56 protein-coding genes, 2 tRNA genes and 1 other RNA gene (1 of these 59 only partly in view) are annotated in these 55800 nt (G+C 58.0%); 39 read left to right on the forward strand and 20 right to left on the reverse strand.

All coding sequences use genetic code 11. From position 1 onward, the window contains the following. Positions 1-121: 121 nt before the first annotated feature. The 3 genes from KHQ26_RS24740 to KHQ26_RS24750 form a co-directional block, all read right to left on the reverse strand. Positions 122-209, reverse strand: a tRNA-Ser gene (locus tag KHQ26_RS24740). Positions 210-354: 145 nt separating this feature from the next. Further along, the gene (locus KHQ26_RS24745) at positions 355-1032 is read right to left on the reverse strand and encodes an isochorismatase family protein (protein ID WP_002898927.1); all 678 of its coding nucleotides are present in this window, start codon (positions 1030-1032) and stop codon (positions 355-357) included. Positions 1033-1050: 18 nt separating this feature from the next. Further along, positions 1051-1911, reverse strand: coding sequence for a pirin family protein (locus KHQ26_RS24750; RefSeq protein ID WP_020804645.1), 861 nt, complete (start codon positions 1909-1911; stop codon positions 1051-1053). 114 nt (positions 1912-2025) lie between these two features. Between KHQ26_RS24750 and KHQ26_RS24755 the strand changes: the two genes are divergently transcribed. Continuing rightward, positions 2026-2931, forward strand: a complete 906-nt coding sequence (locus KHQ26_RS24755; RefSeq protein WP_020804646.1) for a LysR family transcriptional regulator — start codon at positions 2026-2028, stop codon at positions 2929-2931. A 93-nt stretch (positions 2932-3024) separates the two neighbouring features. Here the strand turns inward: KHQ26_RS24755 and KHQ26_RS24760 are convergent. Both KHQ26_RS24760 and KHQ26_RS24765 read right to left on the reverse strand, forming a co-directional pair. Next, positions 3025-3163, reverse strand: a non-coding RNA gene (locus KHQ26_RS24760) — RtT sRNA. A gap of 43 nt (positions 3164-3206) precedes the next feature. Continuing rightward, positions 3207-3294: transfer RNA gene (locus tag KHQ26_RS24765), tRNA-Ser, on the reverse strand. 268 nt (positions 3295-3562) lie between these two features. Between KHQ26_RS24765 and ghrA the strand changes: the two genes are divergently transcribed. The 6 genes from ghrA (at position 3563) to KHQ26_RS24795 (ending at position 7827) form a co-directional block, all read left to right on the forward strand. After that, entirely contained in the window at positions 3563-4501 is a 939-nt protein-coding gene (gene ghrA, locus KHQ26_RS24770) for a glyoxylate/hydroxypyruvate reductase GhrA (protein ID WP_002898938.1), read from the forward strand. A gap of 88 nt (positions 4502-4589) precedes the next feature. Beyond that, a complete protein-coding gene (locus KHQ26_RS24775; RefSeq protein ID WP_004140764.1) occupies positions 4590-5327 on the forward strand; it encodes a phosphatase in 738 nt (245 codons plus the stop codon). Positions 5328-5349: 22 nt separating this feature from the next. Beyond that, on the forward strand, positions 5350-5904 hold the full coding sequence (locus KHQ26_RS24780; RefSeq protein ID WP_004140758.1) for a TorD/DmsD family molecular chaperone: 555 nt from the start codon (positions 5350-5352) through the stop codon (positions 5902-5904). A 103-nt stretch (positions 5905-6007) separates the two neighbouring features. Beyond that, positions 6008-6490 carry a DUF1097 domain-containing protein gene (locus tag KHQ26_RS24785; protein WP_002898950.1) on the forward strand — a complete coding sequence of 161 codons (483 nt, stop codon included), beginning with the start codon at positions 6008-6010 and terminating at the stop codon, positions 6488-6490. Between the two features lie 149 nt (positions 6491-6639). After that, positions 6640-7167 carry an O-acetyl-ADP-ribose deacetylase gene (ymdB, locus tag KHQ26_RS24790; protein ID WP_002898953.1) on the forward strand — a complete coding sequence of 176 codons (528 nt, stop codon included), beginning with the start codon at positions 6640-6642 and terminating at the stop codon, positions 7165-7167. 66 nt (positions 7168-7233) lie between these two features. Beyond that, entirely contained in the window at positions 7234-7827 is a 594-nt protein-coding gene (locus tag KHQ26_RS24795; RefSeq protein WP_002898960.1) for a TetR/AcrR family transcriptional regulator, read from the forward strand. Positions 7828-7861: 34 nt separating this feature from the next. On the opposite strand, the gene mdoC is transcribed toward KHQ26_RS24795, so the two are convergent. Then, a complete protein-coding gene (mdoC, locus tag KHQ26_RS24800) occupies positions 7862-9022 on the reverse strand; it encodes a glucans biosynthesis protein MdoC (RefSeq protein ID WP_032410207.1) in 1161 nt (386 codons plus the stop codon). A 251-nt stretch (positions 9023-9273) separates the two neighbouring features. Here mdoC and mdoG point away from each other — a divergent pair, with 251 nt between their 5' ends. From mdoG to KHQ26_RS24815, 3 genes are all read left to right on the forward strand, one after another. Then, positions 9274-10827, forward strand: coding sequence for a glucans biosynthesis protein MdoG (gene mdoG, locus KHQ26_RS24805; RefSeq protein ID WP_004140751.1), 1554 nt, complete (start codon positions 9274-9276; stop codon positions 10825-10827). After that, positions 10820-13348, forward strand: a complete 2529-nt coding sequence (gene mdoH, locus KHQ26_RS24810) for a glucans biosynthesis glucosyltransferase MdoH (RefSeq protein ID WP_002898967.1) — start codon at positions 10820-10822, stop codon at positions 13346-13348. Before mdoG ends, mdoH begins: the two co-directional genes overlap by 8 nt. A 66-nt stretch (positions 13349-13414) precedes the next feature. Beyond that, the gene (locus KHQ26_RS24815; protein WP_002898978.1) at positions 13415-13642 is read left to right on the forward strand and encodes a YceK/YidQ family lipoprotein; all 228 of its coding nucleotides are present in this window, start codon (positions 13415-13417) and stop codon (positions 13640-13642) included. On the opposite strand, the gene KHQ26_RS24820 is transcribed toward KHQ26_RS24815, so the two are convergent. From KHQ26_RS24820 to KHQ26_RS24830, 3 genes are all read right to left on the reverse strand, one after another. Next, positions 13643-14029 carry a MysB family protein gene (locus tag KHQ26_RS24820; RefSeq protein ID WP_002898981.1) on the reverse strand — a complete coding sequence of 129 codons (387 nt, stop codon included), beginning with the start codon at positions 14027-14029 and terminating at the stop codon, positions 13643-13645. A 91-nt stretch (positions 14030-14120) separates the two neighbouring features. Continuing rightward, positions 14121-15347, reverse strand: a complete 1227-nt coding sequence (mdtG, locus tag KHQ26_RS24825; protein WP_002898984.1) for a multidrug efflux MFS transporter MdtG — start codon at positions 15345-15347, stop codon at positions 14121-14123. Positions 15348-15518: 171 nt separating this feature from the next. Continuing rightward, positions 15519-16439 carry a Kdo(2)-lipid IV(A) acyltransferase gene (locus KHQ26_RS24830; RefSeq protein WP_004150825.1) on the reverse strand — a complete coding sequence of 307 codons (921 nt, stop codon included), beginning with the start codon at positions 16437-16439 and terminating at the stop codon, positions 15519-15521. A gap of 205 nt (positions 16440-16644) precedes the next feature. Between KHQ26_RS24830 and KHQ26_RS24835 the strand changes: the two genes are divergently transcribed. Then, positions 16645-17709, forward strand: coding sequence for a rhodanese-related sulfurtransferase (locus KHQ26_RS24835; RefSeq protein WP_002898987.1), 1065 nt, complete (start codon positions 16645-16647; stop codon positions 17707-17709). Here the strand turns inward: KHQ26_RS24835 and KHQ26_RS24840 are convergent. The 7 genes from KHQ26_RS24840 to mdtH form a co-directional block, all read right to left on the reverse strand. Continuing rightward, positions 17695-17808, reverse strand: a complete 114-nt coding sequence (locus KHQ26_RS24840; RefSeq protein ID WP_002898988.1) for a DUF2770 family protein — start codon at positions 17806-17808, stop codon at positions 17695-17697. The two genes, KHQ26_RS24835 and KHQ26_RS24840, sit on opposite strands and share 15 nt — an antisense overlap. 71 nt (positions 17809-17879) lie before the next feature. Then, on the reverse strand, positions 17880-18998 hold the full coding sequence (gene solA, locus KHQ26_RS24845; RefSeq protein WP_020803613.1) for an N-methyl-L-tryptophan oxidase: 1119 nt from the start codon (positions 18996-18998) through the stop codon (positions 17880-17882). Positions 18999-19123: 125 nt separating this feature from the next. Beyond that, positions 19124-19378, reverse strand: a complete 255-nt coding sequence (bssS, locus tag KHQ26_RS24850) for a biofilm formation regulator BssS (protein WP_002898992.1) — start codon at positions 19376-19378, stop codon at positions 19124-19126. Positions 19379-19680: 302 nt separating this feature from the next. Beyond that, entirely contained in the window at positions 19681-19932 is a 252-nt protein-coding gene (gene dinI / locus KHQ26_RS24855; RefSeq protein ID WP_002898994.1) for a DNA damage-inducible protein I, read from the reverse strand. Between the two features lie 72 nt (positions 19933-20004). Beyond that, positions 20005-21051, reverse strand: coding sequence for a dihydroorotase (gene pyrC / locus KHQ26_RS24860; protein WP_029497511.1), 1047 nt, complete (start codon positions 21049-21051; stop codon positions 20005-20007). A 125-nt stretch (positions 21052-21176) separates the two neighbouring features. After that, entirely contained in the window at positions 21177-21737 is a 561-nt protein-coding gene (locus tag KHQ26_RS24865; protein ID WP_004150824.1) for a lipoprotein, read from the reverse strand. Positions 21738-21850: 113 nt separating this feature from the next. After that, positions 21851-23059, reverse strand: a complete 1209-nt coding sequence (gene mdtH, locus KHQ26_RS24870) for a multidrug efflux MFS transporter MdtH (protein ID WP_002899096.1) — start codon at positions 23057-23059, stop codon at positions 21851-21853. 229 nt (positions 23060-23288) lie between these two features. On the opposite strand from mdtH, the gene rimJ reads away from it, so the two are divergent. The 4 genes from rimJ (at position 23289) to murJ (ending at position 27110) form a co-directional block, all read left to right on the forward strand. Further along, positions 23289-23873 (forward strand): ribosomal protein S5-alanine N-acetyltransferase, encoded by a 585-nt coding sequence (gene rimJ, locus KHQ26_RS24875; RefSeq protein ID WP_002899099.1) that lies wholly within the window; start codon positions 23289-23291, stop codon positions 23871-23873. A gap of 9 nt (positions 23874-23882) precedes the next feature. Beyond that, positions 23883-24536, forward strand: coding sequence for a YceH family protein (locus KHQ26_RS24880; protein ID WP_004179323.1), 654 nt, complete (start codon positions 23883-23885; stop codon positions 24534-24536). 15 nt (positions 24537-24551) lie between these two features. Continuing rightward, positions 24552-25463, forward strand: a complete 912-nt coding sequence (locus KHQ26_RS24885; RefSeq protein ID WP_029497509.1) for a Gfo/Idh/MocA family protein — start codon at positions 24552-24554, stop codon at positions 25461-25463. A 111-nt stretch (positions 25464-25574) separates the two neighbouring features. Continuing rightward, positions 25575-27110, forward strand: a complete 1536-nt coding sequence (murJ, locus tag KHQ26_RS24890; RefSeq protein WP_002899104.1) for a murein biosynthesis integral membrane protein MurJ — start codon at positions 25575-25577, stop codon at positions 27108-27110. Between the two features lie 53 nt (positions 27111-27163). Here murJ and KHQ26_RS24895 read toward each other — a convergent pair whose 3' ends face one another. After that, positions 27164-28378: an MFS transporter gene (locus tag KHQ26_RS24895; RefSeq protein ID WP_023284940.1), complete on the reverse strand. Its 1215-nt coding sequence runs from the start codon at positions 28376-28378 to the stop codon at positions 27164-27166. A gap of 16 nt (positions 28379-28394) precedes the next feature. On the opposite strand from KHQ26_RS24895, the gene KHQ26_RS24900 reads away from it, so the two are divergent. Then, positions 28395-29423 carry a LysR family transcriptional regulator gene (locus KHQ26_RS24900; protein ID WP_029497108.1) on the forward strand — a complete coding sequence of 343 codons (1029 nt, stop codon included), beginning with the start codon at positions 28395-28397 and terminating at the stop codon, positions 29421-29423. A gap of 38 nt (positions 29424-29461) precedes the next feature. Here KHQ26_RS24900 and rne read toward each other — a convergent pair whose 3' ends face one another. Further along, complete coding sequence (rne, locus tag KHQ26_RS24910) at positions 29462-32695, reverse strand: ribonuclease E (RefSeq protein WP_025368281.1); 3234 nt, start codon at positions 32693-32695, stop codon at positions 29462-29464. 699 nt (positions 32696-33394) lie between these two features. On the opposite strand from rne, the gene rluC reads away from it, so the two are divergent. Then, positions 33395-34348 (forward strand): 23S rRNA pseudouridine(955/2504/2580) synthase RluC, encoded by a 954-nt coding sequence (gene rluC, locus KHQ26_RS24915; protein ID WP_002899271.1) that lies wholly within the window; start codon positions 33395-33397, stop codon positions 34346-34348. Positions 34349-34385: 37 nt separating this feature from the next. On the opposite strand, the gene KHQ26_RS24920 is transcribed toward rluC, so the two are convergent. Further along, positions 34386-34970 carry a Maf family protein gene (locus tag KHQ26_RS24920; RefSeq protein WP_002899273.1) on the reverse strand — a complete coding sequence of 195 codons (585 nt, stop codon included), beginning with the start codon at positions 34968-34970 and terminating at the stop codon, positions 34386-34388. Positions 34971-35111: 141 nt separating this feature from the next. Here KHQ26_RS24920 and yceD point away from each other — a divergent pair, with 141 nt between their 5' ends. The 22 genes from yceD (at position 35112) to KHQ26_RS25030 (ending at position 54088) form a co-directional block, all read left to right on the forward strand. Then, positions 35112-35633 (forward strand): 23S rRNA accumulation protein YceD, encoded by a 522-nt coding sequence (gene yceD / locus KHQ26_RS24925; protein ID WP_002899276.1) that lies wholly within the window; start codon positions 35112-35114, stop codon positions 35631-35633. Between the two features lie 16 nt (positions 35634-35649). After that, positions 35650-35823, forward strand: a complete 174-nt coding sequence (gene rpmF / locus KHQ26_RS24930; protein WP_000290724.1) for a 50S ribosomal protein L32 — start codon at positions 35650-35652, stop codon at positions 35821-35823. 203 nt (positions 35824-36026) lie between these two features. Further along, complete coding sequence (plsX, locus tag KHQ26_RS24935) at positions 36027-37124, forward strand: phosphate acyltransferase PlsX (RefSeq protein ID WP_004224085.1); 1098 nt, start codon at positions 36027-36029, stop codon at positions 37122-37124. Between the two features lie 53 nt (positions 37125-37177). Then, complete coding sequence (locus tag KHQ26_RS24940; RefSeq protein ID WP_002899288.1) at positions 37178-38131, forward strand: beta-ketoacyl-ACP synthase III; 954 nt, start codon at positions 37178-37180, stop codon at positions 38129-38131. Between the two features lie 15 nt (positions 38132-38146). Further along, positions 38147-39076, forward strand: coding sequence for an ACP S-malonyltransferase (gene fabD / locus KHQ26_RS24945; protein WP_009308402.1), 930 nt, complete (start codon positions 38147-38149; stop codon positions 39074-39076). Between the two features lie 12 nt (positions 39077-39088). Next, entirely contained in the window at positions 39089-39823 is a 735-nt protein-coding gene (gene fabG, locus KHQ26_RS24950; protein ID WP_002899294.1) for a 3-oxoacyl-ACP reductase FabG, read from the forward strand. A gap of 210 nt (positions 39824-40033) precedes the next feature. Beyond that, on the forward strand, positions 40034-40270 hold the full coding sequence (acpP, locus tag KHQ26_RS24955; RefSeq protein WP_000103754.1) for an acyl carrier protein: 237 nt from the start codon (positions 40034-40036) through the stop codon (positions 40268-40270). A gap of 89 nt (positions 40271-40359) precedes the next feature. Beyond that, entirely contained in the window at positions 40360-41601 is a 1242-nt protein-coding gene (fabF, locus tag KHQ26_RS24960; protein WP_002900666.1) for a beta-ketoacyl-ACP synthase II, read from the forward strand. A gap of 125 nt (positions 41602-41726) precedes the next feature. Next, entirely contained in the window at positions 41727-42536 is an 810-nt protein-coding gene (gene pabC / locus KHQ26_RS24965) for an aminodeoxychorismate lyase (protein WP_014907849.1), read from the forward strand. A 1-nt stretch (position 42537) separates the two neighbouring features. Continuing rightward, the gene (gene yceG / locus KHQ26_RS24970) at positions 42538-43560 is read left to right on the forward strand and encodes a cell division protein YceG (RefSeq protein WP_002900671.1); all 1023 of its coding nucleotides are present in this window, start codon (positions 42538-42540) and stop codon (positions 43558-43560) included. Continuing rightward, positions 43550-44191, forward strand: coding sequence for a dTMP kinase (gene tmk / locus KHQ26_RS24975; RefSeq protein WP_002900674.1), 642 nt, complete (start codon positions 43550-43552; stop codon positions 44189-44191). The genes yceG and tmk overlap by 11 nt, the downstream gene beginning before the upstream one ends. Further along, positions 44188-45192 (forward strand): DNA polymerase III subunit delta', encoded by a 1005-nt coding sequence (gene holB, locus KHQ26_RS24980; RefSeq protein WP_002900676.1) that lies wholly within the window; start codon positions 44188-44190, stop codon positions 45190-45192. The genes tmk and holB overlap by 4 nt, the downstream gene beginning before the upstream one ends. A gap of 10 nt (positions 45193-45202) precedes the next feature. After that, positions 45203-45997: a metal-dependent hydrolase gene (locus KHQ26_RS24985; RefSeq protein ID WP_004140680.1), complete on the forward strand. Its 795-nt coding sequence runs from the start codon at positions 45203-45205 to the stop codon at positions 45995-45997. Positions 45998-46293: 296 nt separating this feature from the next. Continuing rightward, positions 46294-47727, forward strand: a complete 1434-nt coding sequence (gene ptsG, locus KHQ26_RS24990; protein ID WP_002900680.1) for a PTS glucose transporter subunit IIBC — start codon at positions 46294-46296, stop codon at positions 47725-47727. 261 nt (positions 47728-47988) lie between these two features. Then, entirely contained in the window at positions 47989-48345 is a 357-nt protein-coding gene (gene hinT / locus KHQ26_RS24995) for a purine nucleoside phosphoramidase (protein ID WP_002900681.1), read from the forward strand. A gap of 4 nt (positions 48346-48349) precedes the next feature. After that, positions 48350-48724, forward strand: a complete 375-nt coding sequence (locus KHQ26_RS25000; protein ID WP_002900683.1) for a YcfL family protein — start codon at positions 48350-48352, stop codon at positions 48722-48724. Between the two features lie 21 nt (positions 48725-48745). After that, complete coding sequence (lpoB, locus tag KHQ26_RS25005; RefSeq protein WP_014342994.1) at positions 48746-49384, forward strand: penicillin-binding protein activator LpoB; 639 nt, start codon at positions 48746-48748, stop codon at positions 49382-49384. Further along, the gene (thiK, locus tag KHQ26_RS25010; RefSeq protein WP_020803620.1) at positions 49365-50192 is read left to right on the forward strand and encodes a thiamine kinase; all 828 of its coding nucleotides are present in this window, start codon (positions 49365-49367) and stop codon (positions 50190-50192) included. The genes lpoB and thiK overlap by 20 nt, the downstream gene beginning before the upstream one ends. A gap of 23 nt (positions 50193-50215) precedes the next feature. Further along, positions 50216-51226: a beta-N-acetylhexosaminidase gene (gene nagZ, locus KHQ26_RS25015; RefSeq protein WP_004147935.1), complete on the forward strand. Its 1011-nt coding sequence runs from the start codon at positions 50216-50218 to the stop codon at positions 51224-51226. A gap of 35 nt (positions 51227-51261) precedes the next feature. Further along, positions 51262-51804, forward strand: a complete 543-nt coding sequence (gene ycfP / locus KHQ26_RS25020) for an alpha/beta hydrolase YcfP (protein WP_002900775.1) — start codon at positions 51262-51264, stop codon at positions 51802-51804. Positions 51805-52049: 245 nt separating this feature from the next. Next, the gene (locus KHQ26_RS25025) at positions 52050-53354 is read left to right on the forward strand and encodes an NAD(P)/FAD-dependent oxidoreductase (RefSeq protein WP_002900778.1); all 1305 of its coding nucleotides are present in this window, start codon (positions 52050-52052) and stop codon (positions 53352-53354) included. Between the two features lie 194 nt (positions 53355-53548). Continuing rightward, entirely contained in the window at positions 53549-54088 is a 540-nt protein-coding gene (locus tag KHQ26_RS25030; protein ID WP_002900781.1) for a glycine zipper 2TM domain-containing protein, read from the forward strand. Positions 54089-54145: 57 nt separating this feature from the next. Here the strand turns inward: KHQ26_RS25030 and KHQ26_RS25035 are convergent, their stop codons facing one another. Continuing rightward, a protein-coding gene (locus tag KHQ26_RS25035) for a TonB-dependent siderophore receptor (RefSeq protein ID WP_020803623.1) crosses the window boundary here: on the reverse strand, positions 54146-55800 show its 3' portion. Its footprint extends 535 nt past the window's final position; only the last 1655 of its 2190 coding nucleotides appear in the window; its start codon lies off the right edge, out of view; its stop codon occupies positions 54146-54148.

Consider the following 55800-nt stretch of genomic DNA (forward strand, 5'->3'; position numbering starts at 1 on the left):
TGCGCGGTCTGTCCAACTGGCTGCGCCAGTTGTCGAACCCCGGTCGGGGGTTCTCATCCCCCCCTGCGGAGAATATAAAAGAAAAGAGCCCGTACTTGCGTACAGGCTCTCATCTCGAATATGGCGGTGAGGGGGGGATTCGAACCCCCGATACGTTGCCGTATACACACTTTCCAGGCGTGCTCCTTCAGCCACTCGGACACCTCACCATATTGTCTTGCTGCTCACCTTGGGTGGGCAACGGGGCGCTACTATAGGGAGTTGCGTTAAAACGGTCAAGCATATTTTCTTCTTTCTTTGCCGTTCGCTCACGCAATGAACAATGCCCCGCTGTGGCTCAGCGGGGCGGGCGTTTTAGCGCTGGGAATCCAGCTGTTCGTTATTCTTCACGACGTCCTGTGCTTTGCTGTAGCTTTCGATCAGCAGCTGGTAGGCCGGGAAGACTTTGGTGTACACCTCCGCCCATTCTGCGGCGTCCGGGCGATTCCAGGTGCGCTGCAGCTCAGAGGCGACGGCGGCGGTATCCATTGGCACTACGCCGGCCTGTACCACGCGAGCCAGGGTGATCTCCTGCGCCATTTTGCTGTAGGTGCCGGAAGCGTCAATCACGGCAAACACTTTATACCCATCGGCGACAGCGGCGATAGCCGGGAAGGCCATGCAGACGCTGGTGATGGTCCCGGCGATAATCAGCGTTTTACGGCCGGTCGCTTTCACCGCGGCGACGAATTCCGGGTTATCCCAGGCGTTAATCTCACCTTTACGGGCGATGTATTTCGCATGCGGCGCGTTTTCATGAATCTCCGGGATCAGCGGACCGTTCGGCCCCTGCGGCACGGAGGCGGTCGTGATCACCGGGATCCCGGCAAGCGACGCCATCTTGGCCAGCGCGGCGGCGCGAGCGCGCAGCTCTGGCATCGGCATATCGCCGACGGTCTGGAACAGACCGCTCTGATGGTCAATCAACAGCATTGCGGTATCGTTAACATCAATCACCGGACGAGCACCGTTAAAGTTAGCGGGAGTAGACATAGTATTCACCTCAATCAGTTAGATTTGGCCAAAGCGGCCGCTGTTAAAATCGCGTACAGCTTCTGCGATCTGCGTTTTGTTATTCATGACAAACGGGCCATAGCCCACAATCGGCTCCTGTAGCGGTTCTCCGGCCATCAGCAGAACTTTTGCCGGGGCGGTCGCCTCCAGATGCACTGCGTCACCTGCCTGGCTCAGGACGGCCAGCTGGCCTTCGCGAGCAGATTCGGAACCGTTAATGATCACTTCCCCTTCCAGCACCACCAGCGCGGTACTCCAGCCCTCCGGTTGGCGCAGCGTGAGGTCGTGCCCCTGATTCAGCTGCAGATCCCACACGTTAAGCGGTGAAAAGGTATGGGCCGGACCGCTGACGTCGTCATACTGGCCGGCAATAACCCGAACCTGTCCGGCGCCGTCCGCCAGCGCCACGGTGGGGATCGTCCCAGCGGTAATGCTCTGGTAGCCGGGGGTCGCCATTTTGTCTTTCGCGGGCAGGTTGACCCACAGCTGGATCATCTTCAGCTCGCCGCCGCTGCGGGTGAAGGCCTCCGAGTGGAACTCTTCGTGCAGGATCCCGGCGCCCGCCGTCATCCACTGCACGTCGCCTGGACCAATCACCCCGCCGCGTCCGGTGGAGTCGCGATGCTCTACTTCACCGGCGTAGACGATGGTGACGGTTTCAAATCCGCGATGCGGATGCTCACCGACGCCGCGTTTTTCGCTGCCCGCCGGGAAGGTGTACGGCCCGGCATAGTCGAGCAGTAAGAAGGGGCTCAGCTGCTGGCCGTGCGTCTGATAGGAAAACATCGAGCGAACCGGGAAGCCGTCGCCTACCCAATGCTGCGCAGGCGCGGTGTAGACTCCTGTGATCTGTTTCATGGCTTTCTCCTGTGTATCGGTATCTGATGTGAATAAGCTTATATCCGGGACGACGTATGCGGTAGTGAGCAAAAATGACCTATACTGTTCTAAAAATGGAACAATGGAGGAAGGATGCAGGATCTCAATGACTTCGCCTGGTTTGTCCAGGTGGTAGACCATGGCGGTTTCGCCGCGGCGGGGCGAGCGCTTGACCAGCCGAAATCCAAACTCAGCCGCCGCATTGCGCAACTCGAGGAGCGGTTGGGCGTGCGTTTGATTCAGCGAACCACCCGTCAGTTCGCGGTCACCGAGGTCGGGCAGACCTTTTATCAGCATTGCAAAGCGATGCTGATTGAGGCCGAGGCGGCGCAGCAGGCGGTCGAGACGCTGCGCGCCGAGCCGCGCGGTAGCGTCAGGATCACCTGTCCGGTCACCTTGCTGCATGTCCATATCGGACCGATGCTGGCGCGATTTATGGCGCGCTATCCTGGGGTAACGCTGCATCTTGAGGCGACCAACCGCCGGGTGGATGTGGTCGGGGAGGGCATTGATGTGGCGATCCGCGTCCGTCCCCGGCCCATCGAGGATAGCGACCTGGTGATGCGTGTGCTGGCGGACCGCGGGCACCGACTGGTGGCCAGCCCGGATCTCATTTCCCGGCTCGGACGTCCGCAGGCACCGTCCGAGCTGAGCGCCTGGCCGGGGCTCAGCCTGGGTGCGAACAAGCATCAGCATAAATGGCAGCTCACCGGGCCCGGGGGAGCGAGAGCGGAAGTGTATTTCACGCCGCGAATGGTGACCACCGATATGCTGGCGCTGCGCGAGGCGGCGATGGCCGGCGTAGGCGTGGTGCAGCTTCCTTTATTAATGGTGCGCGATCAGCTGGCGTCAGGGAAATTAGAGGTGGTTCTGGACGAGTGGCAGCCGCGGCGGGAAGTGATCCATGCGGTATTTGCCTCACGGCGCGGGCTGCTGCCCTCCGTCAGGGCGCTGGTGGACTACCTCAGCGAAGAGTATCAGCGGATGGAGGAGGATTAGCTTCGGGATTGGCTTTTCTCGAGGGGCTCCCCCCCCGGCAGAGAATATAAAAGAAAAGAGCCCGTGCTTGCGTACAGGCTCTCATCTTGAATATGGCGGTGAGGGGGGGATTGACTCGCTTCGCTCGCCCCTGCGGGGCAGCCCGCTTACTGCGTGCGCGGTCTGTCCAACTGGCTGCGCCAGTTGTCGAACCCCGGTCGGGGGTTCTCATCCCCCCCTGTGGAGAATATAAAAGAAAAGAGCCCGTACTTTCGTACAGGCTCTCATCTCGAATATGGCGGTGAGGGGGGGATTCGAACCCCCGATACGTTGCCGTATACACACTTTCCAGGCGTGCTCCTTCAGCCACTCGGACACCTCACCATATTGTCTTTCCCGTTGTTGTCGGGAACGGGCGCTAATGTAGGGAAATACGTATCGCCCGTCAATCAACTTTTTGCAAAAAAAGCGCGTTTAGACAAACTTCGAGCAACTTGCTCCTTAAACGTGCGAAATCCGTTTTTTTTGTCGCCAGTAGCTTTTCCCTTTTCGCTCCGGGGAAATTTGTTATGCTGGCAAACCAATAGAAAACAATGAGTAAAATAAGACGCCAGCGTTAATCGGCCAAAGGCGTCTGCTATCAGGAGCCCCTATGGAGATTATTTTTTACCATCCGACCTTTGATACCCAATACTGGATCTGTGAGCTGGAAAAGCAGTTACCCGGCGCGCGGGTGCGCGAGTGGAAAGCGGGCGATAACCGGCCGGCGGACTATGCCCTGGTCTGGCATCCGCCGGTAGAGATGCTGCAGGGCCGGGCGCTGAAGGCCGTGTTCGCCCTCGGGGCAGGGGTGGACTCTATTCTCAGCAAGCTGCGCGACCATCCGGATATGCTGCCGCTGTCGATTCCGCTGTTTCGTCTCGAAGATACCGGTATGGGACGGCAGATGCAGGAGTATGCCGTGAGCCAGGTGCTGCACTGGTTCCGCCGCTTTGATGACTATCAGGCGCTGAAGCTGGCTTCCCGCTGGCAGCCGCTGCCCGAGTACCGCGCCGACGAATTCACCGTCGGGATTATGGGCGCCGGCGTGCTGGGGGCGAAGGTTGCGGAAAGTCTGCAACCCTGGGGGTTCCCGCTTCGCGTCTGGAGCCGTAGCCGCAAATCCTGGCCGCAGGTGCAGAGCTTCGCCGGCCAGGCCGAGCTGGGCGAATTCCTGCAGGGCACTCGCGTGCTGATCAACCTGCTGCCGAATACCGCCGAAACCGCCGGCATTATTAACCAGACGCTGCTGGCGCAGTTGCCTGATGAGAGCTATGTCCTCAACCTTGCTCGCGGCGTGCATGTCGTTGAAGAGGATCTGCTGGCGGCGCTGAACAGCGGTAAGCTCAAAGGGGCGATGCTCGATGTCTTCAGTCGCGAACCGCTGCCGCAGGAGAGCCCGCTATGGGCGCATCCGCGGGTGGCCATGACCCCCCATGTGGCGGCAGTGACCCGTCCAATGGAAGCTATCACCTACATTGCGGAGACCATTAGCCGGCTTGAGCGAGGGGAGCCGGTAAGCGGTCAGGTCGACCGCCAGCGCGGTTATTAAGACGAGAGAACCCCGCCACGGCGGGGTTTTTGCTAATCAATAGCCCGGTTTCCTGCTATTCTTGCGGCAAACAGAAGAGGAGAATGTGATGTATCCCGTTGACCTGCACATGCATACCGTCGCCAGCACCCATGCCTACAGCACCCTGCACGATTATATTGCGGAAGCAAAGCGTAAAGGGATCAAACTCTTCGCCATCACCGACCACGGCCCGGACATGGCGGATGCTCCGCACTACTGGCACTTCGTTAATATGCGCATCTGGCCCCGCCTGGTAGACGGGGTGGGGATCCTGCGCGGTATTGAGTCGAATATTAAAAATATTGAAGGCGAGATCGACTGTTCCGGACCGATGTTGACTTCTCTCGATCTGATCATCGCCGGATTTCATGAGCCGGTGTTTCCGCCGCAGGATCGTGACACCCATACACAGGCGATGATAGCCGCGATGGCCAGCGGTAAAGTGCATATGATTAGCCATCCGGGTAATCCGAAATTCCCGGTGGATATCCCGGCGATTGCCGAAGCGGCGGCTCGCTACCAGGTGGCGCTGGAGATTAATAACTCCTCGTTCGTATCATCGCGCGTGGGCAGTGAAGACAACTGCCGGGCCATCGCCGCCGCAGTGCGTGATGCCGGGGGATGGGTGGCGCTGGGCTCGGACTCTCACACCGCCTTTACCCTCGGGGAGTTTACCGAATGCCGCAAGATCCTTGATGCGGTCGATTTCCCGGAGGAGAGGATCCTCAACGTTTCTCCGCGTCGCCTGCTTAACTTCCTCGAGTCGCGGGGTATGCCGGCGATCCCGGAATTTGCTGACCTTTAATTTGTATAACTGGAATAACTGAATGAACGAGTTTTCAATCCTCTGCCGCGTGCTGGGTTCGCTGTATTACCGTCAACCGCAGGACCCGCTGCTGGTGCCGCTGTTTACCCTGATCCGCGAGGGCAAACTGGCCGCCAGCTGGCCGCTTGAGCAGGACGAGCTGCTGGCGCGTCTGCAGAAAAGCTGTGAAATGCAGTCCCTGGCGACGGACTATAATGCGCTGTTCGTCGGTGAAGCCTGCAGCGTCCCGCCGTACCGTAGCGCGTGGGTGGAGGGTTCCTCGGAAGCGGAAGTTCGGGCTTTTCTGAGCGAACACGGCATCCCGACAGGGGAAGGTCCGGCGGATCATCTCGGCTCGCTGCTGCTGGCCGCCTCCTGGCTGGAGGATCATGCCGCAGAAGACCAGAGCGAGACGCTGGAGCTCCTGTTCGCCGACTATATCCTGCCGTGGTGCGGGACGATGCTGGGGAAAGTCGAAGCCCATGCGCACACGCCGTTCTGGCGCACCATGGCGCCGTTGACCCGCGACGCCATCGCCGCGATGTGGGACGAGCTTCAGGAAGAAGATGAGCAATAATATGTGATGTAAATCACTGTTTGAGTGAAACTGAAATAAAGTTCATTCATATACTGTGTTTTAGATCGCATTCTTCCGGCGCGTATCTGCTAGGATACGCGCCATGAACATACTCTTCGCAATCGCATTAACGACAGGCATCCTCTCCGGGATTTGGGGGTGGGTGGCGGTCGCTCTCGGCCTGCTGAGCTGGGCCGGATTCCTCGGCTGTACGGCCTATTTCGCCTGCCCGCAGGGCGGCTTGAAAGGGCTGGCCATCTCGTCCTGCACGGTGATGAGCGGCGTGGCCTGGGCGTTAGTGATTATCCACGGTAGCGCGCTGGCGCCACAGGTGCAGATCCTCAGCTATATGATGACCGGTGTGGTCGCCTTCCTGATGTGCATTCAGGCGCGACGGACGCTACTGTCGTTTGTCCCGGGCACCTTTATCGGCGCCTGCGCGACCTTCGCGGCAGACGGCGACTGGCGTCTGGTGATCCCTTCCCTGGCGCTGGGTCTGGTCTTTGGCTATGCCATGAAAAATAGTGGCCTGTGGCTGGCGGCCCGTGCGGATAAGCATAAATCGTTCGCCAACGACAACGCCTGATCGGCGGGACGACTAAAAAACAGGACCTTACGGGTCCTGTTTTTTTATCTTCTCGTCACCGGACAAAGCGATAATCTTGCTCCCGCAGGCGAGAATGCCCTAGTATCGGCAGAAAGCCGTATCCACACGCTATGCCGACAGGAGGAGAAATGGCTGTTAAACCTGAGGTAATTCTCGGCGATATTACGACACTTGATGTCGATGTGATTGTTAATGCGGCAAATCCCTCGCTGCTGGGTGGTGGCGGAGTAGACGGGGCCATCCACCGGGCGGCCGGTCCCGCGCTGCTGGCGGCTTGCAAGCAGGTGCTGCAGCAGCAGGGCGAATGCCCTCCCGGGCATGCGGTAATTACTATTGCCGGCAATCTGCCGGCCAGCGCGGTGATCCACACCGTGGGCCCGGTCTGGCACGGCGGCGACCGCATGGAGGCGCAAACCCTGGCCGATGCTTACAAAAACAGTCTGCAGTTGGCCTCGGCAAACAACTATCGCTCCATTGCGTTTCCGGCGATAAGCACCGGCGTGTATGGCTATCCGAGAGAGGAAGCGGCGGCGATCGCCGTGCGCACCGTCACCGCGTTTCTCACTCGCTATAATCCTCTTGAGCGCGTCCTGTTCGTCTGTTTTGACGAGGAAACGGCGGCTATCTATCGCCGCCTGCTGGCGTCATACCCCTGATTCAACAGAATAGGCTATGATAACCGCCAGTCTTGACGGGAATGATGGGTAGCAGGAGGGAGCAGGGTGTCAGAAGGAAAAGTCCAGCAGAAACAGCAGGCGCGCCGCGCGGAGATCGTTGTCGCCGCGCAAAAATGTTTCGCTGAAAAGGGGCTGCACGGCGCTTCCGTCGCCGATATCGCCCGGGAAGCGGGCCTGAGCGTGGGTCAGCTATATCGCATTTTTGCCAGCAAGGAAGCGATCATCGAAGCGATTGTTAGCGAAATCGTCAACGCCAGAGTCGGGGAGATGATCGATGAGAACCACAATCTGGCGCGTAAAGCGGCGGTTTTGGCCGGCAGGATCCCGACGTCGGCAGCCACCAAAAGCGATAATTATCTGCTGATGGAGATCAATGCCGAGGCCTCGCGTAACCCACGCTTGCGTGAGATCCTGATGCAGGCCGATCGGCGTTTGAAAGAGGAGGGCGGTCGCCTGTCGCAGCGCAACCATCCCGGGCTCAGCGATGCGCGACGCAATGCCGCATCAGAGCTCATCGCCGTTCTGACAGAGGGGGCAGCTTACCGCTGTGAGCTGAGCGCCTCCACCCCGGTCGATAAGGCAGATTTAGAAGCCCTGTACAATATGATTTTCGACCGGCTTTTTGACGAGCAGGCATAATACGGCACGCCTGGCGTGCCGCACAGGCTAGTGGTTAGCTGGCCGAGGCTGGGGTTTTGGCCGGTTTGTTCATCGGTTTACCGGAGAACAGGAAACGCAGCAGCGGAATGCGCAGGTGAATTTCATACAGGATCAGGGCAATACCCACCACAAAAACTAACCCGCCAAAAAAGCCTAAGGTATTGGACTTAATGACCGGGGTGATCCACGCCCCGTACAGCAGCGTCAGCGGATGGTGCACCAGGTAAATAAACAGCGAAGCATTGACGAAATAGGTTACGCGCGCCGACTGGAAGTTCAGCAGGCGATGGCCGAGCGAAAAGACCACATTGACCATCCACAGCCCAAGCACCATGGTGATCACCGATTCCGTTTCATACATCCAGCCGTCGCCGGAGCCGTACTGCTGGTTCAGCCGGTAGGCGATAAATCCCAGCAGCGCCGCTGCGCAGCACCATGGTGACGGGGTGGTAAACATCGCCTTCAGACGCGGATTAATAAAGGTCTGCGCCCCCAGCACAAAGAAGGGAAGATAGAACAGCGTCTGCATCACCACAAAGTTAAACAGACCATTGCTAAGCAGCGGCGGGTAAATCAGGAACAGCGATCGGCGGATCAGCGCGTAAAGCACCCCCAGCGCAAGGAAAATCATCGTTAGCTGGCCCATAGTGACAGTGTCACCAAAGGCTGAGGCGCCCCCTGCCGGGCGGCGCGTCAGCCATTTAAACAGCACCACGCCCAGCGAGGTCAGCACCACCAGCACCAGTAAAAACCACAGGTGGGAAATAAGCTCCCACGCCAGGGTGTTAAATTTGTCGTACCCGGAAAGGGTGTGCCAGTTTTCCGCCTTGCCGTTGACGTACTGCAGCATAATAAACTGCGGCAGCGTCAGCAGTGGGATAGCGGTCAGCATCGGAATACCGACCCGTTCGACGCGCACTTTCCACCACTTTTTCAACGGGTAGCGCAGGAACAGCATGTAGGAGAAATAGCCGGAGATGACGAAAAAGACCTGCATCCGGAAGGCATGGATGAAGTCATTAAACAGCGTCAACCACCACGAGGGCTCAGCGCTGTTGACATGCCAGCTGTGGCTGGAATAGATCAGCGAAATGTGGAAAGGGATCCCCAGCAGCATCAGCCAGGCGCGGATGCTGTCGAAGAAATATTCACGCTGTACCGGAGTATTATTCATACGATTCACGACAATCTCAGATAATTCGTCTTATCACTCAAGATGATAACGCTTACATTATCAGCAACCCTACATGAACTCGGGGTACCTGTCTCCAGGATAAGCACGCAAAGTGCAAACGGGATAGCGAACTGTTTATTCCCTGCGCCGCTACGCTGAACAAAGCAGGGATTATGTTGTCGGATTGCCTGAGTTTCCATTAAAATAGATCGGATCGATTTAAGCACACAAAGGGGGAAGTGCTTACTTATATGAAACATAAACCACAGATGATGAAAATGCGTTGGTTAAGCGCAGCCGTAATGTTGTCCCTGTGTACTTCATCTGCATGGGCATTTAGCATTGATGACGTTGCAAAAGAGGCCAAAACGTTAGCCGGGAAAGGCTATGAAGCGCCGAAGAGTAACCTGCCCTCCGCTTTCCGCGACATGAAATACGCGGATTACCAGCAAATTCAGTTTAATCACGATAAAGCTTACTGGAATAACCAGAAAACCCCATTCAAGCTTGAATTTTACCATCAGGGTATGTACTTCGACACGCCGGTCACCATCAATGAAGTGACGGCCACCAGCGTGCGCAAAATTAAATATAGCCCGGACTATTTTAACTTTGGTAACGTTCAGCACGATAAAGACACGGTGAAAGACCTCGGTTTCGCCGGCTTCAAAGTACTGTATCCGATCAATAGCAAAGATAAGAACGATGAGATCGTCAGCATGCTCGGTGCCAGCTACTTCCGCGTGCTGGGTCAGGGTCAGGTTTACGGCCTGTCCGCGCGCGGCCTGGCTATCGATACCGCGCTGCCGTCCGGCGAAGAGTTCCCGCGTTTTCGCGAGTTCTGGATCGAGCGTCCTAAAGCCACCGACAAACGTCTGACTATCTATGCGCTGCTGGACTCCCCGCGGGCAACCGGCGCTTATCGCTTTGTCATCATGCCGGGACGCGACACCGTGGTAGATGTCCAGTCCAAAGTTTACCTGCGTGACAAAGTGGGCAAACTGGGCGTGGCGCCGCTGACCAGCATGTTCCTGTTCGGTTCCAACCAGCCTTCTCCGGCGCTTAACTATCGTCCGGCGCTACACGACTCCAATGGTCTGTCGATCCTGGCCGGTAACGGCGAGTGGATCTGGCGTCCGCTGAACAACCCGAAACACCTTGCCGTTAGCAGCTATGCGATGGAAAACCCGCAAGGGTTCGGCCTGCTGCAGCGCGGCCGTCAGTTCTCGCGCTTCGAGGATCTCGACGATCGTTATGACCTGCGTCCGAGCGCCTGGATCACCCCGAAAGGGGAGTGGGGCAAAGGGAAAATCGAACTGGTTGAAATCCCGACCAACGATGAAACCAACGATAACATCGTGACTTACTGGACGCCGGATCAGCTGCCGGAGCCGGGCAAGGAGATGAACTTCAAGTACACCATCACCTTCAGCCGCGATGAAGACAAGCTGCATGCGCCGGATAACGCTTACGTTATGCAGACCCGCCGCTCTACCGGCGACGTGAAGCAGTCGAACCTGATCCGCCAGCCGGACGGCACCATTGCTTTCATTGTCGACTTCACCGGCGCCGATATGAAAAAACTGCCGGCGGATACCCCGGTCGCCGCCCAGGCGAGTACCGGCGATAACGCTGAAATCGTTGAAAATACCGTGCGTTACAATCCGGTGACCAAAGGCTGGCGAATGATCCTGCGTTTGAAGGTGAAAGATCCGAAGAAAACGACGGAAATGCGCGCCGCGCTGGTTAACGGTGATGACACGTTGAGCGAAACCTGGAGCTATCAGCTGCCTGCCAATGAATAAGATAACAAAGTACATTGACGCATTGCCGCTGTCGGACGCCGAGAAATCGGCGCTGCCGGACACCAGCCTGCAGGCCGTTCATCAGGCCCTGGATGACGACCATCAGACCTTCGCCCGCGAAGACGACTCCCCGCTGGGGTCGGTCAAGGCACGGCTGGCGCATAGCTGGCCGGATTCGCTGTCTGGCGATCAGCTGGTGAAGGACGATGAAGGCCGTACTCAGCTGCATGCGATGCCTAAAGCCAAGCGCTCCTCAATGATCCCGGACCCGTGGCGTACCAACCCGGTCGGCCGCTTCTGGGACCGTCTGCGCGGACGCGATGTCACGCCGCGCTATCTCTCCCGTCTGACGCAAGAAGAGCGCGAGAGTGAGCAAAAATGGCGTACCGTCGGCACCATTCGTCGCTATATCCTGCTGCTGCTGACGCTGTCGCAGACCGTGGTAGCCACCTGGTATATGAAAACCATTCTGCCTTATCAGGGCTGGGCGCTGATCAACCCGGCCGACATGGTGGGGCAGAACCTGTGGATCTCGTTCATGCAGCTGCTGCCGTACGTGTTGCAGAGCGGCATTCTGATCCTCTTCGCGGTGCTGTTCTGCTGGGTTTCCGCCGGCTTCTGGACCGCGTTAATGGGCTTCCTGCAGCTATTGATCGGCCGCGATAAGTACAGTATTTCCGCCTCGACGGTCGGTGACGAACCGTTGAACCCGGCGCACCGTACGGCGCTGATAATGCCGATCTGTAACGAAGACGTTGACCGCGTTTTCGCCGGCCTGCGGGCGACCTGGGAGTCGGTGAAAGCGACCGGTAACGCCGCTCATTTCGACGTCTATATCCTCAGCGATAGCTATAACCCCGATATCTGTGTTGCTGAGCAAAAGGCGTGGATGGAGCTGATTGCCGAAGTGCAGGGCGAAGGGCAGATCTTCTACCGCCGCCGTCGTCGTCGAGTGAAGCGTAAGAGCGGCAACATCGATGACTTCTGCCGCCGCTGGGGCAGCCAGTATAGCTATATGGTTGTGCTGGACGCTGACTCGGTGATGACCGGTGAGTGTCTGAGCAGCCTGGTGCGCCTGATGGAAGCGAACCCGAATGCCGGGATCATCCAGTCTTCCCCGCGCGCCTCGGGCATGGATACGCTGTATGCGCGTTGCCAGCAGTTTGCCACCCGGGTGTACGGTCCGCTGTTTACGGCGGGTCTGCACTTCTGGCAGTTGGGGGAGTCCCACTACTGGGGCCACAACGCCATAATCCGCGTGAAGCCGTTCATTGAGCACTGCGCGCTGGCGCCGCTGCCGGGCGAGGGCAACTTTGCCGGGTCGATCCTGTCGCACGACTTCGTCGAAGCCGCGCTGATGCGCCGTGCCGGCTGGGGGGTGTGGATTGCCTACGATCTGCCGGGCTCCTATGAGGAGCTGCCGCCGAACCTGCTGGACGAGCTGAAACGCGACCGTCGCTGGTGTCAGGGCAACCTGATGAACTTCCGCCTGTTCCTTGTCAGAGGGATGCACCCGGTTCACCGGGCGGTGTTCCTTACCGGCGTGATGTCCTACCTGTCGGCGCCGCTGTGGTTTATGTTCCTTGCCCTGTCGACGGCGTTGCAGGTGGTGCATGCCCTGACCGAACCGCAGTACTTCCTGCAGCCGCGTCAGCTGTTCCCGGTGTGGCCGCAGTGGCGGCCTGAGCTGGCCATCGCGCTGTTCGCCTCGACCATGGTGCTGCTGTTCCTGCCGAAGCTGCTGAGTATTATTCTGGTGTGGTGTAAAGGGCCGAAAGAGTACGGCGGATTTATCCGCGTCACGCTTTCACTGCTGCTGGAGGTCCTGTTCTCGGTCCTGCTGGCGCCGGTCCGTATGCTGTTCCACACCGTCTTCGTGGTCAGCGCCTTCCTCGGCTGGGAGGTGGTATGGAATTCGCCGCAGCGTGATGATGACTCCACGCCGTGGGGGGAAGCCTTTATGCGCCACGGCTCGCAGCTGCTGCTGGGGCTGGTGTGGGCGGTCGGGATGGCATGGCTGGATCTGCGCTTCCTGTTCTGGCTAGCGCCGATCGTCGTCTCGCTGATCCTCTCGCCGTTCGTATCGGCGATTTCCAGCCGGGCGACAGTGGGCCTGCGCACCAAGCGCTGGAAGCTGTTCCTGATCCCGGAAGAGTATTCGCCGCCGCAGGTGCTCAAGGATACCGATGCGTACCTGACGATGAACCGTCAGCGTTCGCTGGACGATGGCTTTATGCACGCGGTGTTTAATCCGTCGTTTAACGCCCTCGCCACCGCAATGGCCACTGCGCGCCACCGTCAGGGGCATATCCTGGAGATCGCCCGCGAGCGCCATGTCGAGCAGGCGCTGAATGAAACGCCGGATAAGCTGAACCGCGATCGTCGACTGGTGCTGTTGAGCGACCCGGTAACCATGTCACGTCTGCACTATCGCGTATGGGCCGCGCCGGAGAAATACTCTTCATGGGTGAACGCCTATCAGCAGTTGGCGCTTAACCCGCTGGCGCTGAAAACGAAATAAGCCGTACGTTAAGGAAAATACCGGCAGCGATGCCGGTATTTTTTTATCTGAAATACGAGGATGTGGATGCGAATACTACCGATCATTGCCATGGCGCTGCTGCTCAGCGGCTGCGGCAGCATTATCAGCCGTACGGTGCCCGGGCAGGGGCATGGCAATCAATATTACCCGGGCGTACAGTGGGATGTTCGCGATTCGGCATGGCGCTATCTCACCATTCTCGACCTGCCGTTCTCGCTGGTATTTGATACGCTTCTGCTGCCTCTGGACGCCAGCCACGGCCCCTATAACTGATTAACGCTCGTCCCACTCGTCGGCTGCCGTCTGCCCCTCTTCGGTGTCCAGCGAGGGCTCGAGCTGAAATTCGCCTTCATCCCATTCGTGGAGCGTATTTTCCTCCAGCCACTCCTGACGCAGCTCTATCTCATCATAATCCCCGTCGAAGACGCTCTGCGCGGCTTCGCCGCTGAGCATCGGGAGGCATTCGCCTTGTTCCTCTTCGTCAGCAAAAAATTCGGCCTGCCAGGCGATATCGCCATCCTGCAGCACATACTTTTGAATGTTGAGCTGCTCAACGTTGGCGCTCTCTTCATCGCTGTCAGGGTTGTTGGCGAGAAATTCTTCACGTGCTGCATCAATAGCTTCTTCAAGCGTGGCGTAGAACATCGAATCCTTTGGCATAGCGAATCTCCTGAGAAGAATATGAATTGAACACGATTCAATCTATAGAAGGCGGTACGCACGGCGTCAAGGGACAGAGCCCCCCTCGACGTTAATTTACTGAATGCGAAGTATCCGCGGCTGGCCGACGCAGGCTGAGGGTGGAGTAGATCGCATTAAACAATACCACCCCTGCGGTGACCAGAAATACGGCGCGGAAGCCATAGTTAGCGGAAACCGACGCGCCAATCAGGGGGCCGGTAACGTTGCCAATATCGCGGAACGACTGGTTATAGCTGAAGATTCGCCCGGAGATCTGGCTGGTGGAGTTGTACACTAGCAGGGTTTGCACCGCCGGCAGCAGCGCGCCGTCCGCGGCGCCGAGCAGGAATCGCAGGATACCTAACTGCAGCGGGGTCTGAACGAACGACATCGGGATCAGGAGTAGCACCGAGATAATCAGCGCCACGATGAGGATTTTTTCCGGCCCGATGCGATCCCCCAGTTTGCCCAGCCGCGGGGCGCTCATCAGCGCGGCAATACCCGGCACCGAGGCGATCATTCCGCTGATAAAGGCGATGTTACTGACGTTGCCCGCGAGATCGCGTACATAAAGCGTCAGGATCGGCGCAATGGAACCGGTGGCCACCTGGATTATCAGCGAGGTCACAAACAGGCTGAGCACCAGTTTGGGATTCTGCAGCGAGGAGAACACCTCTCTGGCACTGAGCATCTCTTTCCTGGCGATCGGCACAAAATTTTCGCGGATTAAAAACAGGGTAAACAAGAAACAGATAAATAGTACCGCCGCGGTCATAAAGAAGACGGTGCGCAATCCCCAGTGGTCGGCCAGGAAGCCACCTGCCAGCGGGCCGAGCAGGGCGCCGCTTACCGCGCCGGTAGACAGTGTCCCCAGCGCCCAGCCGCTTTTATGGCGCGGGATCTGGGTGGCGATCAGGGCGTTGGCGTTAGGAATAAAACCGCCCAGCAGGCCGAGCAGTGCGCGCAGCAGCAGAAACTGCCAGATATTCTGCGCCATTCCCATCAGCATCATCACGATGGCCATCCCGAGGGCGGAACGCAGCAGCATGATTTTTCTCCCCTTGCGATCAGCAAGCCCCCCCCAGAACGGCGAGGCGATGGCGGAGAAAAGAAAGGTAATACTAAAGACCAGCCCGGACCACATGTTCAGGGCGCTATGCCCGGTGACGCCGAGCTGTTCGACGTAGAGTGGCAGAAAGGGCATGACCAGGCTGAAGGCGGCGCCGGTTAAAAAGCAGCCAAGCCAGGTCACGGTCAGGTTTCGTTTCCAGTTAATGGGGGTTTCAGCAGACGACATAGGGTTCCACTGGCCTGCGCGGCAGGTCAAATTAAGAGAAAATATGAGCCTGCTAATTATGCGCCTGAGAAATAGATGCCGCAATGGAGGAGAGCTTTTAAAGCTAAAGGAGAGCCTAAAGCCTGAGCGGCGAAGCTTCCCGGCCGGGATGAGCGCGGCCGGGAAAAGGGATCAGTAGCGGGAGGGCATGCCTTCGGGGCGGGTTTTGAAGCGACGATGGAGCCACATATACTGTTCCGGGGCCATCATGATGCACTGCTCAACGATCTTGTTCATCCACGCGGCGGTGGTTTCCGCGTCGTCCAGCGGCGGGGAACACTCTGGCGGCAGGATAATCAGTTCATAACCTTTACCGTCCGGTTTGCGGCGCGGGACGAAGGGCACGACGCAGGCTTTGGACATTTTCGCCAGCATCCAGGTGCCGGAGGTGGTCGCCGCCTGGTCGACCGCAAACAGTGGGGCAAAGACGCTGGCGGTCGGGCCGTAATCGTGATCCGGTGCGTACCACACCACTTCGCCTTTTTTCAGTGCCCGGATCATGCCTTTCAGATCCTTACGGTCAATCATATCCTTATTGGAGCGCAAGCGGCCCCAGGTCTGCAGCCAGTCGATCACCGGGTTGTCGTTGGGGCGATAGACGCCAATCCCCGGCTCGTTCATACCGAACATCCGCGCACCCATCTCGAGAGTGAGGAAATGAATACCGATCAGCAGAATGCCGCGCTGCTGCGCCTGCACATCGCGGATATGCTCAAAGCCGATGGTATCGGTCCAGCGGGCGATACGACGAACCGGCCAGAACCAGGCCATCCCCGTCTCCATCAGCCCCATGCCCACCGATTCAAAGTTCATCACCACCATTCGGTGGCGTTCCTGCTCGCTTTTCTCGGGGAAGCAGAGCTCAAGGTTGCGATAGGCGATTTTCGCCCGGCGCTTCATAAAGCGCATGGCCAGCCGGCCGATGGCGTTCCCGAGGCGGTAGATCAGCGGGTAGGGCAGTTGGACAACCAGCCACAGCAGGCCGATACCCAGCCACAGCAGCCAATAGCGCGGATGCAACAGCGCCGGAGAAAATTTAGGCAAATGAGTCATTTCATACCCGTATCAGTGAGCAACGTCTTATATTATCGCATTTTTTTACCGGCCAGCCAAAGGCGGCGGCAGTCAGCTCGTTTTGTTAAGCGGGGCGCGACCGGGTGAGAGAAATGTAGCGTAAAATGTAGGGATGTAAATTAAACAGCTTTGCTATATCATGCCCGCCGTTTATTTCCTCATTTCTATGTCGAGCAGGTACACCATGCCAGTGTTACACAACCGCATTTCAAATGAGACGTTAAAGGCGCAAATGCTGGCTGAAACCGAGCCGCGCACGACGATCTCGTTCTATAAATATTTCACTATTGTCGACCCGCAGGCGACCCGCGATGCGCTGTGGGTTGCCTTAACCCAGCTGAAGGTTTTTGGCCGCATCTATCTGGCCCGGGAAGGGATCAACGCGCAAATCAGCGTGCCGCAAAGCAACGTTGAGGCTCTGCGTGAGTTTCTCTATGGCTTCGATCCGGCGCTGGCGGGGCTGCGTTTCAATATCGCCGTGGAGGACGATGGTAAGTCTTTCTGGGTGCTGCGCCTGAAAGTTCGCGATCGTATCGTCGCCGACGGCATCGACGATCCCTCGTTTGACGCCTCCAACGTGGGGGAGTATCTCAAGGCGGCGGAAGTCAACGCGATGCTTGACGATCCGGATGCCGTGTTTATCGATATGCGCAACCACTATGAATATGAGGTGGGCCATTTCGAAAACGCGCTGGAGATCCCGGCGGATACCTTCCGCGACCAGCTGCCGAAAGCAGTGGAAATGATGCAGGACCATAAAGACAAGAAAATTGTCATGTATTGCACCGGCGGCATTCGCTGTGAAAAAGCCAGCGCCTGGATGAAGCATAACGGCTTCAATAAGGTCTGGCACATCGAGGGTGGCATCATCGAGTACGCCCGTCGCGCCCGCGAGCAGGGGCTGCCGGTGCGTTTCATTGGTAAAAACTTTGTCTTTGATGAGCGGATGGGCGAGCGGATCTCCAATGACGTTATCGCGCACTGTCATCAGTGCGGCGCGCCGTGCGATACCCATACTAACTGCCTGAACGATGGCTGCCATCTGCTGTTTATCCAGTGCCCGAGCTGCGCCGAGAAGTTTGCCGGCTGCTGTAGCGAAGCCTGCATGGAAGAGCATAAGCTACCGGAAGAGGAGCAGCGTAAGCTGCGCGCCGGGCGTGAAAACGGCAACAAAATCTTTAATAAATCCCGTGGCCGGCTGAATACCAAACTCGGGATCCTCGACCCGGAGCCGTCAGAAAAACCATAACCAGACGAGATCGATGATCGCCAGCAGCAGCCAGAGCGCCAGGTAGATCATAAAATGCTCGCGCACGTTGTTGACCAGCATATTAAACAGGCGACGCATAACCGCTCTCAATCACTAACGGCCTCAGCAGAGGCCGTTTCTTTACCCAACGGCAAAAGTGCCGCATTCCATTACGCGTTAAAGCGCGCCAGAGAAAAGGGGGCCAGATTGAAGCTCGGTGCTTCGCCCTGAGCAAACTGACTGGCAATTTCGCCCAGCACCGGCGCAAACTTAAAGCCGTGGCCGCTCAGCCCGGTGATCAGCAGCGTGTCTGGCCTGCCTGGCAACGTATCGATAATAAAGTCCTCATCGACGGTATTGTCGTAGGTACAGGAGGCGCCGTGCAGGCAGCCGCCGATGCCAGGCAGGACGTTACGCAAAAACGGGAAGGATTCGGAACCATCGCTGGCGACAGCGCCAAACGCTACCCGTTCCTGCGGGGTGGAGATCGGCTGGCCGCCGTTATGCTTGCCAATTTTCAGTTCATTATCTTCCGCCGGGAAACCGTAATATTGATCGCCGTTGGGCAACTCGCCGGTGAAGGCCGGGAAGTGATTCTTGCTGCTGTAACGGCCATCGGCCTGGTACCAGGCGAACACCTTGCGTACCGGCTGGATAGGGAGGTCCGGAAGCAGGCGGGTGACCCAGGTGCCGGCGCTGACCAGCAGCTTTTTACCATGATATTCACCGTCGAGGGTATCGATGGTGATCCCGTCAGCATGGTGATGAATAGCCGAGACCGGACAGTTGAATAGCTGCGCGCAGCCTGCTTCCCGCGCCAGACGGATCCAGGTTTCGACGGCCAGTTCGCTGCGCAGTACGCCGGAAGCGGGTTCGAAAATCGCCCGATAGTCATCGGGGAGGCGTATCTCCGGCCAGCGCTGCATCACGGCCTGGGCATCCAGCTCTTCCACCTCAAGCTGGAACGCACGGGCGCTGGCGGCGACGTTGGCGAGAAAAGCGGAGCTGGCGGGGCCGAGGTTAATGACGCCGGTGCGTTCAAACACGGCTTCGCCACTGATCTCTGCCAGTTCATCCCATAGCTGCTGGGCACGCAGCACCAGCGGAACATATTTCTCACCTTCGCCATAGGCGTGACGGATAAGACGGCTGCTGCCGTGATGGCTGCCTTCCTGGTGGGGAGGTTGATGGGCATCGGTCATCAGAACATTGAGTCCGGCACGGCGCGCATAATAGCCAGCGGCGGCGCCGACGGAGCCGCTGCCAATAATGATAAGATCGTATTGCATGGTGAGTTCCGGGTAATTGCCTTGTTAGCAGGGTAATTAACTCCCTGTGCTTATACAAGCCCGAAAATAATTCAGGCACCCGCAGGTGCCTGTTAAGTTTAATGTTAAGTCATTCGCAAGCCGCGTTAATGTCGGCGATACTCGTTTTCCTGGTATTCGCCAGATTCAATCTTCGCAATGCCTGCTTCCAGGATTGAAATAAACTGACGTGCGACGTCCGTCGTTAGCCATAGCGTCTGGCCGATCTCAGCATCATTACTGTTTTCTTGAGTGGGGTTCTGGTAGTGCAGGCGCAACATCAGCGCATCGTAGCTATCAACGGTGCTGATGTCCCATCCAACGAGGGGATGGGTCTGAATGACTTCATTATTTTTTTCCATCATAACCCCTTATTCATATGTTAAAAGACAACAATTCTCGAGGTTTAATGCATATTTTTTGAAGCAAGTTAATTATATCAGGGATCAAGAATAAACTCGAGAAATTAAATGAAAGGCAGCATGATTTTCTTCTTTTGCCGCTTTTTTACTCAAGATAAGCGCGTAAAATGGCCACTTTAGTCGATATTGAGCAGAATAATCAGGACTATTCTGAACAGAAGAGGGGATAAAAAAAGCCGGGGCGACCCGGCAAAAAAAGCACAATGAGGGAGCAAACCAGAGTAACTGGATCCCGCCATGCTTCAGGAGAGATCGTGGACAAACCAGTCGTCCGCGCTTTCCCATGTTTCCTGCAGGATTTCGCTTATCCGGTCTTTGTCTTCTTTCAGGGCGCCAAACACCGAGAGCTGATTGCCGGTGGCGTAACGGACGCTCACCTGGCTATCGATGGCCGGGAATTGCTCGGCGATACGGCGAGAGAGTTCGTTATTCAGCGCTTCCAGCGCGCCGTTAGGTAAGGCGGTCGTTTTGGCGATAGACACTTCAATGCGCATAATTGCCCCCTGCGTTCGATACTGGTTATTTATACAGTATCCGGTTAGCGTTGACAACAGGGGGCTGCGTTTTTATTTCTTCACGGTCCAGCGAACGGTTTCACCCGCCAGGAAGGGCACCAGGGTGTCATTAGGCAGGGCAATGCTGTCCACAACGGTCGTCTCTTCACGCACCAGTTCAACGTAGCTCTCATTGACCGGCAGACCGTAGAAGCGCGGGCCGTTTAGCGAGCAGAAAGCCTCAAAGTGCTGCAGAGCGTTCATTTCTTCAAACACCGTGGCGTAGCTGCCGAGGGCGGTCGGGGCGTTAAAGCAGCCGGCGCAGCCACAGCTGGCTTCCTTACGGTGGCGGGCGTGCGGTGCGGAGTCGGTGCCGAGGAAGGCGCGGCTGAAGCCGCTGGCGACCAGCTCCCGCAGAGCCTGCTGATGAATATTGCGTTTAAGTACCGGCAGACAGTACAGGTGAGGGCGAATGCCGCCCACCAGCATATGGTTGCGGTTGAACATCAGATGCTGCGGGGTGATGGTAGCAGCCAGCAGTTCATTACCGTCACGCACGTACTCGGCGGCGTCTTTGGTGGTGATATGTTCAAAAACCACTTTCAGGCCGGGCAGGCGCTGGCGCAGGGGCTCCATCACCGTCTCAATAAAGCGCGCTTCACGATCGAAAATATCAATCTCGGCGTGAGTGACTTCGCCGTGAACGAGCAACGGCATCCCCAGTTTTTCCATCCGCTCCAGCACTGGCATAATGGCGTCGGTGCTGGTGACGCCGTGGCTGGAGTTAGTAGTGGCATTGGCCGGGTAGAGCTTGGCGGCGGTGAACACCCCTTCGTTAAAGCCGCGTTCCAGCTCCGCTGGGTCGAGAGAGTCTGTCAGATAGCAGGTCATCAGCGGGGTAAAATCATGCCCGGCCGGCACGGCGTCCATAATGCGCTGGCGGTAAGCGATAGCCGCCGCGACGGTGGTGACAGGCGGCACCAGATTCGGCATCACGATCGCCCGGCCATAAAACTCACTGGTATAAGGCACGACGGTTTTCAGCATATCGTCATCGCGCAGATGGATATGCCAGTCGTCTGGGCGGCGGATTTTCAATATCTGGGATTGTGCTGTCATGGAAGGCTCCGGCTAATAGGTTCAGTCATCAGGGCTGTTTTTTGCCGGGCACTAAGGATAAGCGTAAACGTTTTCCTTTGCACTCATTTCCGTAAAAAATTCAGGGCGCCGTAGCGCCCTGGAGATTAATTGGTAAAGGGGATGACAATCTCGCCTGGCTTCACCTCTATACCTTTGGCGTATTTCTTCGCCAGCGCTTCGCCGGTGCTGGCGTCCTCACGCAGGACATAAGCCGGCTGCTGGCTGAAGTAGCTGCGCAGAGACTGATTCAGGTAGGGGAGCAGGGCCTGAATAACCGACTGCAGCTTCTCCGGCGCCACTTTGGCATCGACCACTTCCATTTCCTGCAGGAAGATGGCGCCTTTCTCTCGGTCAAAGGTTGGCAGCGCTTTGAGCTTCAGATCGATCGTCGCTTTCTGCGTACCGAACAGGGAGTTAAGATCGACGTTGGCGATCCCGCTCAGGGTGACTTTGCCCGGCTCCTCGCGCCCGATAGCGCTGGTCAGGTTCTGCAGTTCGATATGGGCGTCGGCAACGCCTTTCAGACCAATATCTTTGGCGAAATGGTTTCGCTTCTGCAGGGCCTGGTTAATCTCCTGCTCGCTTACCGTGTATTGGGTCAGCTGATTACAGCCGCTCAGCAGGCCGCTGACAATTAGCGCGGCGGCGATCAATATCTTTTTCATGGGGTTCCTCAAGCTCATACCTTCCTTCATCCTGACACAAAGCATCATGACCTGTCAGCACCCATCGCGCCAGCAGAATAGGCTGAAAGCAGGAGAATCCGCCGCCGCGCGCATCAGGTGCGCGGCTCCAGCATACCGGAGGCAGAGCGTTTCGGACTGAATTGCCACCATAGCGCCAGGAAGGTGATAACCCCGATGGCGCCGAGCATCAGCCACGGCAGTTCGGGCTGGCCGACGGCTTTCCCGGCATCAAACAGCCAGCCGCCGCCCGCGTAACCCAGCGCGCCGCCGAAGGCGAGCCCCAGACGGCTGAAACCCATATAGCTGCCACGCGCCCGGGCGTCCGCCAGCGAAGCGCCCAGCGTCTCGCGGGCGGGTTCGGCAATGATAGAGCCGATGTAAAACAGGCAAATCAGGGTAAACAGCTGCTGTAAACTGCTGGTCATCCCGATGGGGAGCATGGCCAGGGTCATCACCAGCAGACCGGCCATCAGCCGGTGCTCAAGGCGGAAGCGTTTTTCGCTCCAACGGGCAATAGGATAGAGCAGGGTGAGCGAAATGGTGGCTTCGATGGCGTACATCCATTTCACGGCGGCCGGCGAGCCGGCGATGTCATTCACCATGATCGGCAGCATCAGCATCACCTGCACCGCCAGCATATAATAGCCGGTCAGCGTCAGGACATAGGTGACGAAGCGTTTGTCCCGCAGCACCCGGCCCAGACCCTCGCGAATCGGCGTTTTCACCGTCGAGAGCTTCCATGCCGGCAGATACCAGGCGTTAAACGCGGCGCAGGCGATAAACAGCGCGGCGCCGGCGCTGCACACCAGGCGAAAATCATACTGCAGCAGCCAGCTGCCCAGCAGCGCGCCAATCACCGCGCCGGCGCTATCCTGCATCATCAGGATGGAGAAAAAGCGGCCGCGCTGATGCGGACGCACCAGCTTAACCACCAGCGCCGCCCGCGGCGGATCGAACAGTGTACCGCCGAGTCCGGAGAGTATGCACGAGAACCACAGCACCCACGGCTCATGGGCGACGGCCATCGCCGCGAAACCGCCGGCACGCATCAGCATACCGGTGACGATCATCGGTTTCGCGCCGAAGCGGTCGGCGATGGCGCCGCCAAAGATGCCTAATCCCTGCTGTACCAGCTGGCGCAGGCCGAGCGCAATGCCGACCATCAGCGCTGCCCAGCCCATCTGATCGACAAAGCGGATGGAAATCAGCGGAAAAACGACAAAAAAGCCCAGCACGACCAGCATGTTATCGACTAACAGGAAATATTTACCCAGGCTCCTTGCCTGCGAGACGCGGGACATTTCCCCTCCAGGGAAAAATAGAGATAAGCGAGGATATTCTGCGGGCAATCTGCTGCTTTTCCCAGCACCCTTGCGACAATATTTTTTTATCAAAAAGCAAGATCGATTGAGCCTATTCATCGAAAAGAGGAGATGGCGCAGAAAATGGTATGTTGCTGTTTTCACACTATCGTGCAGGAAAGGTATAGTGATGAAAGCAAGAGTGAAGTCAGGGGGACTGAAAAAGGAAATGTTTGGCTATCGCAGTAACGTGCCGAAGGTGCGTTTGACGACGGACCGGCTGGTGGTGCGCCTGGTTCACGATCGTGACGCCTGGCGTCTGGCCGATTATTACGCCGAAAATAAAGCGTTCTTAAAACCCTGGGAGCCGGTTCGTGACGACAGCCACTGCTATCCCTCCGGATGGCAGGCGCGTCTGTCGATGATCGCTGAGTTTCATAAGCAGGGGTCAGCTTTTTATTTCGCGCTGCTCGACCCTGAGGAAAAAGAGATCATCGGTGTGGCGAATTTCTCCAACGTGGTGCGCGGATCTTTCCATGCCTGTTATCTTGGCTATTCCATTGGCGAGAAGTGGCAGGGGCAGGGGCTGATGTTTGAAGCGCTGACGTCGGCGATTCGCTATATGCAGCGCACGCAGCATATTCATCGCATTATGGCCAACTACATGCCGCATAATCAGCGCAGCGGCGCGCTGCTGGCGCGGTTGGGGTTTGAAAAAGAGGGTTACGCCAAAGATTATCTGCTGATTGACGGGCAGTGGCGTGACCATGTACTGACGGCGCTAACGACGCCGGACTGGTCTGCGGGACGTTAAGGAGAGAGGATGAAATATCAGTTAACTGCGCATGAAGCGCGCGTCATTGGCTGCCTGCTGGAAAAGCAGGTCACCACCCCCGAGCAGTATCCGCTGTCGGTAAATGCTGTGGTGACCGCCTGCAATCAGAAAACCAACCGCGAGCCAGTGATGTCGCTGAGCGAAAGCGAGGTCCAGGCCCTGCTGGATACGCTGGTGAAACGGCACTATCTGCGCACGGTCAGCGGATTCGGTAATCGCGTCACCAAGTATGAACAGCGCTTTTGCAACTCCGAATTTGGCGATCTGAAGCTTAGCGCCGGCGAGGTTGCGGTGGTCACGACGCTGCTGCTGCGCGGTGCTCAGACGCCGGGCGAATTACGCAGCCGGGCGCAGCGGATGTATGAGTTCAGCGATATGGCGGAAGTGGAAAGCGTGCTGGAAGGGCTGACGACGCGCGAAGATGGCCCCTTCGTCGCCCGGTTGCCCCGGGAGCCGGGAAAACGGGAAAGCCGCTATATGCATCTGTTTTGCGACGATATGGACACGCTGATCACCACAGTGGAAGCTCTCGCGCCGCTGGACGATGACGGCGATCTGCGCGCCAGGGTTGAAGCGCTGGAGGGCGAGGTGGCGGAGCTGAAAGCGCGCCTCGATTCGCTGTTACACCATCTGGGAGACTAAAACGTGGGGACAAGATTGCACATTGGGGTGGTCGGCTTAGGCAGCATTGCGCAGAAAGCGTGGCTGCCGGTGCTGGGGGCGGCGGAAAGCTGGACGCTGCAGGCGGCCTGGTCGCCGGGTAAAGAGAAGGCGCTACGGATCTGCGAAACCTGGCGGATGCCATACGCTGATTCCCTCGATGCCCTGGCGGCACAGTGCGATGCGGTCTTTGTCCATACCTCGACGGCTTCACATTATGAAGTAGTGAATCACTTACTGAATGCCGGGGTTCATGTTTGTGTGGATAAACCATTGGCGGACAAGCTGAGTGAGGCGGAGACGCTGGTCGAGCTGGCGGCGCGACGTCGACTGACGTTGATGGTCGGTTTCAATCGCCGCTTCGCGCCGCTCTATCGGGAGCTGAAGGGGCGGCTGGGCGAGGCGGCCTCGCTGCGGATGGATAAACACCGTAGCGATAGCGTCGGCAACGATCTGCGCTTTACGCTGCTTGATGACTATCTGCATGTGGTGGATACCGCGCTATGGCTGGCCGACGGACAGGCACGTCTGCGCGGCGGCGCGCTGAAGATCACCCCGCAGGGCGAAATGCTCTATGCCGAACATCAGTTCAGTTCGCCCCGGCTGCAGGTCACCACCAGCATGCATCGTCGCGCAGGCAGCCAGCGCGAGTGGGTGCAGGCGGTCACGGATGGCGGGCTATATGCCGTCAGCGAGATGCGCGAATGGCAGGAGGAGTGCGGTCATGGCGTGGTCCAGCGCCCGGTTGCCGGCTGGCAAACCACCCTTGAGCAGCGCGGCTTTGTCGGCTGCGCGCGCCATTTTATCGAATGCGTGCAAAATCAGACAGTTCCTGAAACTGCAGGCGAACAGGCGCTGCTGGCTCAGCGGATCGTTGAGAAACTGTGGCGCGACGCCATTAGCGAATAATCCATTGTAACAACTGACAGTAGTAATTCATGTTGAACCCGGTAGACTATCGCCACTTTCCAGCGCCCGCATTTGCGGGCGTTTTACTCCAGGGTTTGGAATAACAGCGTAATGAACCTTTTAAAATCACTGGCGGCAGTCAGTTCGATGACCATGTTTTCGCGCGTGCTGGGCTTTGCCCGCGATGCGATTGTGGCGCGTATTTTTGGCGCCGGGATGGCGACCGATGCCTTTTTTGTCGCCTTCAAACTGCCTAACCTGCTGCGGCGTATTTTTGCCGAAGGCGCCTTCTCACAGGCGTTTGTGCCGATCCTTGCCGAATATAAAAGCAAGCAGGGCGAAGATGCCACCCGCGTGTTTGTCTCATACGTCTCCGGGCTGCTGACCCTGGCCCTGGCTATCGTTACCGTTATCGGGATGCTGGCGGCGCCGTGGGTAATCACCATTACTGCGCCCGGCTTTGCCGATACCGCCGATAAGTTTGCGCTAACCACCCAGCTGCTGCGTATTACCTTTCCCTATATTTTGCTGATCTCCCTGGCTTCGCTGGTGGGGGCGATCCTTAATACCTGGAACCGCTTCTCGGTGCCGGCCTTTGCGCCGACGTTCCTCAACGTCAGTATGATTGGCTTTGCGCTGTTTGCCGCGCCGTATTTCCATCCGCCGGTGCTGGCGCTGGCCTGGGCGGTGACGGTCGGCGGCGTGCTGCAGCTGGCTTACCAGCTGCCGCATCTGAAGAAGATTGGCATGCTGGTCCTGCCGCGAATTAATCTGAAAGATGCCGGCGCGATGCGGGTGGTGAAGCAGATGGGGCCGGCGATCCTTGGCGTGTCGGTAAGCCAGATCTCCCTTATCATCAATACCATTTTCGCCTCATTCCTCGTGTCGGGCTCGGTGTCGTGGATGTATTATGCCGACCGCCTGATGGAGTTTCCCTCCGGCGTGCTGGGCGTGGCGCTTGGCACTATCCTGCTGCCATCGCTGTCAAAAAGCTTCGCCAGCGGTAACCATGACGAGTATTGCCGGCTGATGGACTGGGGACTGCGTCTCTGTTTTCTGCTGGCGCTGCCGAGCGCGGTGGCGCTGGGGATCCTCGCCAAACCGCTGACCGTGGCTCTGTTCCAGTACGGCAAATTCAGCGCCTTTGACGCGGCGATGACCCAGCGCGCGCTGGTGGCTTATTCCGTGGGGCTGATGGGCCTTATCGTGGTGAAAGTGCTGGCGCCGGGCTTCTATTCCCGTCAGGACATCAAGACCCCGGTCAAGATTGCTATTATCACCCTGATTATGACCCAGGTAATGAACCTGGCGTTTATCGGCCCGCTGAAGCATGCGGGTCTGTCGCTGTCCATCGGCCTGGCGGCCTGCCTGAACGCCGCGCTGCTCTACTGGCAGCTGCGTAAACAGAAAATTTTCACCCCGCAGCCAGGCTGGTTGGCCTTCCTGCTGCGTCTGATTATTGCAGTGCTGGTTATGGCCGCGGCGCTGCTGGGCGTCATGCATCTCATGCCTGAGTGGTCGCTGGGGACGATGCCGTTCCGTCTGATGCGTTTGCTGGCGGTGGTTATCGCCGGGGTGGTAGCCTATTTCGCCACGCTGCTGGTGCTGGGCTTCCGCGTGAAAGAGTTTGTCCGTCGCACGGCGTAAGCGGTTGTGTGGGTAGAAAAACCCCGCTTCGCCGCAGGCGAAGCGGGGTTTTTTTATGATGCGCTGCGTTCGGCAGCGAGGATGCGGGCATTCTCCAGCAGACGGATCGCCAGGGCTAGCGCGCCAGTGATCACTGCCAGCGTGACCACTCCGTTCCAGCCGGCCAGCACGTACAGCTTACTGCCCAGCACCGACCCCAGCGACATCCCGATAAACACCACGGTGAACAGCAGGGCGTTGAGGCGGCCGCGGGCCTGTGGCTCAAGGCCATATACCAGGTTCTGATGCGCCACCAGGCTTGACTGCAGGCCAAGGTCAAAGCCAATCGCCGACAGGGCAATCAGCGTCAACTGAGCGTGCACTGGCAGCAGCGGCAGCATAAACATCAAGGCAAAGGAGAGGGTGACCAGCGCCGCACCCATCTGTGTCACCTTACCGGCGCCAAATTTATCGGCCAGACCGCCGGCAAGCGGCGCGGCCAGCGCCCCGGCGGCCCCGGCGATACCGAAACCGCCCGCTACTGCGCTGCCCATGTGATAGTGTTCGGAGAGCATCACCGCCAGCGTCGACCAGAAGGCGCTAAAGGCGATGGAGAGCGCGCCCTGAGCTAGCGCGGCGCGGCGTAATGCCGGGTAACGCTGCCACAGATGCGCCATCGAGGCCATCAGCTGCGGATAGCTCAGCGTCGAGTGCACAGCGAAGCGCGGCAGGACGCGCCACATTACCAGGCCAATCAGCGCGACGCTGACCGCCGCCGCCTGATACATCACCCGCCAGCCGAATACGGCGCCCACCACGCCGCTGACCGTCCGGGAGAGCAGGATCCCCAGCAGCAGCCCGGTCATCACCGTGCCCACCATTTTTCCCTGCTTGCCCGCCGGGGCGAGGATCGCCGCCGCCGGGACGATATCCTGCGCCATGGTCGCCGCCATACCGATCAGCAGACTGACCACCAGCAGTGAGCTGAGCTGGCCGGTGAGGCTGCACAGGAGCAGCAGGAGCGCCAGCAGCGCGCTTTTCACCAGGATCAGCCGGCGGCGATCGTGGCGGTCGCCGAGCGGGAGCAGGAACAGAATGCCGAGCGCATAACCCGCCTGCGTCAGGGTAGGGACCAGACCCATACCTTCTACAGTCAGGTGGAGATTGGCGCCCATCAACGGCAGCAGCGGCTGCGCGTAGTAAATAGAGGCGACGCTAAAGCCGGCGCCGAGTGCGAGAATGAAGATAATCCAGCCTGCGTCGCGGGTGGAAAGGGAAGTCGGTGTCATGTTCAATGCCTCATAGATGCGATGGGGCTATTTTTCCCTGAACGCGGCTGGCGCGGTAGCCGGGCTGGTGGTAAAACGGTTATACGTAGAACGTATAGGCAAAAGGAAAATGAAAAGACAAGAGCGTATAGACCGCATTGAGCTGATGCGCACCTATATCCGCATCGTAGAGGCCGGATCGCTCTCCGCCGCCGCAGGGCAGATGGACACTACCCAGGCGACCGTCAGCCGCCGCCTGCAGTCCCTTGAAGGGCTGCTGGGGGTTAAGCTGATCCTGCGCACCACCCATGCGATGAAGCTCACTGACGATGGCGAACGCTGTTATCGTCACGCCCGTCAGGTGGTGGACGCCTGGCTGGCGCTGGAGGATGACCTGCGTATTGCCGACGATCGGCCGGTGGGCGTTCTGCGAGTGCGGGCGCCCCACGCGTTTGGCCAGCAGCAGCTGCTGGCGCCGCTGGTGGCATTTCTACAGCGCCATCCGCAGCTGTCGGTGGAGTGGATGCTAAACGATAATACCGTCGACTTCCTCAGCGATAATATCGACTGCGCTATTCGCGTGGGGGCGGAGGTGGATCCAGCAACGGTATCCGTACTGCTGGCGGAAGTGCCGCGCTGCGTAGTGGCTTCTCCTGAGCTGCTGGCGAAGTATCCGCCGTTAACCTCGCTGGAGGCGTTATCGGGCCTGCCATGGATCGCCATTAATACCTTTTATCAGCATGAGGTACGGCTCAGGCATCAGGCAAGCGGGCAGATTGTCTCTACAGCGATTACTCCCTGTCTGAGCACTGACAGTCTTTACGTCGCGCGCAACACCGCGCTGGCGGGGCTGGGGGTGGCGATGGTGTCCAGCTGGACGGTCGTGGAGGATATTGCCGCCGGACGGCTGATTGAGCTGTTCCCGCAGTGGCGACCCGCCTCGCTGCCGGTTCATCTGGTTTATCCCTGGGCGCGCTATTACCCGACACGCCTGCGTAAGTTCCTCGACCTGATGCGGGAGATCATGCCGGATCTCGCCGGGATGCAGCGTCCGCAAAGCGCATAAAAAAACCGGCCAAAGGCCGGTTTTTTTATTAAGCACGCTTACTCGACGGGCTGTGGGCGAGTCGGTTCAGCGGTGGCTTTATGGGTCGCGCTATGACCACCGGCGGCGCCTTTACCTTCAAAGGCGAACGGCGGGCGCACCCAGGTGCTGTGACGCGGTGCTTCCGGGACATAGTCCGGAGCTGGCGCACGGGTCATTGGCGCGGTGGCATGGCGATGACCCGCCACTACGACCGGCTTGCTCACCGGGGGCTCGGCTTTGACCGGTTCGGCAGGGGCCGCTTCGGTCACTGGCGCTTGCTCCACGGTTTCTGCGACCGGGGCGATAGTTTCCACTGGCGCTGCAACGACAGGCGTCGTTTCCACCGCTTCAGGTTCTACCACCACCGGCTCGGCGTCGAGCGTCACTGGCGCGATAGCCTGAGGCGCTTCGACAGCCGGTGCTTCGGTGACCGGCTCCTGAGGCGCTGGCTCGACGGCTGCTGGCGCGACAACTTCCGCAGCATCAACGACCAGCGGCTCGGCGGCCGCTACCGGCTCAACGACTACCGGCTCAGCGGTTACTGGTTCCATGGTAGCCGGCTCGACGGTGACCGGCGCAGCGGTAACGGTTTCAACGACGGCAACCGGGGCCGCTACGGCCTCGACAGTTTTCGCGACGCTGGCGTCCTGAACCTGAACCTCTTCCGGCTGCTGATCCTGCGGACGAACCACCGGGTAGCGGATCCAGACTTTACCGGAAGCCATCTCCGGCGATGCGCAGGCTACGGTCAGCGGCATAGGCGACTGGGTCGGATAGCGTTCGTCACGATAGCGACGACGACGCTGACCGCTGACGCGCAGGTGACGCGGGGAGCGACGTGAGCGACGCGGCATACCGTTCGCTTCACGGGATTCGCCATTTTCGTCCTGGTCCGCAACGCTCTCCACCCCTGCCGGCAGCTCGGCTTTCACCGGCTCGCTTTGCGGAGCGATAACTTCAGCCACTACGGCTTCTGGCACGATCTCGGCAACTGGCTCGACGACAGCGGACTCAACGCGCACTTTCTGTGCCAGCTGGCGCGGTTTACGACGCGGCAGAGTTTGTACACGCTCTTCCTGCTCCGTCTCCTGCACAACCGGCTCTTCGCGAGTCTGCGCTTTGGCTTCCTGCTGCGCCTGACGTTTGTCGTCATTGCGGCGGCGGGTGCGTTCGCGGCGCGGCTGCTGCTCGTCACGGGATTTCGCTTTCTCCGCGTCGTCGCCTGAGGTTTGGCGAACATCACGGGCTTCCACGTTCTGCGACGGCTTCTCGCGACGGTTGCGACGGTTCTCTTCACGCGATTCGCGCGGTTCACGGCCCTCGGCATTGTCCGCACGGGTGTCGCGATTGTCACGGTTATCGCGGTTGTCACGATTGTCGCGGTTATCACGGCGGTCGTTGCGGTCGCGGCGGTTGTTGGCGCGCGGTTTACGACGCTCCTGCTGACGCTCCGGTTTTTCTTCCGCTTTCTTCTCGACCTGAACTTCAGCCGGTTTGGCCTCTTCGGCGCCAGAGAAGATATTCTTCAGCGCGCTGAAGAAGCGTGAGAGCAGGCCAGGCTGCGCCGGTGCGGCGGCCGCGACCGGTGCCGCTGCGGCGACAGGCGCGGCGGCAGGCTCTTCGAGCATCGGGGCTGGCGGCGCATCTGGCATGACAAAAGCGGCCAGGGCCGGCTGTTCCGGACGTTTCCGCTCCGCCGGCTCATCGTCGCCTGGCAGCGCCATCTCTTCTTCATGCAGCTTCGGCAGCAGATAGCTCAGCGTTGAGGTTTCTTCACCTTTGCGCACGCGCAGGACGGAGTAGTGCGGCGTTTGCATTTCGTCGTTTGGCACGATAATAACGCGCACATCGCCCTGACGGGATTCGATAGCGCTCACTGCGGCACGTTTTTCGTTCAGCAGATAGGAGGCGATCGGTACCGGAACAATGGCGTGGACTTCTTTGGTATTCTCTTTCAGCGCTTCTTCTTCGATCAGACGCAGAATAGAGAGCGACAGCGATTCGTTATCACGCACGGTGCCGGTGCCGGAGCAGCGCGGGCAGACGTGGTGGCTGGACTCGCCCAGCGACGGGCTCAGGCGCTGACGGGACATCTCCAGCAGGCCGAAGCGCGAAATATGGCTGATCTGAATGCGCGCCCGGTCCTGACGGACGGCTTCGCGCAGACGATTCTCCACGGCGCGCTGGTGGCGAACCGGGGTCATATCGATGAAGTCGATAACGATCAGGCCGCCGAGGTCGCGCAGACGCAGCTGGCGGGCAATTTCGTCAGCCGCTTCGAGGTTGGTATTGAAGGCTGTCTCTTCGATATCGCCGCCGCGGGTGGCGCGGGCGGAGTTGATATCGATCGCGGTCAGCGCTTCGGTGCTATCGATAACGATAGACCCGCCGGAAGGCAGGCGCACTTCGCGCTGGAAGGCGGACTCAATTTGCGATTCGATCTGATAATGGCTGAACAGCGGGATTTCACCGGTGTACAGTTTGATTTTGCTGCTGAAATCCGGACGACCCAGCGCGGCGATATGCTGGCGCGCCAGCTCAAGCACTTTCGGGTTATCGATCAGGATTTCGCCGATGTCCTGGCGCAGGTAGTCACGGAAGGCGCGGACAATGACGTTGCTTTCCTGGTGGATCAGGAACGGCGCCGGACGGCTTTCCGCGGCTTTTTGAATCGCTTCCCAGTGCTTCAGGCGGAAGCTCAGGTCCCACTGCAGGGCTTCGGCGGATTTGCCGACGCCAGCGGTGCGAACGATCAGGCCCATGCCGTCCGGAAGCTCCAGGCTCGCCAGCGCTTCTTTCAGTTCGGTACGGTCGTCGCCCTCGATACGGCGGGAAATTCCCCCGGCGCGCGGGTTGTTCGGCATCAGTACCAGATAGCTGCCCGCCAGGCTGATAAAGGTGGTGAGCGCAGCGCCTTTGTTGCCGCGTTCTTCTTTATCAATCTGCACGATAACTTCCTGACCTTCCCGCAGTACGTCTTTGATATTAGGACGACCATGCGCATTGTAGTTGGCGGGGAAGTATTCGCGGGCGATTTCTTTGAGGGGGAGGAAACCATGACGCTCGGCGCCGTAATCAACAAACGCGGCTTCAAGGCTGGGTTCAATGCGGGTGATTTTGCCTTTGTAGATGTTCGCTTTTTTCTGTTCGTGCCCGGGGCTTTCGATATCCAGGTCGTACAGGCGCTGCCCATCAACAAGGGCGACGCGCAACTCTTCCTGCTGAGTTGCGTTGATTAACATTCTTTTCATCGTAACTTACTCATTATTCTTACATTGAAGACTAAGCTGCGGGCAGAGTAATGCCTTTCCGGGGGAAAACCGATGGCCTCGTGTCTGGTTCACGTCGCCAACCTCACGGTTGTCGCGCGCTTAAGAGGCGCAGAGTGTCGGTCGCCTGTGTTTCAAACGGAAACACAGCGCAATTATTCAGGGGAACAGCCTGGGATGTATCACCAGAGAATATTCCATTTATACTCGTCGTCTTTCGCGTTGCAGGCATGGTGGCTTAACCTGCTCACCTCGATCTGGCGATCCAGATGAGCTCCCGGGAGTCCCGGAGTTGACGCCTTCCTGCGACTTGAAATCCATAGAGCCTGTACCGGTAAGGACTGCAACCCGCAGCCCGCTAACTGTCTGAAAGATCACAACGTCTTACGCCATTGCTGCGTGGGCGATCGGTCAGACAAAATTGGTCATTCCGCTAATGTCTTGTTCTAACAAGATGCAATACGGAAAACGGTCTCATTATTCCATTGCTAACCTTGTTATAGCAAGTTGACTTTCACCTTTTATCACCCGGTTACTCACAGTTTTATCACCTGCCCATACAGATTGTTCTAATAACAAACAAAATGGCGGTCAGGTAAACCGTGAAAACAGGATAATGATAAATATAAGCATATAAAAATGAGTGGCGCTAATGCGTCCGGCTATTTAGAATCGCGCACCATGAAAACTGAGACCCCAACCGTAAAAATGGTTGCCATTGCTGCTGATGAAGCGGGGCAACGTATCGACAACTTTTTGCGTACGCAATTGAAAGGCGTACCGAAGAGCATGATTTATCGCATCCTGCGTAAAGGCGAGGTGCGGGTAAACAAAAAGCGCGTGAAGCCGGAGTATAAGCTGGAAGCGGGCGATGAAGTCCGTATCCCGCCGGTGCGCGTGGCGGAGCGTGAAGAAGAGGCGGTATCGCCGCACCTGCAGAAAGTGGCCGCGCTCTCTGAGGTGATCCTCTATGAAGACGATCATATTCTGGTGCTCAATAAGCCTTCTGGTACCGCGGTACACGGCGGCAGCGGCCTAAGCTTCGGCGTGATTGAAGGGCTGCGCGCCCTGCGCCCGGAGGCGCGCTTCCTTGAGCTGGTGCATCGTCTCGACCGGGATACCTCCGGCGTGCTGCTGGTGGCGAAAAAGCGCTCAGCGCTGCGTTCGCTGCACGAGCAATTGCGCGATAAAGGCATGCAGAAAGATTATCTGGCGCTGGTGCGCGGCCAGTGGCAGTCGCATACCAAAGTGGTCCAGGCCCCGCTGTTGAAGAATATTCTGCAGAGCGGGGAGCGCATCGTTCGCGTGAGTCAGGAAGGCAAGCCGTCGGAGACGCGCTTTAAAGTGGAAGAGCGTTACGAATTCGCCACGCTGGTGCGCTGCAGCCCGGTCACCGGCCGCACGCATCAGATCCGCGTTCATACGCAGTATGCCGGCCATCCTATCGCTTTTGACGACCGCTATGGCGACCGCGAGTTCGACAAGCAGCTGTCCGCTACCGGCTTAAACCGCCTGTTCCTGCACGCGGCGGCGCTGAAGTTTACCCACCCGGGGAGCGGGGAGGTGATGCGCGTTGAGGCGCCGCTGGACAACCAGCTGAAGCACTGTTTACAGGTGCTACGGAAGAGCAAATAAGCGCAACGGCGGAATCAGTTCCGCCGTTTTTTTTGCCTCAGCCTAACAGCGGGTTGTAGTTTTCACGGCGCAACATCTGACAGAGCGCGATTAAGGGTAAACCGACCAGGGTGTTCGGGTCGCGGCCTTCCAGCCGTTCGAACAGCGTAATGCCCAACCCTTCGCTCTTGAAACTCCCGGCGCACTGCAGCGGGTTCTCTTTGCGCACATAGCCTTCTATCTCTTTATCACTGAGATGGCGAAAGTGAACGTCAAAGGGTTCGCATTCGGTTTGCAGATGGCCGCTGGCAGAGTTGTACAGCGCCAGTCCGGTATAAAAGGTAATGATTGACCCGCTGGCCTTTCTTAACTGCCTGCGGGCATTTTCCTCGGTGTGCGGTTTGCCGGTGATTTCACCGTCCAGTACGCAAACCTGATCGGAGCCTATAATAAGGTGATTAGGGAAGCGTGTGGCCAGACTTTGCGCTTTGGCCTGCGCCAGTCGGGTGACAAGCTGACGTGCGGATTCATCAGGCCGGGGCGTTTCGTCGACGTCAGGCGCGGCACATTCAAACGGTAAACCCAGTTTTTCCAGCAGCATGCGCCGCCAGGGAGAGGTTGACGCGAGGATAAGATCAGACATATTTTTTCATCCACATATAGCGCTTCGCAGAGCATCATCTTAAACTATGCGCCGCAATGTGTGCGAATAAATGGCAAAAGGCAACCTGAGGCTGCCTTTTTCTTTGACTCTATGACATTACAAAGTTAATATGCGCGCCCTATGCAAAAGGTAAAATTACCCCTGACTCTTGATCCGGTACGCACGGCTCAAAAACGCCTTGATTACGAAGGCATCTATGCCCGCGATCAGGTTGAACGTGTAACCGATTCTGTAGTCAGCGTGGACAGCGATGTGGAATGCAGCATGTCGTTCGCTATCGATAACCAGCGTCTCGCCGTTATTACTGGCGATGCAAAGGTAACGGTAACTCTCGAATGCCAGCGTTGCGGGAAACCGTTCTCCCATCACGTCCACACCACGTATTGTTTTAGCCCCGTCAGAAATGACGAACAGGCCGAAGCACTACCGGAAGCGTATGAGCCGATTGAGGTTAACGAATTCGGTGAAATCGACCTGCAGGCAATGGTCGAGGATGAAATTATCCTCTCCCTGCCCGTAGTTCCGGTGCATGATTCTGAACACTGTGAAGTGTCCGACGCGGACATGGTCTTTGGCGAACTGCCTGAAGAGGCACAAAAACCAAACCCATTTGCCGTATTAGCCAGCTTAAAGCGTAAGTAATTGAGGAGTAAGGTCCATGGCCGTACAACAGAATAAACCAACCCGTTCCAAACGTGGCATGCGTCGTTCCCATGACGCGCTGACCGCAGTCACCAGCCTGTCTGTAGACAAAACTTCTGGTGAGAAACACCTGCGTCACCACATCACTGCCGACGGTTTCTACCGCGGTCGCAAGGTTATCGCTAAGTAATCACGCGATACTCGCAGGATTTCCCGTTGCAGGCCATGGCGGGCGTGTGCGTCCCTGGAAACTCGGTTAACCCGGTCACTGGGGGCATTTATGCCCGGATTGTTGCGTCTGCAGCGTGAATATTCGCGGGTGCCAGCGTGATGAAGCTTAGTGAGGACTCCCCGGGCAACTGGGGAATCACCGAACCGGGCAGCGACGATACCTTGACACGTCTAACCCTGGCGTTAGATGTCATGGGGGGCGATTTCGGCCCATCCGTGACGGTGCCTGCAGCACTGCAGGCACTGAACTCTAATTCGCAACTCACACTTCTTTTAGTCGGCGATCCCGACGCCATCACGCCATTACTCGCCAAAGCTGACTTCGAACAACGTTCGCGTCTGCAGATTATTCCTGCGCAGTCAGTTATTGCCAGTGATGCGCGACCCGCGCAGGCTATCCGCAGCAGTCGCGGAAGCTCAATGCGCGTGGCGCTGGAGCTTGTGAAAGAAGGGCGGGCGCAAGCCTGCGTCAGCGCTGGCAACACCGGCGCGCTGATGGGTCTGGCGAAACTGCTGCTCAAACCGATCGAAGGTATTGAGCGGCCGGCGCTGGTGACGGTTTTACCGCACCAGCAGAAGGGCAAAACCGTGGTGCTGGATCTCGGCGCCAACGTCGATTGCGACAGCACGATGCTGGTGCAGTTCGCGGTAATGGGCGCGGTGCTGGCGGAAGAAGTGGTCGGCATTGCCAACCCCCGCGTCGCTTTGTTGAACATCGGCGAAGAAGAGATGAAAGGCCTCGGCAGCATCCGCGATGCTGCCGCAGTGCTCAAAACGCTGCCTTCCCTCAACTACATCGGCTATCTTGAAGCCAATGAACTGTTGACCGGAAAAACCGATGTGCTGGTTTGTGATGGATTCACGGGCAACGTCACATTAAAAACCATGGAAGGTGTTGTCAGAATGTTCCTTTCACTGCTGAAATCTCAGGGAGAGGGCAAAAAACGGTCGTGGTGGCTGCTGTTACTAAAACGTTGGTTACAAAAAAGCCTGGCGAGGCGATTCAGTCACCTCAACCCCGACCAGTATAATGGCGCCTGTCTGTTAGGATTGCGCGGTTCCGTGATCAAGAGTCATGGTGCTGCCAATCAACGCGCCTTTAGCGTCGCGATAGAGCAGGCAGTGCAGGCGGTGCAGCGGCAGATCCCTCAGCGGATCGCCGCGCGCCTGGAATCTTTATACCCAGCTGGTTTCGAGCTGCCGGAAAGCGACAGTGACGTGAACGCCCGACAGCAAAGCGGGACGAATGGCCACGATTGACGCCGCGGCGGTTGAACGAGGCGGGTATATCACCCAAGAGTGACTGAGCGTACATGTATACGAAGATTATTGGTACCGGCAGCTATCTGCCCGAGCAAGTGCGTACAAACGCCGACCTGGAAAAAATGGTAGAAACCTCTGACGAGTGGATTGTCACCCGCACAGGTATCCGTGAGCGTCGTATTGCCGCAGCGCATGAAACAGTTGCTACGATGGGCTTTGAAGCCGCAAAGCAGGCGCTGGCGATGGCGGGCGTGTCCGCGGAGCAAATTGGTCTGATTATCGTTGCGACCACCTCCGGCACGCACGCGTTTCCGAGTTCTGCATGCCAGATCCAGTCAATGCTGGGCGTTAAGGGTTGCCCGGCGTTTGATGTCGCCGCCGCCTGCGCCGGTTTCACCTATGCGCTAAGCGTCGCCGATCAGTATGTGAAGAACGGCGCGGTAGATTATGCGCTGGTTGTTGGCGCCGATGTGCTGGCGCGCACCTGCGATCCGGCGGATCGCGGAACGATTATTATTTTCGGCGACGGCGCCGGCGCGGTTGTACTGGGCGCCTCCGAAGAGCCGGGCATTATCTCGACGCATCTGCATGCCGACGGCAGCTATGGCGAACTGCTGACCCTGCCGAACGCCGATCGCGTCGATCCGGAAAACCCGATCTATCTGACGATGGCCGGCAACGAAGTCTTCAAAGTGGCGGTCACCGAGCTGGCGCACATCGTTGATGAGACGCTGGCAGCGAATAATCTTGAACGTTCAGCGCTGGACTGGCTGGTGCCGCATCAGGCTAACCTGCGTATTATCAGCGCGACGGCGAAGAAACTGGGTATGTCGATGGATAACGTCGTTGTGACCCTCGACCGCCATGGCAACACCTCCGCGGCGTCAGTCCCTTGCGCGCTGGATGAGGCCGTCCGCGATGGCCGTATTCAGCGCGGTCAGCTGATTTTGCTGGAAGCCTTTGGTGGCGGTTTCACCTGGGGTTCCGCGCTGGTTCGTTTTTAGTATAAGGATTTAAACATGACGCAATTCGCATTTGTGTTCCCGGGGCAGGGCTCTCAGGCCGTAGGCATGCTGGCCGAAATGGCTGCCGCCTGGCCGGTCATTGAAGAGACCTTCGGTGAAGCTTCCGCAGCGTTGGGTTACGATCTGTGGGCGCTGACGCAACAGGGCCCGGCAGAAGAACTGAATAAGACCTGGCAGACTCAACCGGCGCTGCTCGCCGCCTCCGTGGCGCTGTACCGCGTCTGGCAACAGCAGGGCGGCAAAGCGCCAGCGCTGCTGGCGGGTCACAGCCTCGGCGAATACTCCGCGCTGGTATGCGCGGGCGTTATCGGTTTCGCTGATGCCGTTCGCCTGGTTGAGCTGCGTGGTAAATTCATGCAGGAAGCCGTACCGGAAGGTACCGGCGCCATGTCCGCGATTATCGGTCTGGACGACGCCGCTATCGCCAAAGCCTGTGAAGAGTCTGCCGAAGGGCAGGTGGTCTCTCCGGTGAACTACAATTCTCCGGGCCAGGTGGTTATCGCCGGGCACAAAGAGGCCGTTGAACGCGCTGGCGCCGCCTGTAAAGCCGCCGGCGCCAAACGCGCGCTGCCGCTGCCGGTGAGCGTGCCGTCCCACTGCGCGCTGATGAAGCCAGCCGCAGAAAAACTGGCGGTAGAGCTGCAGAAAATCACCTTCAACGCGCCGACGATTCCGGTGGTGAATAACGTCGACGTGAAGTGCGAAACCGCGCCGGACGCCATTCGCGACGCGCTGGTGCGCCAGCTGTACAGCCCGGTGCAGTGGACCAAAACCGTTGAGTTTATGGCTACCGAGGGCGTATCGCACCTGTATGAGGTTGGCCCGGGTAAAGTCCTCACCGGCCTGACCAAACGTATTGTTGACACCCTGACCGCTTCCGCGCTTAACGAGCCGGCGGCGATGTCTGCGGCGCTTGAGCAATAAAAGAGGAAAACCATGAGTTTTGAAGGAAAAATCGCGCTGGTTACCGGTGCAAGCCGCGGTATTGGCCGTGCCATCGCTGAAACGCTCGTCGCCCGTGGCGCGAAAGTTATCGGTACTGCGACCAGCGAAAGCGGCGCGCAGGCGATCAGCGACTATTTAGGCGCCAATGGTAAAGGTCTGATGTTGAATGTGACCGACCCGGCATCTATTGAATCTGTTCTGGAAAATGTGCGCGCAGAGTTTGGCGAAGTGGATATCCTGGTGAATAATGCCGGGATCACTCGCGACAATCTGTTAATGCGCATGAAAGATGACGAGTGGAACGATATTATCGAAACCAACCTGTCATCGGTTTTCCGTCTGTCAAAAGCGGTAATGCGCGCTATGATGAAAAAGCGTCATGGACGTATTATCACTATCGGTTCTGTGGTTGGTACCATGGGAAATGCGGGTCAGGCCAACTACGCCGCGGCGAAAGCGGGTCTGATCGGCTTCAGTAAATCACTGGCGCGTGAAGTTGCGTCCCGCGGTATTACTGTAAACGTTGTTGCTCCGGGCTTTATTGAAACGGACATGACGCGTGCGCTGACCGATGAGCAGCGTGCGGGTACGCTGGCGGCAGTTCCTGCGGGGCGCCTTGGCACCCCAAATGAAATCGCCAGCGCGGTTGCATTTTTAGCCTCTGACGAAGCAAGTTACATCACTGGTGAAACGCTGCACGTCAACGGCGGAATGTACATGGTCTGACCGAGATTTGTGCAAAACGTTCAGGAACCGCGCACTTCGCACGGTTCTCTGTGCGGTTTTGTGCGAAAAGATTTGCGTTCTTAGGGCAAACGGCCTCAAAATAGCGCAAAATCGTGGTAAGACCTGCCGGGATTTAGTTGCAAATTTTTCAACATTTTATACACTACGAAAACCATCGCGAAAGCGAGTTTTGATAGGAAATTTAAGAGTATGAGCACTATCGAAGAACGCGTTAAGAAAATTATCGGCGAGCAGCTGGGCGTTAAGCAGGAAGAAGTTACCAACAATGCTTCCTTCGTTGAAGACCTGGGCGCTGATTCTCTTGACACCGTTGAGCTGGTAATGGCTCTGGAAGAAGAGTTTGATACTGAGATTCCGGACGAAGAAGCTGAGAAAATCACCACCGTTCAGGCTGCCATTGATTACATCAACGGCCACCAGGCGTAAGTGAACATCTCCAGGCGGTCATTCGACCGCCTGAGTTTTATCTTTTTATTGTCCCACAAGAATCTATTTTCCCTCCCTGGAGGACAAACGTGTCTAAGCGTCGTGTAGTTGTGACCGGACTGGGCATGTTGTCTCCTGTCGGCAATACCGTAGAGTCTACCTGGAAAGCTCTCCTTGCCGGTCAGAGTGGCATCAGCCTGATCGACCATTTCGATACTAGCGCCTATGCAACGAAATTTGCTGGCTTAGTAAAGGATTTTAACTGTGATGACATTATCTCGCGCAAAGAACAGCGCAAGATGGATGCCTTCATTCAATATGGAATTGTCGCTGGCGTTCAGGCCATGCAGGATTCTGGCCTTGAAGTGACGGAAGAGAATGCAACCCGTATTGGCGCCGCTATCGGCTCCGGTATCGGCGGTCTCGGCTTGATCGAAGAAAACCACAGTTCGCTGGTTAACGGCGGACCGCGCAAGATCAGCCCATTCTTCGTTCCTTCCACAATTGTTAACATGGTGGCCGGACATCTGACCATCATGTTTGGTCTGCGTGGGCCAAGTATCTCTATCGCGACCGCGTGTACTTCAGGCGTGCACAACATCGGCCAGGCCGCGCGCATCATCGCCTATGGCGATGCCGATGCGATGGTGGCAGGCGGCGCGGAAAAAGCCAGCACCCCGCTTGGCGTGGGCGGCTTCGGTGCGGCGCGTGCGCTCTCCACGCGCAATGACAACCCGCAGGCGGCGAGCCGTCCGTGGGATAAAGATCGTGACGGCTTCGTGCTGGGAGACGGCGCGGGTATGGTGGTGCTGGAAGAGTACGAGCATGCCAAAAAACGCGGCGCCAAAATCTACGCCGAGATCGTTGGCTTCGGCATGAGCAGCGATGCTTACCACATGACGTCACCGCCGGAAGATGGCGCGGGCGCCGCGCTGGCAATGGTGAATGCTATTCGCGATGCGGGCATCGAACCAGGCCAGATCGGCTACGTCAACGCCCACGGCACCTCGACGCCGGCCGGCGATAAAGCGGAAGCGCAGGCGGTTAAGTCTGTCTTCGGTGATGCGGCGAGCCGCGTACTGGTGAGCTCTACCAAATCCATGACCGGCCATCTGCTGGGTGCGGCAGGGGCGGTAGAGTCGATTTACTCTATCCTGGCGTTGCGCGATCAGGCGGTTCCGCCGACGATCAACCTCGACAACCCGGATGAAGGCTGCGACCTCGACTTCGTTCCACACGAAGCGCGTCAGGTTTCCGGTATGGAGTACACCCTGTGCAACTCCTTCGGCTTTGGCGGCACTAACGGTTCGCTGATCTTCAAAAAAGTGTGACAGGGCTTGCCCCGGCACTGCTTTAACAAAAGGCCCGTTCGTCGGGCCTTTTTTATTCAGCTTTCTCCCCTTGTTCTCTGCTCTGGGTCCTGACACACTGACCGACCAGTGAAAAGGAGTCCTTTATGTTCTTGATAAACGGCGTTGTACAGGACACGTTGGCAGCGAACGATCGCGCCATCCAGTTTGGCGACGGCTGTTTTACCACCGCCCGCATCCAGCAAGGGCAGGTTGCGCTACTGGACGCCCATCTGCAGCGTTTACAGACAACCTGTGAAAAATTACATATCCCATTTAACGACTGGCTGACGCTGAGCGAAGAGATGCAGCGTCTGGCTCGGCCGCACGCGCAGGGCGTGCTCAAGGTGACTCTCACCCGCGGCGTTGGGGGAAGGGGATACAGTACGGCAGGCTGCGTGTCGCCCACTCGCATTCTCAGCTTCTCTCCATACCCGGCGCATTATGCGCGCTGGCGGGAGGAGGGCATTACTCTGACCCAGAGTCCGGTGCCCCTGGGGCGCAACTCCTGGCTTGCCGGCCTGAAGCACCTTAATCGCCTTGAGCAGGTACTGATCCGCTCTCATCTTGAGCAGACGGACGCCGATGAGGCGCTGGTCCTTGACAGTGACGGGTGGCTTACGGAATGCTGTGCCGCGAATTTATTCTGGCGTCAGGGACGTGATGTATTTACTCCGGGACTCGATTATGCCGGGGTCAACGGCATTATGCGGCAGCGCTGTATCGCGCAGCTGGCACCATCGACGTTTCGCGTTGTCGAAGTGACAGCGCGTCCCGAGACGTTGCGGGAGGCCGATGAAGTGCTGATCTGCAATGCGCTGATGCCGCTGGTGCCGGTTCGCCGCTGGGAGGAGACCACCTGGTCCTCGCGTGAGCTTTACCATTTTTTAGCCCCTTTGTGTGAGCTGTCTGGTTAGTATGAAGAAAATGTTACGTTTTATCCTGTTGCTGGTCGTGCTGTTGGGCATCGCCGCGGCGGCAGGCATGTGGAAGGTACGCCAGCTGGCGGACAGCAAGCTGCTGATTAAGGAAGAGACCATCTTTACCCTCGAAGCTGGCACCGGCCGGCTGGCGCTGGGCCAGGATCTCTATCGCGAGAAGGTGATCAATCGCCCGCGCGTTTTCCAGTGGCTGCTGCGGGTGGAACCTGAGCTGTCTCACTTCAAGGCCGGGACCTATCGCTTCACGCCGCAAATGACGGTGCGCGAGATGTTGCAGCTGCTGGCCAGCGGCAAAGAGGCGCAGTTTCCGCTGCGCTTTGTCGAAGGCATGCGCGTCAGCGACTACCTGCGCCAGCTGCGCGATGCCCCGTACGTGAAGCACACGCTTGAAGACGATAGCTACGCGACGGTGGCTAAGGCATTAGGTCTTGAGCATGCCGACTGGGTAGAGGGCTGGTTCTGGCCGGATACCTGGATGTACACCGCCAACACCAGCGATATCGCCATCCTCAAGCGCGCGCATCAGAAAATGGTCGCCGAAGTGGCGAAGGTCTGGGAAGGACGGATGGAGAATCTGCCCTATGCCGATCAGAACCAGCTGTTGACCATGGCCTCGATTATTGAAAAAGAGACCGCGGTAGCGGAAGAGCGCGACCGCGTCGCGTCGGTATTTATCAACCGCCTGCGCATCGGTATGCGCTTGCAGACCGATCCGACCGTAATCTACGGGATGGGCGCAGGATATACTGGTAAGTTAACGCGTAAGGATCTCGAGACGCCGACCGCATACAATACTTATACCATCAGCGGTTTGCCGCCGGGCCCTATCGCGGTGCCGGGCGAGGCCTCGCTGAAGGCGGCCGCCCATCCGGCGAAAACGCCATATCTTTATTTCGTCGCCGACGGGAAAGGGGGCCATACGTTTACCACAAACCTGGTCAGTCATAACCGTGCGGTGCAGGATTATCTGAAAGTACTTAAGGAAAAAAATGCGCAGTAACTATATCGTCATCGAGGGGCTGGAGGGCGCCGGGAAGACCACCGCACGTCAACTGGTGGTGGAGACGCTGCAGTCGGCGGGTATTCACGATATGGTGTTTACCCGCGAGCCGGGGGGCACAATCCTTGCCGAAAAACTGCGTAGCCTGGTGCTGGATATCCAGTCCACGGGCGATGAAGTGATTAACGATAAAGCGGAAGTGCTGATGTTTTACGCGGCGCGCGTCCAGTTGGTGGAGACCGTGATTAAGCCCGCGCTGGCCCGCGGCCAGTGGGTGATCGGCGATCGTCACGATCTGTCGACGCAGGCCTATCAGGGCGGCGGCCGGGGAATTGACCGCACGATGCTGGCGACGCTGCGCGACGCGGTACTCGGTGATTTTCGCCCCAATCTGACGCTGTATCTCGACGTCACGCCGGAAGTGGGGCTGCAGCGCGCCCGGGCCCGCGGCGAGCTGGATCGCATTGAGCAGGAGTCCATGAACTTTTTCAACCGTACCCGCGCGCGCTATCTTGAGCTGGCCGCCGCCGATCCTTCTATCCGCACGGTTGACGCAACTCAGCCGCTGGATGCCGTGGCGCGCGACATTCGCGCCACGATCGCCCAGTGGATGGCGGAGCAAGCGGCATGAAATGGTATCCGTGGCTGCGCCCCTCGTTCGAGCAACTGGTCGGTAGCTATCAGGCCGGACGAGGCCACCACGCCTTACTGTTACAGTCCCTGAACGGGATGGGCGGCGAGGCGTTGATTTACGCGCTGTGCCGCTTCCTGATGTGCCGCCAGCCCGAAGGACATAAAAGCTGCGGCCACTGCCATAGCTGTCAGCTGATGCAGGCCGGCACGCACCCCGATTACTATGCGCTCAGCCCCGAGAAGGGCAAGAGCGCGCTGGGTATTGACGCGGTGCGCGATGTCAATGAAAAGCTCTATGAACATGCACGCCTTGGTGGGGCAAAAGTGGTCTGGATTAGCGATGCTGCCTTGCTGACCGATGCCGCCGCCAACGCGTTGCTGAAAACGCTGGAGGAGCCCCCGGAGAATACCTGGTTCTTCCTCGCCTGCGAGGAGCCGGCGCGTCTGCTGACCACTCTGCGCAGCCGCTGTCGCCTGCATCATCTGGCGCCGCCGTCTGAGCCTTATGCTCTGGCCTGGCTGGAGCGTGAGGTGAGCCTGCCGCAGGAGTCATTGTTGACCGCGTTACGCCTGTGCGCCAGCGCGCCGGCTGCGGCGCTCGAACTGTTACAGGAACCGCTGTGGACGGCGCGGCAGCAGTTGTGTCAGGCGCTGGCGGCTACCCTGGCGAGCGGTGACTGGCTGGCGCTGCTGCCGATACTCAATCATGAACAGGCGGCGGTTCGCCTGCACTGGCTGGCGTCGCTGCTGGTCGATGCGCAAAAACGACAGCAGGGGATTACCCTGGTGAGTAACCCTGACGTCTGGCCGCTGCTGGAGCAGCTGGCGCACAGCCTGCCCGCCGCCCGGCTGCAGGCGATTGCCCATGACGTCTGTACCTGCCGCGAGCAATTGCTCAACGTTGTCGGTGTCAACCGCGAACTGCTGCTTACCGAGCGCCTGCTGCGCTGGGAACATTACCTGCAACCCGGGACGGGTTTACCCGTCTCCCACCTCTGAGTGAGACATTATGTTTTTAGTCGACTCCCACTGCCATCTTGATGGTCTGGATTATCAAACTCTACACAAAAACGTCGACGACGTGCTGGCAAAAGCGGCCGCACGCGATGTGAAATTTTGCCTCGCCGTCGCCACGACGCTGCCTGGCTACCGCAGTATGCGCGAACTGGTGGGGACGCGTGACAACGTCGTCTTCTCCTGCGGCGTACACCCATTAAACCAGGACGAGCCCTGGGAGGTAGAGACTCTGCGCGCGCTGGCAGCGGAAGAGGGCGTCGTGGCGATGGGGGAGACCGGTCTGGATTATTTTTATACCCCGGAAACTAAAGCCCAACAGCAAAGCTCGTTCCGCGACCACATTCGTATCGGCCGTGAGCTCAATAAGCCGGTGATCGTCCATACCCGTGACGCGCGTGCCGATACTCTGGCTATTTTGCGCGAAGAAAAGGTGACGGATTGCGGTGGCGTACTACACTGTTTCACTGAGGACAGGGAGACAGCGGGCAAGCTGCTCGATATGGGGTTCTATATCTCGTTTTCCGGTATCGTCACTTTTCGTAACGCCGAGCAGCTGCGTGATGCGGCGCGCTACGTGCCGCTGGATCGCCTGCTGGTTGAAACCGATTCGCCGTACCTGGCGCCGGTCCCCCACCGCGGCAAAGAGAACCAGCCGGCGCTGGTTCGTGACGTTGCCGAGTATATGGCGGTACTGAAGGGGGTGTCGCTTGAGCAGCTGGCTCAGCAGACCACCGACAATTTTGCCACCCTGTTCCACATCGACCCCGCCCGTTTGCAACCTGCTTGATCTGCTTATTATTTTAAGGCTCGTAATTAATAGCCAAAGCGAGTAAAGTTCACCGCCACAAAAGTGGCGGTGAAGGTTTTTTAGCAACATCTAGATACAATTTATGTAAGTTGATGTAAATTTTTACCGGAAGGCTGATTGAAACGTGATAGCCGTCAAACAATCATCCCGTTAATTATTTTACTCTGTGTAATAAATAAAGGGCGCTTAGATGTCCTGTCCACGGCACGGTTCTCCCCCCGGGCCAATGCGTGAAAGCGTAAAAAAGTACCAAATACTCAGGAGCACTCTCAATTATGTTTAAGAATGCATTTGCTAACCTGCAGAAGGTCGGTAAATCGCTGATGCTGCCGGTATCCGTACTGCCTATCGCAGGTATCCTGCTGGGCGTCGGTTCCGCTAACTTCAGCTGGCTGCCAGCCGTGGTCTCCCACGTTATGGCAGAAGCAGGCGGTTCAGTTTTCGCCAATATGCCGCTGATCTTCGCTATCGGTGTGGCCCTCGGCTTCACCAATAACGACGGTGTATCCGCACTGGCTGCAGTCGTGGCTTACGGCATCATGGTGAAAACCATGGCGGTTGTTGCGCCGCTGGTGCTGCATTTACCTGCTGACGAGATTGCGGCAAAACACCTTGCTGATACCGGCGTGCTTGGCGGTATTATCTCCGGTGCTATCGCCGCCTACATGTTCAACCGCTTCTATCGCATCAAGCTGCCAGAATATCTCGGCTTCTTTGCGGGCAAGCGTTTTGTGCCGATTATCTCTGGTCTGGCCGCTATCTTCACCGGCGTGATCCTCTCCTTCATTTGGCCGCCGATCGGCTCCGCGATCCAAACCTTCTCCCAGTGGGCTGCTTATCAGAACCCAGTGGTGGCGTTTGGTATCTACGGTTTCATCGAACGTTGCCTGGTGCCGTTTGGTCTGCATCACATCTGGAACGTTCCTTTCCAGATGCAGATCGGCGAATACACCAACGCGGCTGGTCAGGTGTTCCACGGCGATATCCCGCGCTACATGGCAGGCGACCCGACGGCGGGCAAACTGTCTGGCGGCTTCCTGTTCAAAATGTATGGTCTGCCGGCAGCGGCTATCGCGATTTGGCACTCTGCTAAACCGGAAAACCGCGCCAAAGTGGGCGGTATCATGATCTCCGCCGCGCTGACCTCGTTCCTGACCGGTATCACCGAGCCGATCGAGTTCTCGTTCATGTTCGTGGCGCCGATCCTGTACGTTATCCATGCCATTCTGGCGGGCCTGGCGTTCCCGATCTGTATCCTGCTGGGTATGCGTGACGGTACCTCGTTCTCTCACGGCCTGATCGACTTTATCGTGCTGTCCGGTAACAGCAGCAAGCTGTGGCTGTTCCCGATTGTTGGTATCTGCTATGCGATCGTGTACTACGTCATTTTCCGTGTGCTGATTAAAGCCCTGGATCTGAAAACTCCGGGTCGTGAAGACACCACCGAAGAGAGCAAAGCTGGCGCCACCAGCGAGATGGCTCCGGCTCTGGTCGCCGCTTTCGGCGGTAAAGAGAACATCACCAACCTCGACGCATGTATTACTCGTCTGCGTGTTAGCGTGGCGGATGTAGCGAAAGTTGACCAGGCTGGCCTGAAAAAACTGGGCGCCGCTGGCGTGGTAGTGGCAGGTTCTGGCGTACAGGCCATCTTCGGTACCAAGTCCGATAACCTGAAAACTGAAATGGATGAGTACATCCGTAACAGTTAAGACGTAGTATCGGGGAGACTAAGGCAGCCAACTGGCTGCCTTTTTTATGCGCTAAAGTCGGTGCACCACAAGCGATAACCCTGAAAACAGTCCGCCATATGCTTATTCCCTCAGCAGCTAAGTCTATAGTTGAATAAGAAAAAGAGCTTTCAGGTTGAAAGAGAGGGAGAATGTCGCTCATACTCTTAGCGGAACCTGTGCGTCCGCGTTTATCTGCAGAAGCAGGCCAGCGCACGGGATAAAACTTATAAGGAATCAGTCATGGCAGAAGAAACGATTTTCAGCAAAATCATTCGCCGGGAGATCCCGTCGGATATTGTCTATCAGGATGAGCTTGTGACCGCTTTTCGCGACATCTCCCCGCAGGCGCCCACCCATATTCTGATTGTCCCGAATGTTCTGATTCCTACCGTAAATGACGTCACCGCTGAACATGAGCTGGCGCTGGGCCGGATGATGACCGTCGCGGCGAAGATCGCCCGCGATGAAGGTCTTGCCGACGATGGCTATCGGTTGATCGTCAACTGCAACCGCCACGGCGGCCAGGAAGTGTACCATATCCATATGCATCTGCTGGGCGGTCGTCCGCTTGGCCCGATGCTGGCGCACAAAGGCTAACGTCATGCTCAGGACCCTTTTGGGCGCGTGTCTGGCGGCGGGGCTACTCGCCGGGTGTAGTTCACACCCGGAGATCCCGGTTTCTGACCAGCAGGCGCTGGTGATGGAGTCGAGCGTGCTGGCGGCGGGGATCAGCGCCAGCGAGCCTGCCGTCGTGGCGACAGAGATTCAGGCTACCGCCTCCTCAACGCTATATAACGAGCGCCAGCAGCCGGTTACCGTGCACTATCGTTTTTTCTGGTATGACGCCCGAGGGCTGGAGATGCATCCGCTGGACGCGCCGCGCACCATCGTGGTACCGGCCCGCTCCTCGGTCACGTTATATGGCAGCGCCAATATCCTGGGGGCGCATAAGGCCCGCCTTTATCTTTATCTGTAAGGGGTAATTATAATGATGAAAATGTGTCGCTATGCGTTAATCACAGCACTGGCGATATTCCTCGCAGGCTGTGCGGGGTTGCGGGAGCAGCCCGCGCCGGTAGAAGAGGCCAAACCGCAGCCGCAGCAGCCTGCGCAGCCGCAGCCCACGGTGCCGACCGTACCGGCGGTGCCCTCTGTCCCGGCGCAGCCTGGGCCGATTGAGCATCAGGATCAGCAGTCGGGTCAGCCGGCGCCGCGCGTGCGTCATTATGACTGGAACGGCGCGGTTCAGCCGCTGGTGGGGCAGATGCTGCAGGCGAGTGGGGTCAATGCCGGCAGTATTCTGCTGGTTGACAGCGTGAACAACCGCACCAACGGTTCGCTGAATGCTGGAGAAGCCACCACTGCGCTACGTAGTGCGCTGGCCGGTAACGGCAAATTTACCCTGGTATCGGCGCAGCAGCTGGCGGTCGCCAAGCAGCAGCTGGGCCTGTCGCCGCAGGACAGCCTCGGCAGCCGCAGCAAAGCCATGGGCATCGCCCGCAACGTGGGCGCGCAGTATGTGCTTTACTCCAATGCCACCGGCAACGTCAACGCGCCTGAGCTGAAAATGCAGCTCATGCTGGTGCAAACCGGTGAGATAATCTGGTCAGGTAAAGGTGCTGTTCAGCAACAATAAGCTAACGCGCGACGAGCTCTTGTCGCGCTTCTTTCCCCATTATCATCCTGTCGCCTCGCTGAGCCAGAGTGGCCTCAGCGGCGGCAGTGTGATTATCAGCGACGGCGACCGGCGGCACGTGCTGCGTCAGCCGCACGATCCGTCTGCCGCCACTTACTATTTTCGCCGTCAGTATCGCGCGCTCCGCCGACTGCCTGCCAGGCTGGCGCCAACCCCGCTGTTTTACTCACCCTGCTGGTTGGTGGTGGAGTATTGCGCAGGGGAGGTGAAAAGCGAGTTACCGGCCTCCCCGCAGCTGTCAGGCTTATTGTATGATTTGCATCAGCAACCGCGGTTTGGCTGGCGGGTTAGCCTCACACCACTGCTGGCCCAGTACTGGCAGAGGTGCGATCCGGCGCGGCGCAAGCCGCGTTGGCTGCGCTGGCATCAGCGGCTGCGCCGCCAGGGCGAGCCCCGTCCCCTGCGGCTGGCGCCGCTGCACATGGACGTCCATGCCGGCAATATTATTCATAATGAGTCCGGCCTGAGGCTGATCGACTGGGAATATGCCGGTGATGGCGATATCGCGCTGGAGCTGGCCGCGGTGTGGATCACGCCTGGCGAGCGCCGTCGGCTGGTAGAAGCGTATGCCCGGCGGGCGGCCATCGACGCGCAGCTGCTTTGGCGGCAGGTTGTACTCTGGCGCCCGTGGGTACTGCTGTTGATGGCGGGCTGGTATGAAATGCGCTGGCGGCAGAGCGGGGACCGGCAATTTATCACGCTGGCAGATGAAACATGGTGTCAGTTAGACAACGAACGTAAAGGATAAGAGAGGTCAGTGTGGGCCCAGTGATGTTGGATGTCGAAGGGTATGAGCTGGATGCGGAAGAGCGAGAAATTCTGGCGCATCCGCTGGTGGGAGGGTTGATCCTCTTTACCCGAAATTATCACGATCCGGCGCAGCTGCGCGAGCTGGTGCGCCAGATCCGCGACGCCTCCCGGAACCACCTGGTGGTGGCGGTCGATCAGGAAGGGGGGCGGGTTCAGCGTTTCCGCGAAGGGTTTACCCGTTTACCGGCGGCCCAGTCTTTCGCCGCGCTGCTGGGGATGGAAGAGGGGGGCAAACTGGCCGCCGAAGCCGGCTGGCTGATGGCCAGCGAAATGATCGCCATGGATATCGATATTAGTTTTGCGCCAGTGCTGGACGTCGGCCATATCAGCGCCGCAATCGGCGAACGTTCTTATCATGAAGATCCGCAGAAAGCGCTGACGATGGCGCGTCACTTCATTGACGGGATGCACGCCGCGGGCATGAAAACCACCGGCAAACACTTCCCGGGACACGGGGCGGTGACTGCCGATTCGCACAAAGAGACGCCGTTCGATCCGCGGGCGGCATCGGTTATCCGCGACCATGATATGGCGGTGTTCAAAAGCCTTATCGCCGAGCAGCGTCTGGATGCCATTATGCCGGCGCATGTGATTTACCCGGAGCTCGATCCGCGTCCGGCCAGCGGCTCGGCGTACTGGCTGAAAACGGTGCTGCGCGGCGAACTGGGCTTTGACGGGGTGATTTTCTCCGACGATCTGTCGATGGAAGGGGCGGCGATCATGGGCAGCTATGCCGAACGCGGTCAGGCATCGCTCGACGCCGGTTGCGATATGATCCTCGTCTGCAATAATCGTAAAGGCGCGGTCAGTGTGCTGGATAACCTGTCGCCGATCAAAGCAGAGCGTGTTACGAAATTGTATCATAAAGGTTCCTTTTCCCGTCAGGAGTTAAGGGATTCAGCCCGTTGGAAAACGGTGAGTGCCCAGCTGGAGCAGCTTCATGCGCGCTGGCAAGAGGCGAAGTCCGCGTAACGCTCTACGGGGCGTTGTTGTCTGGTGAGGATGCGATGATTATCTATTTACACGGTTTTGACTCGAACAGCCCCGGTAACCATGAGAAGGTGATGCAGCTGCAGTTTATCGACCCGGACGTGCGGTTGATTAGCTACAGCACGCGGCATCCCAAGCACGATATGCAGCATTTGCTGAAAGAGGTCGATAAAATGCTGCAGCTCACTGCCGATGACCGGCCGCTGATCTGCGGCGTCGGCCTTGGCGGCTACTGGGCGGAGCGGATTGGTTTTCTGTGCGATATCCGCCAGGCGGTGTTCAATCCAAACCTGTTTCCGCATGAGAACATGGAAGGCAAAATCGACCGACCGGAAGAGTATGCTGACATCGCCACCAAGTGCGTGACCAACTTCCGCGAGAAGAACCGCGATCGCTGCCTGGTGGTGCTTTCCCGCCAGGACGAGGCGTTGGACAGCCAGCGTTCCGCCGATCTCCTGCACCACTATTATGAAATTATCTGGGATGAAGAGCAGACCCATAAGTTTAAAAATATCTCGCCGCATCTGCAGCGGCTGAAAGCGTTTAAAACCCTCGGCTAACTGCTTTTCCCTTGTTCCCAAACCCGCGTCGGGTTCACCACGCGGGTTTTTTCATGTCTACACTTATTGGTTTCGCTGAAAAAATACGCGACAAAACTTGATGCACATCAATTTTGGTATGACCAATGCACCGTTCATGGTATTCTCGACAGTGCTGAATGGTTTCATTAACGTAACTTGTTGTTAAATAAAGGCTATTTCAATAACTTTTATTTAACAATTGGTTAATAATTTTAGGGGTACACATGACTACGCCATTGAAAAAAATCGTAATTGTGGGTGGCGGCGCTGGCGGACTGGAACTGGCAACTCAGCTGGGGAGAAAGTTAGGGCGCCATAAGAAAGCGAAAATCACCCTGGTGGACCGTAACCACAGCCATCTGTGGAAGCCGCTGCTGCACGAAGTGGCCACCGGTTCTCTGGATGAAGGCGTTGATGCGCTGAGCTATCTGGCCCATGCCCGCAACCACGGTTTCCAGTTCCAGCTGGGCTCGGTGGTTGATATCAACCGCGAAGGGAAAACCATCACCCTCGGCGAGCTGCGCAATGAAAAAGGCGAGCTGCTGGTGGCTGAGCGTAAACTGCCGTACGACACGCTGGTCATGGCGTTGGGCAGTACCTCGAATGACTTTAATACCCCTGGCGTAAAAGAGAACTGCATTTTCCTCGACAACCCGCACCAGGCGCGTCGCTTCCATCAGGAAATGCTCAACCTGTTCCTTAAATACTCTGCTAACCTCGGCGCTAACGGTAAAGTAAATATCGCCATCGTCGGCGGCGGCGCCACCGGCGTGGAGCTCTCCGCTGAGTTGCACAATGCGGTGAAACAGCTGCACAGCTACGGCTACAAAGGGCTGACCAACGAAGCGCTGAACGTCACGCTGGTCGAGGCGGGTGAGCGCATTCTGCCTGCGCTGCCGCCGCGCATTTCCGGGGCAGCGCATAATGAGCTGACTAAGTTGGGCGTACGGGTTCTGACGCAGACCATGGTCACCAGCGCGGATGCGGGCGGCCTGCACACTAAAGATGGCGAATATATTGAGGCGGATCTAATGGTCTGGGCGGCGGGGATCAAAGCGCCAGATTTCATGAAAGAGATCGGCGGCCTCGAAACCAACCGTATCAATCAGCTGGTGGTCGAGCCGACGCTGCAGACTACCCGCGATGCGGATATTTTCGCCATCGGCGACTGCGCCTCCTGCGCCCGTCCGGAAGGCGGCTTTGTGCCTCCGCGGGCCCAGGCGGCGCACCAGATGGCTACCTGCGCGCTGAACAACATCCTGGCGCAGATGAAAGGCAAACCGCTGAAGGCATACACCTATAAAGACCATGGCTCGCTGGTGTCGCTGTCAAATTACTCCACCGTCGGCAGCCTGATGGGTAACCTGATGCGCGGTTCGATGATGGTGGAAGGGCGCATTGCGCGCTTCGTGTACATCTCCCTGTACCGTATGCACCAGATTGCTCTGCATGGTTACTTCAAGACCGGCCTGATGATGCTGGTCGGGCGCATCAACCGCATCATTCGCCCGCGCCTGAAGCTGCACTAATCGCTGTCGCGACCCGGAGGCGCGCTCTGAGGGCGCCTCCGGGCTCTTCTGCTGGAACCGCAGAGATCCCGCTCGGAATCCTCTGAATCCCTTTGATTTGCAGCGAATTCTCGCACTTTTCATCCGCTATCTGATTTGCGCCCTCCCGGCTCCGGTTGCAAAATTGTATCAACAGCAACAAAGGAGGAACTCCCGTGAATAAATCTATGTTGGCGGGTATAGGGATAGGCGTGGCTGCCGCGCTGGGCGTTGCAGCTGTCGCTGGTCTCAACGTGTTGGATCGCGGCCCGCAGTATGCGCAAGTGGTCTCCAGTACACCGATTAAAGAAACCGTGAAAACGCCGCGTCAGGAATGCCGCAATGTCACGGTGACTCATCGTCGTCCGGTACAGGATGAAAACCGCATCGCCGGTTCGGTGCTGGGCGCGGTGGCGGGCGGGGTGATTGGCCACCAGTTTGGCGGCGGTCACGGACGCAGCGTGGCGACGGTCGTAGGTGCGCTAGGCGGCGGCTATGCAGGCAACCAGATCCAGGGCGCGATGCAGGACAACGATACCTACACCACCACCCAGCAGCGCTGCAAAACGGTGTATGACAAATCCGATAAAATGCTCGGCTACGATGTGACCTATAAGATAGGCGATCAGCAGGGGAAAATCCGCATGGATCACGATCCCGGCAGCCAGATCCCGCTGGACAACAACGGCCAGCTGGTCCTGAACAACAAAATCTAAAAACAGATTTGTGTAGTGATTAGCCCCTCAATCGCTCAGGCTGAGGGGCTTTTTTTATCAGAAGGTTAAGGCGTAGTTCAGACCAAAGGTGCGGCCACGACCTTTGTACTCATACAGCGATGAACTGCCGTAGGTTGGGCTGTAGAGCAGCGGCGCGCGCTGGCCCCAGATAGTGACATAGTCTTCGTTAAGCAGGTTTTCGATACTGAAGGTCAGTTTCCCCACCGGCAGCGCGTAACTACCGATAAAATCGACGGTGTTATAGCCTTCCAGCTTGTTACCGGCGGCATCGCTGAGGTCAAATACCTGCTGACTCTGCACGCGCAGGCTCCACGGATCCGGCGCCCAGCCCACCCAGGCGGTGGCTTTAGACGGCGAGGCGAGGGTGACGTCCCATTTTTGCCAGCGGCCGTCGGTCTGCACCTGGGATTTCAGCACGTTAAAGTTACCGCCGACGCTCCAGTCGCTATCCGGAATAAAGTAGTCGACCGCCCCCTCAACGCCGTAAATACGCCGTTTGTCGGACTGAACGTCGATGGTCATGTCGGTGCGGTTGACGACAATGGTCTTATCCGAGGTCGAGTAGTACGCCGCCAGCTGGGTGCGCAGGTTATCGCCAGTGTAGCGCCAGCCCAGCTCGTACGAGTTAACTTTGATCCCCTGCAGCGGCGAGTCATCGACGTTGACGCTGGAGATCAGCGGCAGATGACCATTCACCGCAGCGCCATATTTACCGATGCCATAGTATTTACCAGGGTCCGGTAGCTCGACACCCTGCGAGAAGTTAAACCAGGTTTGTTGACGCTCGGTCAGGTGGGCCACGATCCCGGCGTTAAACAGGAAATTGTCATAATCGGTTTTGCCGCCTTTGATGGCGTCGGCGGAGCGCGCTTTGCCGTTGGCGATATCCTGCTGCTGGGCGTAGCCGACAAAGTCGTCGACCCGGTTTTCGGTCCACTGGTAGCGTACCCCGCCGCTGACGGTAAAGATATCGTTCAGATCGTAGCTGGACTGCAGGAATGGCGCGACATTGGAAATACTGTATCCCGGGTAGCGGCCGGTTGTGTAGATCGATTCGTTGTGCAACCCGCCGGAGGCCATCGATTGTGGCAGATCGAAGAACATTTGGTTGGCATTAAAGGTCTCATAATCGGCGTCGAGACCCCAGGTGAGATCCCACCCCGCCAGCGGTTGGCTGTTGAGGGTCAGCTTGGCCCCATACTGATCGGTATCCTGCTGCGACGAGGAGAAGCTACTGACCTGACCTTTCGTGAGCGTCGGGAACGGATAGAAGGTGAGGGACTCATCGCGATAGTACACCTGGCTCACCAGATTCTGGCCGAAAAAGTCGGCATCGGAGTACTGGAGGCTGATCAGATGGCGTTCGGTGCCGGGGATACGGTCGGAATTGAGCCCGTCGGTGGTATACGCTTTGCCGCCGCTGGTGACCGCGGACATGTTCTTCCCGAGCCACAGACCGTAGTCATCATCGCCCTGGCTTTTATAATACTGGGTGACCAGCTGCAGCTGGCGGTTATCATCGATCTCAATCGTCCCCGTCCCCATCACGTCGAGGCGGTCAGAGTGCTGGAGCCCCGTTTGGGTATTATCGAGGATCAGCGCATCGTTATTGCCGTCGTACCAGCCGCCGAAACGCTGATAGGCTACCGACAAGCGGCCGGATGCGTGGTCTGTTCCGCCGCTGACGGCCG

The organism is Klebsiella sp. 10 (genome assembly GCF_018223925.1).
Taxonomy (GTDB): Bacteria; Pseudomonadota; Gammaproteobacteria; order Enterobacterales; family Enterobacteriaceae; genus Klebsiella; species Klebsiella pneumoniae.

What these genes read in the sequence shown, in the direction of transcription:
- KHQ26_RS24745 (WP_002898927.1), bottom strand. Translation starts at nt 1,032, where the DNA reads ATGTCTACTCCCGCTAACTTTAACGGTGCTCGTCCGGTGATTGATGTT.
- KHQ26_RS24750 (WP_020804645.1), bottom strand. Translation starts at nt 1,911, where the DNA reads ATGAAACAGATCACAGGAGTCTACACCGCGCCTGCGCAGCATTGGGTA.
- KHQ26_RS24755 (WP_020804646.1), top strand. Translation starts at nt 2,026, where the DNA reads ATGCAGGATCTCAATGACTTCGCCTGGTTTGTCCAGGTGGTAGACCAT.
- ghrA (WP_002898938.1), top strand. Translation starts at nt 3,563, where the DNA reads ATGGAGATTATTTTTTACCATCCGACCTTTGATACCCAATACTGGATC.
- KHQ26_RS24775 (WP_004140764.1), top strand. Translation starts at nt 4,590, where the DNA reads ATGTATCCCGTTGACCTGCACATGCATACCGTCGCCAGCACCCATGCC.
- KHQ26_RS24780 (WP_004140758.1), top strand. Translation starts at nt 5,350, where the DNA reads ATGAACGAGTTTTCAATCCTCTGCCGCGTGCTGGGTTCGCTGTATTAC.
- KHQ26_RS24785 (WP_002898950.1), top strand. Translation starts at nt 6,008, where the DNA reads ATGAACATACTCTTCGCAATCGCATTAACGACAGGCATCCTCTCCGGG.
- ymdB (WP_002898953.1), top strand. Translation starts at nt 6,640, where the DNA reads ATGGCTGTTAAACCTGAGGTAATTCTCGGCGATATTACGACACTTGAT.
- mdoC (WP_032410207.1), bottom strand. Translation starts at nt 9,022, where the DNA reads ATGAATAATACTCCGGTACAGCGTGAATATTTCTTCGACAGCATCCGC.
- mdoG (WP_004140751.1), top strand. Translation starts at nt 9,274, where the DNA reads ATGAAACATAAACCACAGATGATGAAAATGCGTTGGTTAAGCGCAGCC.
- mdoH (WP_002898967.1), top strand. Translation starts at nt 10,820, where the DNA reads ATGAATAAGATAACAAAGTACATTGACGCATTGCCGCTGTCGGACGCC.
- KHQ26_RS24815 (WP_002898978.1), top strand. Translation starts at nt 13,415, where the DNA reads ATGCGAATACTACCGATCATTGCCATGGCGCTGCTGCTCAGCGGCTGC.
- KHQ26_RS24820 (WP_002898981.1), bottom strand. Translation starts at nt 14,029, where the DNA reads ATGCCAAAGGATTCGATGTTCTACGCCACGCTTGAAGAAGCTATTGAT.
- mdtG (WP_002898984.1), bottom strand. Translation starts at nt 15,347, where the DNA reads ATGTCGTCTGCTGAAACCCCCATTAACTGGAAACGAAACCTGACCGTG.
- KHQ26_RS24830 (WP_004150825.1), bottom strand. Translation starts at nt 16,439, where the DNA reads ATGACTCATTTGCCTAAATTTTCTCCGGCGCTGTTGCATCCGCGCTAT.
- KHQ26_RS24835 (WP_002898987.1), top strand. Translation starts at nt 16,645, where the DNA reads ATGCCAGTGTTACACAACCGCATTTCAAATGAGACGTTAAAGGCGCAA.
- KHQ26_RS24840 (WP_002898988.1), bottom strand. Translation starts at nt 17,808, where the DNA reads ATGCGTCGCCTGTTTAATATGCTGGTCAACAACGTGCGCGAGCATTTT.
- solA (WP_020803613.1), bottom strand. Translation starts at nt 18,998, where the DNA reads ATGCAATACGATCTTATCATTATTGGCAGCGGCTCCGTCGGCGCCGCC.
- bssS (WP_002898992.1), bottom strand. Translation starts at nt 19,378, where the DNA reads ATGGAAAAAAATAATGAAGTCATTCAGACCCATCCCCTCGTTGGATGG.
- dinI (WP_002898994.1), bottom strand. Translation starts at nt 19,932, where the DNA reads ATGCGCATTGAAGTGTCTATCGCCAAAACGACCGCCTTACCTAACGGC.
- pyrC (WP_029497511.1), bottom strand. Translation starts at nt 21,051, where the DNA reads ATGACAGCACAATCCCAGATATTGAAAATCCGCCGCCCAGACGACTGG.
- KHQ26_RS24865 (WP_004150824.1), bottom strand. Translation starts at nt 21,737, where the DNA reads ATGAAAAAGATATTGATCGCCGCCGCGCTAATTGTCAGCGGCCTGCTG.
- mdtH (WP_002899096.1), bottom strand. Translation starts at nt 23,059, where the DNA reads ATGTCCCGCGTCTCGCAGGCAAGGAGCCTGGGTAAATATTTCCTGTTA.
- rimJ (WP_002899099.1), top strand. Translation starts at nt 23,289, where the DNA reads ATGTTTGGCTATCGCAGTAACGTGCCGAAGGTGCGTTTGACGACGGAC.
- KHQ26_RS24880 (WP_004179323.1), top strand. Translation starts at nt 23,883, where the DNA reads ATGAAATATCAGTTAACTGCGCATGAAGCGCGCGTCATTGGCTGCCTG.
- murJ (WP_002899104.1), top strand. Translation starts at nt 25,575, where the DNA reads ATGAACCTTTTAAAATCACTGGCGGCAGTCAGTTCGATGACCATGTTT.
- KHQ26_RS24895 (WP_023284940.1), bottom strand. Translation starts at nt 28,378, where the DNA reads ATGACACCGACTTCCCTTTCCACCCGCGACGCAGGCTGGATTATCTTC.
- KHQ26_RS24900 (WP_029497108.1), top strand. Translation starts at nt 28,395, where the DNA reads ATGCGATGGGGCTATTTTTCCCTGAACGCGGCTGGCGCGGTAGCCGGG.
- rne (WP_025368281.1), bottom strand. Translation starts at nt 32,695, where the DNA reads ATGAAAAGAATGTTAATCAACGCAACTCAGCAGGAAGAGTTGCGCGTC.
- rluC (WP_002899271.1), top strand. Translation starts at nt 33,395, where the DNA reads ATGAAAACTGAGACCCCAACCGTAAAAATGGTTGCCATTGCTGCTGAT.
- KHQ26_RS24920 (WP_002899273.1), bottom strand. Translation starts at nt 34,970, where the DNA reads ATGTCTGATCTTATCCTCGCGTCAACCTCTCCCTGGCGGCGCATGCTG.
- yceD (WP_002899276.1), top strand. Translation starts at nt 35,112, where the DNA reads ATGCAAAAGGTAAAATTACCCCTGACTCTTGATCCGGTACGCACGGCT.
- rpmF (WP_000290724.1), top strand. Translation starts at nt 35,650, where the DNA reads ATGGCCGTACAACAGAATAAACCAACCCGTTCCAAACGTGGCATGCGT.
- KHQ26_RS24940 (WP_002899288.1), top strand. Translation starts at nt 37,178, where the DNA reads ATGTATACGAAGATTATTGGTACCGGCAGCTATCTGCCCGAGCAAGTG.
- fabD (WP_009308402.1), top strand. Translation starts at nt 38,147, where the DNA reads ATGACGCAATTCGCATTTGTGTTCCCGGGGCAGGGCTCTCAGGCCGTA.
- fabG (WP_002899294.1), top strand. Translation starts at nt 39,089, where the DNA reads ATGAGTTTTGAAGGAAAAATCGCGCTGGTTACCGGTGCAAGCCGCGGT.
- acpP (WP_000103754.1), top strand. Translation starts at nt 40,034, where the DNA reads ATGAGCACTATCGAAGAACGCGTTAAGAAAATTATCGGCGAGCAGCTG.
- pabC (WP_014907849.1), top strand. Translation starts at nt 41,727, where the DNA reads ATGTTCTTGATAAACGGCGTTGTACAGGACACGTTGGCAGCGAACGAT.
- yceG (WP_002900671.1), top strand. Translation starts at nt 42,538, where the DNA reads ATGAAGAAAATGTTACGTTTTATCCTGTTGCTGGTCGTGCTGTTGGGC.
- tmk (WP_002900674.1), top strand. Translation starts at nt 43,550, where the DNA reads ATGCGCAGTAACTATATCGTCATCGAGGGGCTGGAGGGCGCCGGGAAG.
- holB (WP_002900676.1), top strand. Translation starts at nt 44,188, where the DNA reads ATGAAATGGTATCCGTGGCTGCGCCCCTCGTTCGAGCAACTGGTCGGT.
- KHQ26_RS24985 (WP_004140680.1), top strand. Translation starts at nt 45,203, where the DNA reads ATGTTTTTAGTCGACTCCCACTGCCATCTTGATGGTCTGGATTATCAA.
- ptsG (WP_002900680.1), top strand. Translation starts at nt 46,294, where the DNA reads ATGTTTAAGAATGCATTTGCTAACCTGCAGAAGGTCGGTAAATCGCTG.
- hinT (WP_002900681.1), top strand. Translation starts at nt 47,989, where the DNA reads ATGGCAGAAGAAACGATTTTCAGCAAAATCATTCGCCGGGAGATCCCG.
- KHQ26_RS25000 (WP_002900683.1), top strand. Translation starts at nt 48,350, where the DNA reads ATGCTCAGGACCCTTTTGGGCGCGTGTCTGGCGGCGGGGCTACTCGCC.
- lpoB (WP_014342994.1), top strand. Translation starts at nt 48,746, where the DNA reads ATGTGTCGCTATGCGTTAATCACAGCACTGGCGATATTCCTCGCAGGC.
- nagZ (WP_004147935.1), top strand. Translation starts at nt 50,216, where the DNA reads ATGTTGGATGTCGAAGGGTATGAGCTGGATGCGGAAGAGCGAGAAATT.
- ycfP (WP_002900775.1), top strand. Translation starts at nt 51,262, where the DNA reads ATGATTATCTATTTACACGGTTTTGACTCGAACAGCCCCGGTAACCAT.
- KHQ26_RS25025 (WP_002900778.1), top strand. Translation starts at nt 52,050, where the DNA reads ATGACTACGCCATTGAAAAAAATCGTAATTGTGGGTGGCGGCGCTGGC.